Annotated in this window: 55 protein-coding genes and 1 riboswitch (1 of these 56 only partly in view); of the genes, 33 read left to right on the plus strand and 22 right to left on the minus strand. The window is 57.9% G+C overall.

All coding sequences use genetic code 11. The features are described from left to right. Positions 1-183: 183 nt before the first annotated feature. The 4 genes from hpxZ to hpxW are packed head-to-tail and all read right to left on the minus strand — an operon-like array spanning position 184 to position 3743. Entirely contained in the window at positions 184-570 is a 387-nt protein-coding gene (gene hpxZ / locus CWM53_RS12060) for an oxalurate catabolism protein HpxZ (RefSeq protein ID WP_002905421.1), read from the minus strand. Continuing rightward, complete coding sequence (locus CWM53_RS12065) at positions 567-1964, minus strand: AtzE family amidohydrolase (RefSeq protein WP_100729658.1); 1398 nt, start codon at positions 1962-1964, stop codon at positions 567-569. Before CWM53_RS12065 ends, hpxZ begins: the two co-directional genes overlap by 4 nt. Then, complete coding sequence (gene hpxX / locus CWM53_RS12070) at positions 1961-2146, minus strand: oxalurate catabolism protein HpxX (RefSeq protein WP_100729659.1); 186 nt, start codon at positions 2144-2146, stop codon at positions 1961-1963. Before hpxX ends, CWM53_RS12065 begins: the two co-directional genes overlap by 4 nt. 10 nt (positions 2147-2156) lie before the next feature. Continuing rightward, on the minus strand, positions 2157-3743 hold the full coding sequence (gene hpxW, locus CWM53_RS12075) for an oxamate amidohydrolase (RefSeq protein WP_074385811.1): 1587 nt from the start codon (positions 3741-3743) through the stop codon (positions 2157-2159). Positions 3744-3922: 179 nt separating this feature from the next. Between hpxW and hpxU the strand changes: the two genes are divergently transcribed. The 7 genes from hpxU (at position 3923) to hpxK (ending at position 10324) form a co-directional block, all read left to right on the plus strand. After that, complete coding sequence (gene hpxU, locus CWM53_RS12080) at positions 3923-4762, plus strand: MurR/RpiR family transcriptional regulator HpxU (RefSeq protein WP_100729660.1); 840 nt, start codon at positions 3923-3925, stop codon at positions 4760-4762. Positions 4763-4976: 214 nt separating this feature from the next. Beyond that, positions 4977-5762, plus strand: coding sequence for a transporter substrate-binding domain-containing protein (locus CWM53_RS12085; RefSeq protein WP_032754423.1), 786 nt, complete (start codon positions 4977-4979; stop codon positions 5760-5762). 9 nt (positions 5763-5771) lie between these two features. Beyond that, positions 5772-6437 (plus strand): amino acid ABC transporter permease, encoded by a 666-nt coding sequence (locus tag CWM53_RS12090; RefSeq protein ID WP_004176117.1) that lies wholly within the window; start codon positions 5772-5774, stop codon positions 6435-6437. Next, on the plus strand, positions 6437-7093 hold the full coding sequence (locus CWM53_RS12095; protein ID WP_004179948.1) for an amino acid ABC transporter permease: 657 nt from the start codon (positions 6437-6439) through the stop codon (positions 7091-7093). The genes CWM53_RS12090 and CWM53_RS12095 overlap by 1 nt, the downstream gene beginning before the upstream one ends. After that, a complete protein-coding gene (locus CWM53_RS12100) occupies positions 7074-7811 on the plus strand; it encodes an amino acid ABC transporter ATP-binding protein (protein ID WP_004179947.1) in 738 nt (245 codons plus the stop codon). The genes CWM53_RS12095 and CWM53_RS12100 overlap by 20 nt, the downstream gene beginning before the upstream one ends. Positions 7812-7826: 15 nt before the next feature. Continuing rightward, complete coding sequence (locus CWM53_RS12105; protein WP_100729661.1) at positions 7827-9068, plus strand: pyridoxal-phosphate-dependent aminotransferase family protein; 1242 nt, start codon at positions 7827-7829, stop codon at positions 9066-9068. After that, positions 9065-10324 (plus strand): allantoate amidohydrolase, encoded by a 1260-nt coding sequence (gene hpxK / locus CWM53_RS12110; protein WP_100675565.1) that lies wholly within the window; start codon positions 9065-9067, stop codon positions 10322-10324. Before CWM53_RS12105 ends, hpxK begins: the two co-directional genes overlap by 4 nt. A gap of 32 nt (positions 10325-10356) precedes the next feature. Here hpxK and CWM53_RS12115 read toward each other — a convergent pair whose 3' ends face one another. Continuing rightward, positions 10357-11334 (minus strand): NAD(P)H-dependent flavin oxidoreductase, encoded by a 978-nt coding sequence (locus CWM53_RS12115; RefSeq protein WP_008804833.1) that lies wholly within the window; start codon positions 11332-11334, stop codon positions 10357-10359. Positions 11335-11508: 174 nt separating this feature from the next. On the opposite strand from CWM53_RS12115, the gene CWM53_RS12120 reads away from it, so the two are divergent. Together CWM53_RS12120 and CWM53_RS12125 are read left to right on the plus strand one after the other, a co-directional pair. Further along, entirely contained in the window at positions 11509-12414 is a 906-nt protein-coding gene (locus CWM53_RS12120; protein ID WP_165784149.1) for a LysR family transcriptional regulator, read from the plus strand. A gap of 88 nt (positions 12415-12502) precedes the next feature. Continuing rightward, positions 12503-12991 carry a hypothetical protein gene (locus CWM53_RS12125; protein WP_025712450.1) on the plus strand — a complete coding sequence of 163 codons (489 nt, stop codon included), beginning with the start codon at positions 12503-12505 and terminating at the stop codon, positions 12989-12991. A gap of 232 nt (positions 12992-13223) precedes the next feature. Here CWM53_RS12125 and CWM53_RS12130 read toward each other — a convergent pair whose 3' ends face one another. Further along, positions 13224-14324: an NADH:flavin oxidoreductase/NADH oxidase gene (locus CWM53_RS12130; protein ID WP_100729662.1), complete on the minus strand. Its 1101-nt coding sequence runs from the start codon at positions 14322-14324 to the stop codon at positions 13224-13226. A gap of 107 nt (positions 14325-14431) precedes the next feature. Beyond that, positions 14432-16039: an FAD-NAD(P)-binding protein gene (locus CWM53_RS12135; protein ID WP_100732065.1), complete on the minus strand. Its 1608-nt coding sequence runs from the start codon at positions 16037-16039 to the stop codon at positions 14432-14434. A 276-nt stretch (positions 16040-16315) separates the two neighbouring features. Here CWM53_RS12135 and CWM53_RS12140 point away from each other — a divergent pair, with 276 nt between their 5' ends. Continuing rightward, entirely contained in the window at positions 16316-17548 is a 1233-nt protein-coding gene (locus tag CWM53_RS12140; protein WP_100729664.1) for an MFS transporter, read from the plus strand. 40 nt (positions 17549-17588) lie between these two features. Here the strand turns inward: CWM53_RS12140 and CWM53_RS12145 are convergent, their stop codons facing one another. Continuing rightward, positions 17589-18503 (minus strand): DMT family transporter, encoded by a 915-nt coding sequence (locus tag CWM53_RS12145; RefSeq protein WP_074385821.1) that lies wholly within the window; start codon positions 18501-18503, stop codon positions 17589-17591. A gap of 202 nt (positions 18504-18705) precedes the next feature. Between CWM53_RS12145 and CWM53_RS12150 the strand changes: the two genes are divergently transcribed. Further along, the gene (locus tag CWM53_RS12150; protein WP_100729665.1) at positions 18706-19806 is read left to right on the plus strand and encodes an iron-containing redox enzyme family protein; all 1101 of its coding nucleotides are present in this window, start codon (positions 18706-18708) and stop codon (positions 19804-19806) included. On the opposite strand, the gene CWM53_RS12155 is transcribed toward CWM53_RS12150, so the two are convergent. Beyond that, the gene (locus tag CWM53_RS12155; protein WP_023340166.1) at positions 19782-20360 is read right to left on the minus strand and encodes a TetR/AcrR family transcriptional regulator; all 579 of its coding nucleotides are present in this window, start codon (positions 20358-20360) and stop codon (positions 19782-19784) included. The two genes, CWM53_RS12150 and CWM53_RS12155, sit on opposite strands and share 25 nt — an antisense overlap. Before the next feature lie 337 nt (positions 20361-20697). Between CWM53_RS12155 and CWM53_RS12160 the strand changes: the two genes are divergently transcribed. Both CWM53_RS12160 and CWM53_RS12165 read left to right on the plus strand, forming a co-directional pair. After that, positions 20698-20886: a hypothetical protein gene (locus CWM53_RS12160; protein ID WP_074385823.1), complete on the plus strand. Its 189-nt coding sequence runs from the start codon at positions 20698-20700 to the stop codon at positions 20884-20886. A gap of 70 nt (positions 20887-20956) precedes the next feature. After that, positions 20957-21535 carry a GNAT family N-acetyltransferase gene (locus CWM53_RS12165; RefSeq protein ID WP_165785072.1) on the plus strand — a complete coding sequence of 193 codons (579 nt, stop codon included), beginning with the start codon at positions 20957-20959 and terminating at the stop codon, positions 21533-21535. Positions 21536-21572: 37 nt separating this feature from the next. On the opposite strand, the gene oxlT is transcribed toward CWM53_RS12165, so the two are convergent. Continuing rightward, positions 21573-22871, minus strand: a complete 1299-nt coding sequence (gene oxlT, locus CWM53_RS12170; protein ID WP_100630474.1) for an oxalate/formate MFS antiporter — start codon at positions 22869-22871, stop codon at positions 21573-21575. A gap of 446 nt (positions 22872-23317) precedes the next feature. Next, positions 23318-23416: riboswitch (guanidine-I (ykkC/yxkD leader) on the plus strand. Between the two features lie 56 nt (positions 23417-23472). Here oxlT and CWM53_RS12175 point away from each other — a divergent pair. The 7 genes from CWM53_RS12175 to atzF all read left to right on the plus strand — a co-directional run bounded on the left by CWM53_RS12175 (position 23473) and on the right by atzF (position 33088). Next, entirely contained in the window at positions 23473-24531 is a 1059-nt protein-coding gene (locus tag CWM53_RS12175; RefSeq protein WP_100729667.1) for a putative urea ABC transporter substrate-binding protein, read from the plus strand. A 24-nt stretch (positions 24532-24555) separates the two neighbouring features. Beyond that, the gene (locus CWM53_RS12180; protein WP_100729668.1) at positions 24556-25371 is read left to right on the plus strand and encodes an ABC transporter permease; all 816 of its coding nucleotides are present in this window, start codon (positions 24556-24558) and stop codon (positions 25369-25371) included. Continuing rightward, positions 25368-26144, plus strand: coding sequence for an ABC transporter ATP-binding protein (locus CWM53_RS12185; RefSeq protein WP_049165167.1), 777 nt, complete (start codon positions 25368-25370; stop codon positions 26142-26144). Before CWM53_RS12180 ends, CWM53_RS12185 begins: the two co-directional genes overlap by 4 nt. 4 nt (positions 26145-26148) lie before the next feature. After that, positions 26149-26877 (plus strand): urea amidolyase associated protein UAAP1, encoded by a 729-nt coding sequence (locus tag CWM53_RS12190; RefSeq protein ID WP_100729669.1) that lies wholly within the window; start codon positions 26149-26151, stop codon positions 26875-26877. A gap of 10 nt (positions 26878-26887) precedes the next feature. Continuing rightward, the gene (locus CWM53_RS12195; protein WP_008804848.1) at positions 26888-27523 is read left to right on the plus strand and encodes an urea amidolyase associated protein UAAP2; all 636 of its coding nucleotides are present in this window, start codon (positions 26888-26890) and stop codon (positions 27521-27523) included. A 166-nt stretch (positions 27524-27689) separates the two neighbouring features. Continuing rightward, positions 27690-31295 (plus strand): urea carboxylase, encoded by a 3606-nt coding sequence (uca, locus tag CWM53_RS12200; protein WP_100750796.1) that lies wholly within the window; start codon positions 27690-27692, stop codon positions 31293-31295. Then, positions 31292-33088, plus strand: a complete 1797-nt coding sequence (gene atzF / locus CWM53_RS12205; RefSeq protein WP_100729671.1) for an allophanate hydrolase — start codon at positions 31292-31294, stop codon at positions 33086-33088. The genes uca and atzF overlap by 4 nt, the downstream gene beginning before the upstream one ends. A gap of 42 nt (positions 33089-33130) precedes the next feature. On the opposite strand, the gene CWM53_RS12210 is transcribed toward atzF, so the two are convergent. Beyond that, on the minus strand, positions 33131-33769 hold the full coding sequence (locus CWM53_RS12210) for a hypothetical protein (protein ID WP_012968198.1): 639 nt from the start codon (positions 33767-33769) through the stop codon (positions 33131-33133). Positions 33770-33893: 124 nt separating this feature from the next. Continuing rightward, the gene (locus tag CWM53_RS12215) at positions 33894-34559 is read right to left on the minus strand and encodes an SDR family NAD(P)-dependent oxidoreductase (protein WP_100729672.1); all 666 of its coding nucleotides are present in this window, start codon (positions 34557-34559) and stop codon (positions 33894-33896) included. 104 nt (positions 34560-34663) lie between these two features. Here CWM53_RS12215 and CWM53_RS12220 point away from each other — a divergent pair, with 104 nt between their 5' ends. Next, a complete protein-coding gene (locus CWM53_RS12220; protein ID WP_100729673.1) occupies positions 34664-35584 on the plus strand; it encodes a LysR family transcriptional regulator in 921 nt (306 codons plus the stop codon). Between the two features lie 36 nt (positions 35585-35620). Here CWM53_RS12220 and CWM53_RS12225 read toward each other — a convergent pair whose 3' ends face one another. Beyond that, on the minus strand, positions 35621-36673 hold the full coding sequence (locus tag CWM53_RS12225) for a LacI family DNA-binding transcriptional regulator (protein ID WP_032691394.1): 1053 nt from the start codon (positions 36671-36673) through the stop codon (positions 35621-35623). 217 nt (positions 36674-36890) lie between these two features. On the opposite strand from CWM53_RS12225, the gene CWM53_RS12230 reads away from it, so the two are divergent. The 8 genes from CWM53_RS12230 to CWM53_RS12265 all read left to right on the plus strand — a co-directional run bounded on the left by CWM53_RS12230 (position 36891) and on the right by CWM53_RS12265 (position 42505). Beyond that, the gene (locus CWM53_RS12230) at positions 36891-37328 is read left to right on the plus strand and encodes a PTS sugar transporter subunit IIA (RefSeq protein ID WP_023322630.1); all 438 of its coding nucleotides are present in this window, start codon (positions 36891-36893) and stop codon (positions 37326-37328) included. A gap of 11 nt (positions 37329-37339) precedes the next feature. After that, positions 37340-37606, plus strand: coding sequence for a PTS sugar transporter subunit IIB (locus CWM53_RS12235; protein ID WP_012968203.1), 267 nt, complete (start codon positions 37340-37342; stop codon positions 37604-37606). A 30-nt stretch (positions 37607-37636) separates the two neighbouring features. Next, complete coding sequence (locus CWM53_RS12240; protein ID WP_012968204.1) at positions 37637-38899, plus strand: PTS ascorbate transporter subunit IIC; 1263 nt, start codon at positions 37637-37639, stop codon at positions 38897-38899. A gap of 23 nt (positions 38900-38922) precedes the next feature. After that, positions 38923-39603: a D-allulose 6-phosphate 3-epimerase gene (gene alsE, locus CWM53_RS12245; protein ID WP_074385833.1), complete on the plus strand. Its 681-nt coding sequence runs from the start codon at positions 38923-38925 to the stop codon at positions 39601-39603. Positions 39604-39711: 108 nt separating this feature from the next. Beyond that, positions 39712-40182: a PTS sugar transporter subunit IIA gene (locus CWM53_RS12250; protein WP_074385834.1), complete on the plus strand. Its 471-nt coding sequence runs from the start codon at positions 39712-39714 to the stop codon at positions 40180-40182. Between the two features lie 56 nt (positions 40183-40238). Further along, positions 40239-40550 carry a PTS fructose transporter subunit IIB gene (locus tag CWM53_RS12255; RefSeq protein ID WP_004179922.1) on the plus strand — a complete coding sequence of 104 codons (312 nt, stop codon included), beginning with the start codon at positions 40239-40241 and terminating at the stop codon, positions 40548-40550. A 42-nt stretch (positions 40551-40592) separates the two neighbouring features. Then, complete coding sequence (locus tag CWM53_RS12260) at positions 40593-41699, plus strand: PTS fructose transporter subunit IIC (RefSeq protein WP_023322628.1); 1107 nt, start codon at positions 40593-40595, stop codon at positions 41697-41699. A 185-nt stretch (positions 41700-41884) separates the two neighbouring features. Beyond that, on the plus strand, positions 41885-42505 hold the full coding sequence (locus CWM53_RS12265) for a LysE family translocator (protein WP_100630462.1): 621 nt from the start codon (positions 41885-41887) through the stop codon (positions 42503-42505). A gap of 57 nt (positions 42506-42562) precedes the next feature. Here the strand turns inward: CWM53_RS12265 and CWM53_RS12270 are convergent, their stop codons facing one another. Further along, the gene (locus CWM53_RS12270) at positions 42563-43771 is read right to left on the minus strand and encodes an MFS transporter (protein ID WP_100630460.1); all 1209 of its coding nucleotides are present in this window, start codon (positions 43769-43771) and stop codon (positions 42563-42565) included. A gap of 103 nt (positions 43772-43874) precedes the next feature. Here CWM53_RS12270 and CWM53_RS12275 point away from each other — a divergent pair, with 103 nt between their 5' ends. Beyond that, positions 43875-44777, plus strand: a complete 903-nt coding sequence (locus tag CWM53_RS12275; RefSeq protein ID WP_100630458.1) for a LysR family transcriptional regulator — start codon at positions 43875-43877, stop codon at positions 44775-44777. Positions 44778-44818: 41 nt separating this feature from the next. Here the strand turns inward: CWM53_RS12275 and CWM53_RS12280 are convergent, their stop codons facing one another. Further along, positions 44819-45706 (minus strand): LysR family transcriptional regulator, encoded by an 888-nt coding sequence (locus CWM53_RS12280; protein WP_100630456.1) that lies wholly within the window; start codon positions 45704-45706, stop codon positions 44819-44821. A gap of 172 nt (positions 45707-45878) precedes the next feature. Here CWM53_RS12280 and ahlK point away from each other — a divergent pair, with 172 nt between their 5' ends. From ahlK to CWM53_RS12295, 3 genes are all read left to right on the plus strand, one after another. Next, on the plus strand, positions 45879-46661 hold the full coding sequence (ahlK, locus tag CWM53_RS12285) for an N-acyl homoserine lactonase AhlK (protein WP_413773677.1): 783 nt from the start codon (positions 45879-45881) through the stop codon (positions 46659-46661). A gap of 210 nt (positions 46662-46871) precedes the next feature. After that, the gene (locus CWM53_RS12290) at positions 46872-48425 is read left to right on the plus strand and encodes a DUF2272 domain-containing protein (protein ID WP_100675578.1); all 1554 of its coding nucleotides are present in this window, start codon (positions 46872-46874) and stop codon (positions 48423-48425) included. 17 nt (positions 48426-48442) lie between these two features. Next, positions 48443-50173 (plus strand): patatin-like phospholipase family protein, encoded by a 1731-nt coding sequence (locus tag CWM53_RS12295; protein WP_100729675.1) that lies wholly within the window; start codon positions 48443-48445, stop codon positions 50171-50173. Between the two features lie 176 nt (positions 50174-50349). Here CWM53_RS12295 and CWM53_RS12300 read toward each other — a convergent pair whose 3' ends face one another. The 7 genes from CWM53_RS12300 to CWM53_RS12330 all read right to left on the minus strand — a co-directional run. Beyond that, a complete protein-coding gene (locus CWM53_RS12300; RefSeq protein ID WP_074385839.1) occupies positions 50350-50778 on the minus strand; it encodes a cell envelope integrity protein TolA in 429 nt (142 codons plus the stop codon). 112 nt (positions 50779-50890) lie between these two features. Then, on the minus strand, positions 50891-52033 hold the full coding sequence (locus CWM53_RS12305) for a M20 family metallopeptidase (RefSeq protein ID WP_100729676.1): 1143 nt from the start codon (positions 52031-52033) through the stop codon (positions 50891-50893). Beyond that, positions 52033-52788: a glutamine amidotransferase gene (locus CWM53_RS12310; protein ID WP_100675581.1), complete on the minus strand. Its 756-nt coding sequence runs from the start codon at positions 52786-52788 to the stop codon at positions 52033-52035. Before CWM53_RS12310 ends, CWM53_RS12305 begins: the two co-directional genes overlap by 1 nt. 14 nt (positions 52789-52802) lie before the next feature. Further along, complete coding sequence (locus CWM53_RS12315) at positions 52803-53882, minus strand: phosphotriesterase (RefSeq protein WP_004176149.1); 1080 nt, start codon at positions 53880-53882, stop codon at positions 52803-52805. A 3-nt stretch (positions 53883-53885) separates the two neighbouring features. After that, the gene (locus CWM53_RS12320) at positions 53886-54887 is read right to left on the minus strand and encodes an ABC transporter permease (protein WP_165785073.1); all 1002 of its coding nucleotides are present in this window, start codon (positions 54885-54887) and stop codon (positions 53886-53888) included. Positions 54888-54905: 18 nt separating this feature from the next. Continuing rightward, entirely contained in the window at positions 54906-55652 is a 747-nt protein-coding gene (locus tag CWM53_RS12325; RefSeq protein ID WP_165784150.1) for an ATP-binding cassette domain-containing protein, read from the minus strand. Between the two features lie 380 nt (positions 55653-56032). After that, positions 56033-56381: the final stretch of a LacI family DNA-binding transcriptional regulator gene (locus CWM53_RS12330; RefSeq protein WP_004190069.1), read on the minus strand. 674 nt of this gene lie beyond the right edge of the window; only the last 349 of its 1023 coding nucleotides appear in the window; its start codon lies beyond the right edge, outside the window; its stop codon occupies positions 56033-56035.

A 56381-nucleotide genomic window follows, 5' to 3' on the forward strand; every position in this document is an offset into this window, starting at 1 on the left:
AGAGGGACAGTCACCGCCGCCACCTTATTCCTGCTTTGCCGTAATAAGAGATAAAAATCGCTGATGGCGGATGAAGTATTTTAATAATGATAGAAATCGATATGGTGGGTAATGATCTTGTTACCGGACCGGGAGCGGGCCGGTGGATACCTTATTCCCCCGGCCCGCTCCCGTATACGCCACTCAGTCCATCAGACTGACCTGCGCGGCGACAATCCGCCAGCCGTAGGGGAAGCGTACCCAGGTCTGCTGCTGGCGGCCAAGGCGCGCGCTGCCTTCGCGAGTGAACTCGGTGCTGCACACCGCCATATCCGCCCCAAAGGTGGTAATGGTGGTATGGCGCAGATCGCGGGCCAGCCCGGCGGCGGGGCGGGCGGCACGAAAGGCGCGGATCGCCTCGATGCCATACAGATTTTCGCCGGCTCCCAGCCGTACGGTGCGCGGGTCGTGCCAGAACAGCGCATCCAGCGCCTCGATATTATTGCTGACCAGCGCCTCTTCATACTGATAAAACGCCGCCGTCACCTCGGCGAGGATCGCCGGGCGGTCTACATTATCCAGATTGATCATGCTGCACTCTCCGCCACTCGGGCATCGGTAATGCCCATCGCTTCCAGCGCCCGCGCGGCGCGAAGACAGGCTTGTTCGTTAAACGGCGCGGCAATCAGCTGCAGGCCAATCGGCTTGCCGCTGGCGGTGCGCAGGGGGACGGTCACCACCGGCAGGCCGAGGAAGGAGATCGGCTGCGTTAGCATTCCCATGCTGGCGCGTACCGGCAGCGGCTGGCCGTTAATCACCATCTCCTCCGCGCCTATCGGCGTGGCGCTGCATGGGGTAGCGGGGGCGATCAGCACGTCGGCCTGGCTGAACAGGGATTTCATCGCCTGGCGAGCATGACGGCGGAAACGCTGCGCCTGCAGATACCATGCGGAGGGGATCATCGCCCCGGCCAGCAGCCGCTCGCGGGAGTGGGGTTCAAAACGCTCTGGCGAGTGACGAAGATCCGCCAGGTACTGATTGCCGCCTTCGCTGGCGCTGATGATAAAGGCCGCCGAGCGGGCCAGCGCGGCATCCGCGAACTGCAGCTCGCTGTCGGCGCCCAGCGCGTGGGCGACCCGATCCACGGCCGCCCGGGCGTCGTCATCGCACCAGGTGGTGAAATAGCCGCCCAGCCGCGCGCAGCGCAATCCCTCCAGCCCCCGCTCCAGCAGATTGCCGGTGCGCTCGCTGGCTTTATCAGCCTGAAAGTCATCGGCCGGGTCGCGCCCCTGCAAGGCGTCATACACCGCGGCGAGGTCGGCCACCCGGCGGGCAAAGGGACCAATATGATCCAGACTGTCGACAAACGGATGACTGCCGGAGCGCGAAAGGCGGCCGAAAGTGGGTTTCAGGCCAAAGATCCCGCACAGCGACGCGGGGACGCGGATCGAGCCGTTGGTGTCGCTGCCGAGGCTGAAATGAACCAGCCCGGCCGCCACCGCTGCGGCCGAACCGCCGGAAGATCCGCCGGCGATCCGCGACAGATCGTGCGGATTGCGCGTCGCGCCATAGTGGCTGTTTTCAGTGGTAAAGCCGTAGGCGTAGGCGTCCATATTGAGCATCCCGCTGAGCAGGGCGCCGGCGCTGTGCAGCTGGCGCACCGCCCAGCTGTCGCTGGTCGCCGGCGGCCGGTCGCTCAGCAGTTCCGCCCCGGCGAGGGTGGTATGCCCGGCGACATCAAACAGATTCTTTACCGCATAGGGAATGCCTGCCAGCGGCGGCAGGGGGCGCTTTTCCCGGCGCAGGGCGTCAATGCTGTCGGCTTCTGCCAGCATGCGCTGGGCGGTGACCTCGGTCCAGGCGTTGATCTGCGGATTCACGCGGGCGATATCGTCCAGCGTCTGGCGGGCGATCTCCCGGGCGCTGAGTTCGCCATCGTGCAGCGCACGCTGGAGCTCGGCAATGGTGAAGTGATGAAGAGTCATGCTTTATACACCCCCGCAATCTCCTCGCGCGGCCCGAGGGGATACTCCATCAGCGGCTGCGCCATGGCGGCGATGCGGGTAAACTGGCGCTCCAGCTCCTCACGACGGGGTGCATCCAGCTCCAGGTGCAACAGGTGAGTCATCTGCGTCAGATACTCGCTCCAGTCTGGCTGTGTGGTCATGGTCTGTTCCTTAGTATCCGGCGGCGGCGCCGTTGCTGCGTGGATCGGTAGCCCCTTCAAGCAGGCCGTTGGGATGGCGGACAATGGCGCCGGCGTGGCCCATCGCTTCGCTGAAATCGGCCAGCACTTCCACTTCGTGCCCCAGCTCGCGCAGGCGAGCGATACAGGCAGGGGCAAAGCGTCCCTCCAGCTTCAGTGAGTCGGAGGACTGGCCCCAGGTGCGGCCCAGCAGCCAGCGCGGACGGGAGATGCTCTCCTGCAGCGGCACCCCCTGCAGGATATAGCGGGTAAACAGCGCTGCCTGAGTTTGCGGCTGACCATCGCCGCCCATCGAGCCATAGACCATCACCCGGCCATCGTTCAGGCGTGCGGCGGCAGGGTTGAGGGTATGGAAGGGCTGTTTGCCAGGGGCCAGCGCCAGGAGATGCTGCGGATCGAGGCTGAAGGCGGCCCCACGGTTTTGCCAGACGATCCCGGTGTCCGGGAGCACCACGCCGCTGCCGAACTCGTGATAGATACTCTGAATAAACGACACTGCCAGTCCGCTGTTATCCACGACGCCCATCCAGACGGTATCGCCCGGGCCTTTGCCGCGGCCCCAGGGGGAAGCGCTGGCGTCGTCGATGCTCTCGGCCAGCGGCTGCAGGGCTTCCGGGGTGAGCAACGCCTGCACATCCACATCCAGATGGCGTGGATCGGTGATATGCGCATCGCGCAGGGCAAATGCCCGCTTGGTGGCTTCGACGATACGGTGCACCGTTTGCGCGTCATCGGCATCGGCCATGTTCAGGCGGTCGGTGATGCCAAGGATCGCCAGCGACACCAGCCCCTGCGTTGGCGGCGCAAGATTCCACAGCGTGCCCTGCTGGTGCTGGAGCGTCAGCGGCGCCGGACGCCGGGCGCGGTGGGCCTGCAGGTCGCCGAGGGTGATCGGCATCCCCAGCGCGGCCATGCCCTGCGCGAGACGTTCGGCCAGCGGCCCGCGATAGAAACTGTCGAGACCGTCGCTGGCCAGCAGGCGCAGGGTGCCGGCGAGGGCGGGTTGGCGAAAGCGGCTGCCGGGCCGCGGGGCCTCGCCCGATACCAGCCAGGTTTCACTGAAGCCTGGCTGATGGCGCAGCTCTTCCAGTTTGCTGGCGGTGGCGTGGGCTTGCGAGGCGGTGACCGGAATGCCGTCTTCGGCATACCCGATCGCATCGGCCAGCAGGCGGGCCACCGGCAGCGCGCGGCCGGTTAAGTCCCGTGAAATACGCAGCGCCTCGTCCCAGCCGCTGACGGTGCCGGCGACGGTCAGCGCGGCCTGCGGTCCCCGGTGGGGAATATGCCGCTGTCCGGCGTAGGCCTCGAGGGTCGCCAGCGACCCGGCCGCCCCGCTGGCGTCAATGGCGATGGGGTCTCCCTCAGGCGGCACGATCAGCCAGAAGCCATCGCCGCCGAGGCCATTCATATGGGGATAGACGACGGCGATGGCCGCGGCGGCAGCCACCATCGCTTCAATGGCGCTGCCGCCCTCGCGCAGGATCGCCAGCGCGCTCTGACTGGCGAGGTGGTGGGGGGCCACCGCCATGCCGTGGGTCGAAACGTTGCTACTGTGCATAAATTATCCTTTCTGAACGAATCACCCGCAGAACACTGCAAAAGCTGTTCCATCTCTGAACGTTTCGTTTCATTGATAAAAACAATGACCAGAATTTTCCCACTGGCACGCTATGTGTAAGGCATAGCAGATACAGTATGATGAGGGATGGATGATGAAACGAAAGTTACAGGGGCGCTATGCAACAACTCGATGAACGACTGAAAGGGCAATACGCCTCGCTGTCGCCGCAGGAGCAGCGGGTGGCGGATTTCATCTTTGACCACTTTGACGACCTGATAAGCTACAACAGCGCCGAGCTGGCGCAGCTGAGCGGCGTGTCGAAAGCCACCGTCAGCCGGCTGTTCAAGCGCCTCGGCTATGACAAATATAAGGATATGCGCGATGAACTGCGCACCCTGCGCCAGAGCGGTATGCCGCTGACCGACCAGCGCGACGCGGTGCAGGGTAACACGCTGCTGGCGCGCCATTATAAGCAGGAGATGGCGAACCTCACCCAATGGGTCAACGCGCTCGACGCCCGCCAGTTCGCCGAGGCGCTGACGGCGATGGTGGCCGCCCGCCGCATCATGGTGGTGGGGATGCGTAACGCCTATCCGGCGGCGCTGCATCTGCGCCAGCAACTGCTGCAGGCCCGCGGCCAGGTGCTGGTGCTGCCCCAGCCGGGTCAGAGTCTCAGCGAAGAGCTGGTCGATCTGACCACCGATGATCTGGTGGTGATGATGGCGTTTCGCCGCCGGCCGCGAATAGTACGCCCATTGCTGCAGCAGCTGCAACGCGACGGGGTGCCGGTCCTGTTAATGTGTGAGCCGCAGGCCCATAGCTTGTTTCCGCTCTCCCGCTGGCAGCTCTGCGCGCCGCTGGACAGCGTCTCGGCCTACGACAGCTATGCCTCGGTCAACAGCCTGATCAATCTGCTGGCCAATGCCTTTCTGCATGAAACGCTCGACAGCGGTCGTCCGCGCATCCACGATATTGCCACGCTTTATCAGCAGCTGGACGAGCTGGAACAACGCTGATGGGGCGCCAGCGTGGTGCTGCGCATCATTATGGTGCACGAAAAACCACGTGATGGCGCCGCCGCTCTCTGAACACCTTCCCGTTAACGCTTGTCCTTTCTCACTTTTTGTTTTAATTCCTCGCAAACCCTCGTCTCGTCTGTATCTGGCACATTAGTTGCAAAATCAGATTCAAAGAATCTTTTGTTTCATGCTAACGTAACGGGTAAACATCATGAAGAAACTGTTGATCGCACTGGCCGGGGCCGCTTGTCTCCTTTCGTCTGTTTCTGCCGCGCAGGCTGACCAGCTCCAGGATATTGAAAAACGCGGCGTCATCCGCATTGCCGTACCCCAGGATTTTCCGCCGTTCGGCTCGGTGGGTACCGACCTGCAGCCGCAGGGGTATGACATCGATATGGCGCGCTATCTGGCGAAATCGATGAAGCTCAAGCTGCAGCTGGTTCCGGTGACCAGCGCCAACCGCGTGCCGTATCTGCAGACGGATAAGGTGGACCTGGTGATCTCCAGCCTCGGCAAGAACGCCGAGCGCGAGAAGGTGATCGACTTCAGCCGCGCCTACGCGCCGTTCTTCCTCGGCGTGTTTGGCCCGAAAGGGGCGGAGCTGAAGGACGCGGCCGCGCTGAGCGGTAAAAGCATCGGCGTGACCCGTGGGGCGGTGGAAGATATGGTGCTGACCAGCGTGGCGCCGCAGGCAGCGCAGATTAAGCGCTACGAGGACAATAACACCACGCTGTCGGCTTACCTGTCCGGTCAAGTGGAGTATGTCGCGACCGGAAACCTGGTGGTGGCGGCCATCTCCCGGCAGAACGCCGACAAAGCGCCGGTGCCGAGCTTTATGCTGAAGGACTCGCCGTGCTTTATCGGTCTGAAAAAGAACGAACCGGCGCTGAAGGCGAAAGTGGATACCCTCATCGAGCAGGGCATTAAGGACGGCACCCTCAACGGTCTGTCTGAGAAGTGGCTGAAAGCGCCACTGCCTGCCAGCCTCGGCGCGTAAGGTCTGGGGATGACGGAGCAACTTCATTTCTCTGAGCTCTGGCCGCACTGGCCGGAGCTGCTGGCCGGCCTGTGGGTGACGGTGCAGTTGACGGTGCTGGCGACGATCGGCGGACTGGCGATCGGCATCCTCGGGGCGGCGATCCGCAGCGGGCGCCCGGGAATGCTCAGCCGGGTATGGGGCGGATATGTGGAAATCATCCGTAACACGCCGTTTGTGGTGCAGCTCTTTTTTATCGTCTTTGGTTTACCGAACCTTGGACTGAAGATGACCGCCGGTGAAGCGGCGCTGCTGGCGATGGTGGTTAACCTCGGCGCCTATAGCACCGAGATCGTCCGCGCCGGTATTCAGGTGACGCCGAAGGGCCAGTGGGAAGCCGGTCGCGTGCTCGGGCTTAGCCGGACGCAAACCTTCGTTCGCGTCGTACTGCCCCCGGCGCTGCAGCGGATTTACCCGGCGCTGGTCAGCCAGTGCATCATTGTGATGCTCGGCTCGTCAGTGGTGTCGCAGGTCTCCTATGAGGAGCTGACCTTCGCCGCCAACCTGATCCAGTCGCGGACATTTTTGAGCTTTGAGGTCTATCTGGTGACCACCGGGATCTACTTAGCGTTATCGATAGCGATGCGCCAGCTGCTGATGGCGGCGGGGCGTAAATGGCTGGGGGTACAGGCCTGATGACCACTTTTACTGACTGGGACATTATCCGCAACCTGCTGCTGGCCGGTCGCTGGACGGTGCTGCTGTCGCTGGTCGCGTTCACCGGCGGGGCGCTGGTGACCTTACCGTTACTGCTGCTGCGCCTCACCGGCGGACGCCAGGTGAAACGGCTGATCCGCGGCTACATTGAGCTGTTTCAGGGGACGCCGCTGCTGATGCAGCTGTTTCTGGCATTCTTTGGCGTGGCGCTGTTCGGCATTGACGTCTCGGCGTGGACCGCCGCCTCGGTCGCTCTGACGCTCTACACCAGCGCCTTTTTGCTGGATATCTGGTTCGGCAGCATTCGCGCGCTGCCCAAAGGCCAGTGGGAAGCCTCGCGGTGTCTCGGGCTGAGCTTCGGCCAGACCTTGTACCGCGTGGTGGCGCCGCAGGCGCTGCGCATTGCCATCGCGCCGACGGTGGGCTTTGCCGTACAGGTGATCAAAGGCACGGCGCTGGCATCGATTATTGGCTTTGTGGAGCTGACCAAGGCCGGGACGATGCTGACCAACGTCACTTACCAGCCGTTTAAAGTGTTTGCCCTGGTGGCGCTGGGCTATTTCATTCTGTGTTATCCGCTGTCCCGCTACAGCCGCTATCTGGAGAACAAATTCAATGCCTCTCATCACCATTAATCAGATGCAGAAGTACTATGGCGACAACCATGTGTTGAAGGGCGTCGATCTGGATATCGACATGGGGGAAGTGATCTCGATCATCGGCCGCAGCGGCTCGGGTAAAAGCACGCTGCTGCGCTGTATCAATGGTCTGGAGGGCTACCAGGAGGGCAGTATCAAGCTCGGGGGCATGACCATCACCGACCGCGATTCACAGGCCCGGGAGATCAGCCGCTCCATCGGCATGGTGTTCCAGAATTTTAACCTGTTCCCGCACATGACGGCGCTGGAGAACGTCATGCTGGCCCCGCGGCGGGTGCTGAAGAAGTCCCAGGCCGAATGCCGGGAACTGGCGCAGCGGATGCTGGAGAAGGTCGGTCTTGGCGACCGTCTGGATTACTATCCGGCCAATCTCTCCGGCGGCCAGCAGCAGCGCGTGGCCATTGCCCGGGCGCTGGCCATGTCGCCGAAAGTTTTACTCTGTGACGAAATCACCTCGGCACTCGACCCGGAACTGGTGGGTGAAGTGCTGAAGGTGCTGGAGCAACTGGCGGCGGAAGGTATGACGCTGATCCTCGTCACCCATGAAATGAATTTTGCCCGCGAAGTGGGCGACCGCGTGGTGTTTATGCATCAGGGACGCGTCTGGGAGCAGGGCGACAGCAAAACGCTGTTCGCCAGCCCGCAGACCAGCGAACTGAAACAGTTTATCTCCTCGGTGCGCGGTCTTAACTAACGTAAGGAATGGCAGATGGATATCACTCAGTTTTCGCAAATTAACCCGCCGCAGCGCCTGCTGATGGGGCCGGGGCCGATCAATGCCGACCCGCGCGTGCTGCGCGCCATGTCGAGCCAGCTGGTTGGCCAGTACGATCCGGCGATGACCCACTATATGAATGAAGTCATGGCGCTCTACCGCGGCGTGTTTCGCACCGAAAACCGCTGGACGATGCTGGTCGACGGCACCTCGCGCGCCGGGATCGAAGCGATTCTGGTGTCGGCGATCCGTCCGGGTGACAAGGTGCTGGTGCCGGTGTTTGGCCGGTTTGGTCATCTGCTGTGCGAGATCGCGCGTCGCTGCCGGGCAGAGGTGCACACCATCGAGGTGCCGTGGGGCGAGGTCTTTACGCCGGATCAGGTTGAGGACGCGATCAAGCGCGTGCGCCCGCGCCTGCTGCTCACCGTACAGGGCGATACTTCCACCACCATGCTGCAGCCACTGGCGGAGCTGGGGGATATTTGCCGTCGTCACGATGTGCTGTTCTATACCGACGCCACCGCGTCGCTCGGCGGCAACCCGCTGGAAACCGACGCCTGGCAGCTGGACGCAGTGTCCGCCGGGATGCAGAAGTGCCTGGGCGGTCCTTCCGGCACCTCGCCCATCACCCTCAGCCCGCGGATGGAAGAGGTCATCCGCCGCCGTCGTTGCATTGAGCAGGGGATCCGCACCGACGCGCACCACGATGGCGTCGACGAGATGATCTACTCCAACTATTTCGATCTCGGCATGGTGATGGATTACTGGGGGCCGGAGCGCCTTAACCACCATACCGAAGCGACCTCGGCGCTGTTTGCCACCCGGGAGTGCGCGCGCCTGATCCTCCAGGAGGGACTCGACAACGGCATCGCCCGCCACAAGTTGCACGGCGATGCGCTGCTGAAGGGCATCCAGGCGATGGGGCTCGAGACCTTTGGCGATCTGCGGCACAAAATGAATAACGTGCTGGGGGTGGTGATCCCCAACGGGGTCAACGGCGATCAGGTACGCAAGCTGATGCTGGAAGATTTCGGCATTGAAATTGGCACCTCGTTTGGCCCGCTGCACGGTAAAGTCTGGCGCATTGGCACCATGGGCTATAACGCGCGTAAAGACTGCGTGATGCAGACGCTCAGCGCGCTGGAAGCGGTCCTGAACTACCTCAAGTTCACCACCACTCAGGGCGCGGCGATGCAGGCGGCCTGGGATCACTACCGCACCGAGGCCACCCTATGAGTGATACCGCCCGCCAGCAGGCGGAGAGAGAAGCGGCTGCCAGCCGGGTGATGGCCCGCGCCGATCGGCTGGCCACCCTCAGCGAAACCGCCGATGCCCTGACCCGGGTCTATCTGTCACCCGAACATCTGCAGGCCAACCAGCTGGTGGGCCAGTGGATGCAGGCTGCCGGCATGATGGTGTGGCAGGACAGCGTCGGCAACATCTGCGGACGCTATGAAGGACAACAGGAGGGGGCGCCGGCGGTGCTGCTGGGTTCTCATCTTGACACCGTGCGCAACGCCGGGCGCTACGACGGCATGCTCGGCGTGCTGGCGGCGATTGAGGTGGTCCAGCGTCTGCACCAGCAGGGGCGACGGCTGACAAAGGCAATCGAGATCGTCGGCTTTGGCGATGAAGAGGGCACCCGCTTTGGCATCACCCTGCTCGGCAGCCGCGGCGTCACCGGCACCTGGCCTGAAAGCTGGCTGTCACAGTGCGATACCGACGGCGTGAGCGTCGCCCAGGCGCTGGTGAATGCCGGACTCGATCCGGCGCGGATCGGCCACGCGGCCCGTCATCCGCAGGATATCGCCGCCTATCTGGAACTGCATATCGAGCAGGGGCCGTGCCTGGAGCAGGCGGGGCTGGCGCTCGGCGTGGTGGAGGCGATTAACGGGGCCCGACGGCTGAACTGCCGTTTTACCGGCGAAGCTGGCCATGCCGGCACGGTGCCGATGCTCCATCGCAAGGACGCCCTCGCCGCGGCGGCGGAATGGATGGTGCAGGTGGAAAACCTGACCCGGCAGCGCGGCGGTAACCTTGTGGCGACGGTCGGCACCCTGCGCTGTGCGCCGGGCGCGGTGAACGTGATACCGGGCGAGGTGCAGTTGACGCTGGATATTCGCGGCCCGCAGGATGCGCCGCTGACGGCGCTGCTGGATGAGCTGCTGGGTGAGGCGCAGGCCATTGCCGGGCGTCGCCAGCTGAGTTTCGCCGCCGAGGAGTATTATCGCATCGCCGCCACCGCCTGCGACAGTCACCTGCAGGCGGTGCTGAGCGAGGCGGTGGTGGCGGTGCAGGGGCGTTCGCTGACGCTGCCGAGCGGCGCAGGGCATGACGCCATCGCCATCGCCGAGCGCTGGCCTTCGGCCATGTTGTTTGTGCGCTGCCTGGGGGGCGTCAGCCATCACCCGGCGGAGTCGGTCACTGCCGCCGACGTCGGGCTGGCTATCGACGCTTTCTCCCGGGCGGTAGAGAAGGTGGCCGACGCCTGATCGCGCCGGTTGCTGTGCCCCGGCTGGCGGCTTCACACCGCCAGCTGGTTGACCACCTCGGCGACGGAGGTGATGGCATGGATGTTGCCAATCCCCGCGCCCACCGAGATATACCCCTCATCAGTATTCCCCTCCAGCATGCCCAGCCGCATCCCGCGCAGACCGCCCATCGCCTGGGCCAGCTCGGCCTTTGAGGCGCCGGCACGATCCATGGCCACCAGTGTGTCGCTCAGTTTGCCGGGCAGCGCGCGGTAGTAGTCCGGCAGGGTACGGAACAGGCGCAGATCCAGACCGTTGGCGGCCACAATTTTCGCTTTCACCGAGTCGGGAACCCGACTTTCGATGGTGCTGATGAATACCGAACCAGCGAAGACGCCTTCCGCCCCCAGGGCATGAACGGCGCGCGCCCCCCGGGCGTCGGTGATCCCCCCGGCGGCCATGACAGGAACCCGCTGTACCGCGTCAACGATCAGCGGGACGATGGTGAAGGTCCCGAGGGCGGTACCCGGCAGCGTGCCGCCTTCGTCAAAGCCGGTGGCGACAATAATATCCGCTCCGGCCTGCTCCGCGCGGCGGCTGTTCTCCGGCGTCGGGTTGATGTCACGATAGATAATGGTGATCCCGGCGGCTTTCAGTTCGTCGAACAGCGCCGGTTTTAACGAACCATCGCCGTAGCCGGTGTAGACCACCACCTTAACGCCTTCCTCTTTGATCACCGGCAGGATCGCCGGCGTCCAGATGTCGTTTTCCGCCGTCGGGATCAGGTTGACGCCAAAGGGTTTCTCCGTCAGCTGTTTGGTTTTGCGGATCTCTTCGCGCATTTTCTCGGCGGTGGCCTCCGGGGTGGAGACGGCGGTTGCCGCCGTCAGTCCGGCGTTCGGGCCCAGCACGCCAAGCCCACCGGCGTTGCCGACGGCCGCCACCAGACGCGCATCGGTAAGCCAGGAGAGCGGCCCCTGGACCACCGGTTTTTCAATACCCAGAATGCGGGCGACGCGGTTGGATTGCATGATATTTTTCCTTGTATGTTAATAAGTTATAAATTTCTTCGCCCCAGCGATGCGGCAATGAGGGCAGTGTAGGCGTCTTTATTGTTTTAAAAAATGAGCAAAAACTTTCATCACTATTATTAAATTAGTAATAATGTGAGCAGGCGATGAGGCGGGAGACGGGCCGTTATGCAAATGAATCTGTTTGAGAATATTAAAATCTTTATTGAAATCGTCGATGCCGGCAGTTTTGCCCAGGCGGCGGAAAATTTGCAGGTCCACCGACCGGCGGTGACCAAAGCGCTGCAGCAGCTGGAGCAGGAGAGCGGGGTCCGGCTGCTGCAGCGCACCACCCGGCGTCTGTATCTCACGCCGGAGGGGGAAGAGTTTTATCGCCGCAGCAAACCGTTGCTCTCCCAGGCCGACGATCTGCTGGAGTCGTTCGCGCCGGACCGGCCGATCCGCGGTCAGCTGCGCGTCGATATGCCAATCGCCTTTGCCCGGCTGCTGGTGATCCCGCATCTGCCGGATTTTTATCAGGCCCATCCGGAGGTGGAAATTGTCCTCAGCAGCTCCGACGTACGCCGGGATATGCTGCGCGATGGTCTGGATTGCCTGCTGCGGGTGGGGGATCTTGAGGATGGCGACTATGTGGCGCGTTCGCTGGGTGAGGTGGCGTTAACCACCTGCGCCAGTCCGGGCTATCTGGCGCGCTATGGGGCGCCCGCGACGCTGGAGGACCTGCAGTCGCATCTGGCGGTGAACTGGGTGAACAGCAGCAGCCGGCAGATTATGCCCTGGCGATTCCAGACCCCGGAGGGCATCAGGCAGATCGCCATTCCCGGTAAACTGGTGCTGGACAACTCGGAAGTCTTTACTGCCGCCGGGCTGGCGGGGCTGGGGATGCTGCAGGGGATGCGTTTCTTTTTGCAACCCTATATCGACAACGGGCAACTGGTGGAAATTTTGCCGGACTTCCCGGCGCCGCGTCGACCGTTGTCGCTGCTCTATCCGCACCGGCATCTGTCGCATAAGGTGCGGGTCTTTGCCGACTGGCTGCAGGGGCTGGTGGCGACGCTGGATCGATCGGTGTCGGCTTGACTCTGCCGACTGAGCGATTATATATAAAATGTGAATGCTATTAAGGCAATGAATCACAAAGCTGGATAACGACTTAACCTGTAAGGGAATGCTGATGAAACTCTGGAATAAAACACTGCTCGCTTCCGCCCTGTGTCTGACCCTGTTTGGCTGCGACGATGCGTCGAAAGTGGATAACAAACTGGATAAGGCCAAAGATAATGCGGAGCAGATGAAGGATGCCGCGGCGGACAAAGCCCAGGCGATTAAACAGGATGCGGATAAGCAAATCGATACGCTGAAAAGCCAGGCTGACGCCGAGGCCGACCGCCTGAAGGATCAGGCCAGCGCCATCAAGGCGGAGGCGGACAAGAAAGCGGATGCCATCGCCCAGCAGGCGAAAGCCCAGGCCGATGCCGTGAAACAGAACGCAAAGCAGGAAAGTGACCGCATAGTCAAAGAGGCGGGTCAGATCAAAGACAACGCCATCGGCGACGCCAATCAGCTCTCGGCGGAGGCGGCGAGCAAAACCAAAGCCATCCAGGACAGTATCGCGGCGGACAAACAGAACACCACGCCACCGCCCGCCCAGCAGTAACTCGCGGTGTTTGCCGGACCCGCGCCCGGAAATATAGGGAGCGGAGCCTGATAGATTGCCCGGCGGCGCTGCGCTTGCGCGGGCCTACGCAGGGAGCGGGTTGGCTGCGCAATGACCGGGTATCACCTTTTTGTAGGCCGGGCAAGGCGTCGCCGCCGCCCGGCACGTCGACCGCAATAACATCCTGCTCAGGGGTATCTTCCGATACCCCTTTTTTATGCCCGCCGCGGGTTCAACGGTTTGGCAGCAGGGTGCCTTTCAGGCCGTGCGGCTCCGAGCGCAGGTACTGCGAAGGGACGCGAACCTGGGCGCCGAGGCTGGCCGCAGCGTGCCACGGCCAGTGCGGATCGTAGAGTACCGCGCGGGCGAGGGCGATCAGGTCGGCATCGCCATCCTCCAGAGCCGCTTCTGCCTGCTGCGGGTCGGTGATCAGCCCCACGCCAATTACCGGGATGGCAACCTGCTGGCGAATGTCGTGGGCGAATGGCAACTGATAACCCGGTCCGACGGTGATCGACTGCTGCGGCGACAAGCCGCCGCTGGAGACGTGAATATAGTCGCTGCCCAGCGCTTCCAGCTGCTGGCTGAACTGAATGGACTGCTCCACGTCCCAGCCGCCTTCGACCCAGTCGGTCGCCGACAGCCTGACGCCCACCGCCATGGTGTTGCCCACTGCCTCGCGGATCGCCTTAAACACTTCCAGCGGATAGCGCAGACGGTTTTCCAGCGAACCGCCGTACTCATCACGGCGCTGATTGCTGAGCGGCGAGAGAAACTGGTGCAGCAGATAGCCGTGGGCGGCGTGCAGTTCAATCAGCTCAAAGCCCAGACGCTGGGCGCGCAACGCGCTGGCGACAAACGCCGCTTTGATGCGCGCCATATCGGCAAGGCTCAGCTCGGCGGGGGCGCGGTCGCCATCGTGAAACGCCACGGCGGAGGGGGCAACGGTTTGCCAGCCCCCCTCGTTGAGGGCCAACTGATGACCACCCTGCCACGGGGCCGCGCAGGAGGCTTTGCGTCCGGCATGCCCCAGCTGGATCCCCAGGCGGATCGGCGACCAGGCCCGAATATCCTCTACCACCGCGCGCAGCGCGTTTTCGGTTTCATCATCCCACAAACCCAGATCCCCCGGCGAGATACGTCCCGCCGGCTCTACCGCCGTGGCTTCCAGAATTAACAGGCCGGCGCCGGAGAAAGCCAGCTGACCAAGATGGATCCGGTGCCAGGAGGTGGCTTTACCCTCGTCGGCAGAGTACTGACACATGGGGGCAATAACGATGCGGTTATCCAGCGCCAGCTGACCAATACGCGTCGCGCTAAAAAGATGGCTCATGAGTACCTCGTAAAAGTTAGACAGGGTCTTGCATGGGGGCGAACAGTCACTGTTTATAGCACGCCTGTTTGCCCCCCTTTATTCGGATATTGCGTTTAAGCAGCCCGCTATTCGATAAACCACAGGCGGCGCCGGCGGCCCGTCGCCTGCTGCGACACGGCGCGGGCCATCGCGCTGCCAATCTCGGCGCTGGCCGTCAGCCCCTGCACAAAGGGACGATCGTGCATCAGCCAGGGAAGGGCGCCGAAAGCGACCCGTCCGCGCAGCGTCTCGGGCGCCTGCAGCGTGTAGTCATCGCCGACGTCCGGAATGTCGTCGCCGCAGGCCAGCAGCTGCTGGCGCAGCGATGGGAAGGGCAGATCCCGGGTTTTCAATGCTTGTTGCCCGCGGGCATCGATAAACACATCGAATTCACAGCGCTGCTGATGATGGACAATCAGCGTTCGGTGAGACTCGCGCTGCAGGTCATAATCCTCGCCGAGCGCCACAATACGCAGAATACCGGCCTGGTGCAGGGCCAGCAGCCGGCGAATGGATTCCGGCGGGATGGCGGCATAATTATCGATAAACACCCGGGCAAGCCCGCGCCGGAATCGGCGGTAGTCCTCGTCGTTGAGCTGCGGCACCACGCTTTCAATCGCCTCGTGCAGGCGGAGAATAGCATAGCGCCAGGGCACCGTATGGTGTTCGCGCTTATTGCGCTCCACCTCCTGCAGATTGCGTTGCGCCCAGTGGAAAGGATCATGGGTGAGACGGTCGGCAAACCAGGCGTCGGCGATGCTGTCAGGCGTTAGCTGGCGCAGCCCCGTCGCCTCGCACCAGGCCGGGGCGGCATATTCCAGCTCCTGGACGACCAGCTCGAATACCCGATCCAGCAGCCCATCGCTGCCCCGGGCGACAGCCGCCTCAAGGGCGGCAGGGGTGGCGATCTCCAGCGGCTCCCATGGGATCGGACAGTAAAAATCGGCTTCCGGGAGCACCCCGCTGCGCGACATCAGCGTTATCTCCAGTGCCTCGCTGCCGGGATGGAGGGTAAAATGGGTCGTTTTGTCGTTCTCAGTATGGAAAACACCATGCTGGGCCACCACGGCGATGGCGGCATCAATCGCGCTTAAGGAGGTCCCGAGGATCCCGACCCGACAGGGCGCGATCCGGGCGTCCATCAGCCCGGTCCACGGACTGGGGAAGTACTGTCGACTGGCGCGCTCTTCCTCAGGCCACAGATGGCCGGTGGCTATCGCCACCAGGTCGACGATAACCGGTTCTGCCGCGCTATCGGTATGGATAGCGATCCCGGCGGGCTGGACGGCAATATCCGTCACTTCACAGGATTCACATACGCTAACGATGAAGCCGGCGTCCCGTGCCCGCTCAGTGAGATACAGAAAACGGTCGCGATAGTACTCGCCGAGGATTACCCGCGGCAGAAACTGGCGCTCATGCAGCGTGTGCCGCTCGAGACCGCGCGCCGCCAGCCAGGCGTCGCTGTGCTGCTGGAGCCATTGCAGATAGGTCAGGTCGATAGGGGGGATCTCAATGCTGGCAATGTTGGCCAGCATTTGCGCCGCCGTATTATCATCGCTGTAGGGCATACCCACCCCGGCCTGCGCCTCTTTTTCAAACAGGGTGATCGCCAGCGGCTCACCACGCTTCACCAGTTCATAGAACGTGTAAATCCCCGTCGGCCCCACGCCGACGATGGCAACTCTCTTCATGATTCTCTCCCTTCCTGTGGGCGGATGCGGCATGGACAGCGTTTCATTGACGCCAGCCTGTCTTTAATTCTGGTCGAAAATTGCCGATCCGGTGGGCCGCTACACGCAATTTGAAACAAATTAGCAGGCTAATAAACTTGCCGACGGTCGGAAAAAGGGTGTAATTAACAAAAGAGCAACTTTCTATACAAACAATTTACATAAGCGGTGACACCAGCTTGCTCTGCCGGACGCCGCGCAAGCTCCCGGCAACGCCGTCGGGATAGGGATGACAAGATGCATGGCTGGACTTCACGACAGCGCAACGCGGCGATTGCCAGTTTTTTAAGCTGGACGCTCGATGCTTTCGATTTCTTTCTGTTGGTCTTTTTACTGAGCGATATCGCCCACTCGTTTCACGTCGACCTTGAAGAGGTCACCCTGGCGATTCTGCTTACCCTGGCCGTGCGGCCGATAGGCGCGCTGATTTTCGGCAGGGCGGCGGAAAAGTATGGCCGCAAACCCATTCTGATGCTGAATATCGTCTTCTTCTCCGCCTTTGAGCTGCTCTCCGCCGCCGCGCCGTCGTTGCTGCTGTTTTTTCTGCTGCGGGTGCTGTATGGCGTGGCGATGGGCGGGATCTGGGGCGTGGCCTCTTCGCTGGCGATGGAGACGATCCCCGACCGCTCGCGTGGCCTGATGTCCGGTCTGTTCCAGGCGGGATATCCCTTCGGCTATTTGCTGGCGGCCGTTGCCTACGGCCTGCTGTTTGAACATCTCGGCTGGCGCGGGATGTTTGTGATTGGCGCCGCGCCGGTGCTGCTGCTGCCGTTTATCTATTTCTGCGTCGAGGAATCCCCGGTTTGGCTGGCGGCCCGGCAAAGTAAAGCGAGTACGGCGCTGCTGCCGGTGCTACGTAGCCACTGGAAGCTGTGCCTGTACCTGGTGGTACTGATGGCGGCCTTTAACTTTTTCTCCCACGGGACGCAGGATCTCTACCCGGTCTTTTTGAAGGTTCAGCACGGCTTCGAGCCTAAAACGGTCAGCATCATCGCCGTCTGCTACAACATTGCCTCGATTATGAGTGGGGTGTTCTTCGGTTCGCTGTCGGAGAAGATTGGCCGACGCAAAGCGATTATGATCGCTGCCCTGCTGGCGCTGCCGGTCATTCCACTGTGGGCTTTCGCCAGCGGCTCGCTGGCGCTGGGGGCGGGGGCGTTTCTGATGCAGTTTATGGTGCAGGGGGCCTGGGGAGTGATCCCCACCTGGCTCAATGAACTGGTCCCGGCCAACACCCGGGCGGTGCTGCCTGGTTTCGTCTATCAGCTGGGTAATCTGCTGGCGTCAGTGAATGCCACTCTCCAGGCGTCAATCGCCCAGCATCATGGGCATAACTACGGTCTGGCGATGGCCCTGGTGGCCGGTACGGTGGCAATTGTCATTACCGTCCTGACCTTCTTTGGTCGCGAGGGACGGGTGACTCAGCCCGCAGGAGCGGGGCATCGCCAGCCGCTCTCCACCAGCCGTTAACTTCTGCTACCGGGTGTCGTCAGGCGCCCGGTAGCGTACGTTAGCCGCGCAGACGAATTGCCGCCGCCTGGCGTTTCTCCAGCGAGCAGATCCCAATCCCCACCATGATAAACAGGGCGCTGAACAGATGCCAGGCATGCGGCTGGGTATGCAGGAAGAGGATACTCAACGCCCCGCCGGAGAGCGGGATGATATGGGTGTAAATTTCTCCCCGGGTGGCGCCAATCGCGGCGATACCTTTGTTCCAGAACAGATAGGCCAGCCAAGACGGGAAAATCACCAGATACGCCAGGCCGCTGAGGAAAAACGGCTCGCGCCAGGCTGCCCAGTCCTGCGCCGGGTGGCGCATCAGCCAGAAGATGACGATGGGCAGCAGGATCAGGGCGCCGAGCAGCGAGCTGACGGCGACAAAGCCATTCGCCGGGATCCGGCGATCCTTCAGCCGTAATAGCGAGCAGTAGAGCGCCCAGCTCAGCGCCGACCCCATGGCCCACAGATCGCCGACGGAAAAGGTATGCAGCGAGGTGGCATGCAGTGGGTTCCCCTGGAATAACAGAATCATCACGCCAAGGGTGCTGAAAATGACCCCCAGCCAGTTGCGCGCCGATACCGGGTCACGAAAAATCAGCCGGTTAATCAGCAGCACCATGCTCGGCGTGGCGGACATATAGATGGCGGCGTTGAGGGCGGAGGTGGTTTGCAGGCCTATATAGAGCGTAAGCGGGAAGCTGACCTGGCCACAGAGGGTTAACACCAGCACCGCCGGCGCGTTATCCCGTAGCAGGTGGCGGCTGGCGGCAATTTGCCGGTGGTAGAGCAGGCCCAGTAACAGCGCCGTCAACGCCCATCGCGCTTCTGTCATCAGGATCGGATCCACGCCCTGGACCAGCACGTGACCGACCACGTAATTTCCCCCCCAGAACAGGGCGGCCAGCGTCAGTAATAAATAGGGCATGCTGATTCCTTGCGTCGCTTATCACTGTACCAGATGGTAACTTTAATAATTTTATAATATCAATATTTTTATAGTGGTCTTTTTGTTATTTATTAAAAAACCATATTTTACAATGTGATATTCGTTATCCATAAATTTTCGTTGCCGCGTTGTTAACGGTACTATACCGTATAGTTGCCATGCATTTCACAGGGATAAATTCATGCGTAACACAGAAAATGGGGTCATTGGTAGTGACCAGACCGCGGTGATGGCCAGGCTGGCACTGGATGAGTTAATTGACCAGCTACTGCACAGCAACGCGCTGTCGCTGAAGCTGACGGCCAACCCGCTGGTCGCCGACAGAGCCTGGCATCTGACTGAGAATACCTGCATCCGCGCCTTCTCCGCTGACGATCCACAGGCCAAAAAGCGCGCTCACCATGCGCTGTTCATCCTCTATCAGTCCTGGCTTGCCGACCCACTCTCGCCAGCGGCAGCCAATCAGTTTCATCCGCTGCTCTCCGGGATCAGAAATTACATTGAGTCTGAGTGGCTGCGGGCGGAAAGCAAACGTTTCCATCGCCAGAGACCGGTGCTTAACGCCGGCAATATCGTCGACGAACTGCGCGCCTTATGCCAGCAGCACCCGGCGTCTCATCATCCGCTGTTCGATTTCCTTGCCAGCGAGGCCTCCGCGGCGCAGATCGACTATTTCTTCAAAAGCGACAGCGCGCTGAATCTGCTGTTCTTCGATCTTGTGGCGATGGGGCTGGTCGGTTCGCTGCCGGAAACCCGCGCGGAGATTGCGCAAAATCTGTGGGATGAGATAGGTCAGGGCAGCACTGAGATCACCCACGTCAATCTGTATAAGGATTTACTGAAGCGGCGGAATATCGCGTTGCCGGACAATCATTTTGCCTACCTGTACGACTGGCAGGGCCTGGCCGGGTATAACGCCTTTATGCTGGGCGGCGTAAACCGTCAGCATTATTACAAATCGCTGGGGGTCATGGCGATGACCGAGCTGCTCGACCCACCGCAGTATGAAAAACTGGTGGCGGGCTGTCGGCGGATTGGGCTTTCCGATCGCGATGTGCATTACTATGCCGAACATATCACCGTCGATATCGGTCATGCGGATGGCTGGCTGAACAATGTGATTGTGCCGATTGGCAAAAAACATCCGGCGGCGATGGAGGAGGTCTACTTTGGCGCCGCGCTGCGCCTGCAAACCTGCAACGATTACTATGATTGCCTGCTGGCGGCCCTGCAGTCACTGGACGGCAGCGCATCATCTCACAGCGTACCGCCTTCTGAGTAAATAAGCGCTTTGGCCGCGCTCCAGGCGGTGATCCCCGGTGGGATCTCCCGGCATTCGGCGGACTCGGCCTGCTGGGCGGCGATGGCGCCATCGATGAGCATCACCATCATCATGGCGACCCGCTCGGCAGGTTCCGGTTTTAACACCTGCAGGAGGATATCGCGGAAGAACTGCCAGAGGAGCGACTTGAACCGGGAGCACTGCTCCCGGATCGCCGGCGATGACGCGCCATATTCAAACAGCGCGCGGGTAAACATGCAGCCGTGGAACGTGTCGCAGGTAAACCAGCGATGGTAGTAGTCGAACACGGCAAACAGCTTCTCCCGCGCGCTGGCTTTATCCGCCGTGATCTGCGCCAAATCCTGCATAAATTCGCTCTCTTTCTGCTTGAGGATAGCCAGAATGAGCGCCTCTTTATCGGCGTAATAGCGGTAGAAGGTCATTTTGGAGATGCCGGCATGTTCAGCAATCCGCTCGATGCTGGGCGACTGATATCCTTCGCGATTAAACAGCGCGCTGGCGTGGCGGAGAATGTCCGCTTGTTTTGGCTTCATGCGTTTTCCTGTCGAATGTTCGCTGTCACGACTGCCGGTGACACGGCCGTCCTGCGACAGCGGTGCATTATGCCGGATCTTGCCGCCAGACGGGCAAAAAGTAAATCAGCCGCGGTTTATGCGGTGTCGGTTTCCTCAATAAAAACAAGATTGCGTAGACTTGCACAAGTCATGTCCTAATGTTTCCGAACCGGCGTATTATTCGGACCTTTATACACATAAGCTGTGAATGATGTACTTTCTGATAGCCATTATTTCTGAAGTCTGAGACGGTTACAGAAGGACAGGCATCGAATGAGGGTATTACAGACATCATTACAAGGATGATCCGATAACTATGATGAATCTTATTAAAAGATTGCTGCGAAGAATATTCCGGTCGTTAATTTCAAATTATGGCCCAGCTGTATTGACCATCCTCTTCGCCGTGGCGCAAGGGCTCTTTTTTCCAAAGACGCCTCTCTGGCTTGTTCCCCTGTTTTTCGTATTTGTTATTGTAATGTTTTATCGGTTTGTGAAATTTTAATATCGAAATTTAACTTTATATTAAATTGACAAGGAAGTGCGATGGCTGGGTTGAGGCTGCGCAGGTTAAGATGGCCCCGCGATTGCCTGTCTCATTAAGAAGAAGAGAAGAGATGATATTACCCCTGACCACGCCCCGGCTGCTGCTGCGCCGGTTCAGAACGGAAGATCTGCCGTCTTTCAGCCATTATCGCAACCTGCCGGAGGTGGCCCGCTTTCAGAGCTGGACCCACTATGGCATGACAGAGGCGACAGCCTTCTATGAACAACAGCGTTCGCTGGCCTTTGCTGAGGATGAGAGCTGGTTCCAGCTTGCCGTAGAGATCCAGGCCAACGGTGCGCTGGCGGGGGATGTGGGGATCCACTTTTTCGATCAGGGCAGACAGGCCGAGCTGGGGATGACCTTTTCCCCGGTGTATCAGCATCAGGGGTATGCCCGGGAAGCCATGCGGGCGGTGATGGCCTTACTCTTTGAACAGTTAGCCCATCACCGGCTGATGGCGGTGGTTGATACCCGCAATTCCGGCGCGATCAAACTCCTTGAAGGGCTGGGCTTTCGTCGCGAGGCGCATTACCGGCAGAATATCTTTTTTAAAGGCGAGTGGGGCGATGAGTACCTGTACGCGCTGCTGCGCAGCGAATATCAGTGAAGTGACGGGCGAGCCGTCACTTCTGTCAGCGCTGCAGTTAGCTGTGCTGGCGGATAAAGCGCGCGCGCCACGGTTTTAGCACCCACAGCGCGAGGGCGGCGGTGACAAAATCAAGGCCAATCGCGCAGCTGAAGACTACATGCCAGCCGTGGGTGTACTGATAGAGCAGTGCCGCCAGCGGGCCGCCGAAGATTGACCCGATGCCCTGAGAAATATACAACCAGCCATAGTTGGTGGCGGCATGCTCGCTGCCGAACGTATCGGTGAGTGTCGACGGGAAGAGGGAGAAGATCTCCCCCCAGCCAAAGAAGACCACCCCGGAGAGCAGGACAAACAGCAGCGGATCTTCCCGGCACGCCAGCCAGAGCATCATCGCCACGCCTTCCAGCGCAAAGGCGATAAACATGGTTTGCTCGCGGCCGAAGCGGTCGGAAATAAAACCAAAAAGCGGCCGGGTTAAGCCGTTGGTGAAGCGGTCTATCGTTAACGCCAGCGGCAGCGCCGCCATGCCAAACACCACCGCCTGGCTAATGCCGAAATCCTCGGCGAACACCGCCATCTGCGAGGTGACCATCAGCCCGGAAGTCGACATCATCGCCATCATGGCGAACATCAGCCAGAACAGCGGCTGGCGCAGCATTTCCCGGGAAGTAAACGATCTGCTGCTCTGCGCCACCGTCTGACTGACGGGCTGAGAGACAGCGGGCGGCGGCAGCTTCAGCCCCTGACTGGCGAGGAAGCCGACGAGGGCGAAAAGGATCCCGAAAGTCGTCATCGTGTGTTCGATGCCGTTAGTGGTCAGCGACAGGGAGATGGGGAAGGTGGTTATAATGGCCCCCATCCCGTAGCCCGCCGCCACCGCGCCGGCGGCAAACCCCCGCTGCTGCGGGAACCATTTGACCATCAGGCCGACAACGCCGATGTAGACGATCCCGGTCCCGAGGCCGCCCATGCAGCCATAAACCAGCCAGAGCGTTGCCAGGCCATTCACCTGTGCGGAAAGCACCCAGCTCATTCCCGCCATCACCGTGCCAATAGCGATCAGCCGCCGTGGGCCAAATTTTTCCACTAACCGCCCCTGAAAAGGGGAAAAGAAGGTCTGCAGGATGATCAGCAGGGAGAAGGTGACCTGCAATTCTGGCAGACCCACGCCAAGTTTGGCGGCCAGAGGTTTTGTCAACAGCGTCCAGACATATTGCGGACTGGAAATGGCGGCCATACAGATCAAGCCCAGCACCAGCTGGCGCCATTTGCCATATCTCGGGGTAACCAACGGTTCGCTGAGTGTCGTCATGTTGTTCTCCGTTTTCAGTAAGCAGGCTTCCGTGAAACGCATCCACCCTGGATGCCTCACGGAAAGGGGAAGGTGGCGACCGCAGAGTGACGACGTGTTGTGGCCATACGGCATTCGATCTTGTCCACATCGCGGTATACAAGCGCACAGCATTAAACGTGCCAGTTAAAATAGTGCTTTATATTCATATGGATAAGGCGAAAAGGTGGCATATGACGGGGTTTTTCATGGGGAATATGCAGCACTGAGGCGGTGCAAATGGGTCATCGCGGTGCGTGGGAAACGTTCGTGGCAAATCCGCAGAATGTCGGCGCATGCGCTCTGCGTTTTCCTGCACCAAAGCCATGCAACGCCCCAACATCACTCCCCATTTTTGGGAATCGATGAGTCCGCTGGCGGCGAAACGCGGCTGTGAGCGGCCTCTGGCTCCTGGCATGGTGCTTGCAAGAACATCGGCAGAAAGCAGCGCAACAGACAATTCAGATCACACAATAGCTGGCTAGGGTTCCGGTTCACCGCGGTGAACGTCTGGTCCGAGAGCTGGCGACCTCGGCGAGGTTACACGGCGGGATAAAAGCCCGGGAGACAGCAGCACCGTTGGGTGTCGCGCTGCTCCGTTTCTCGTGCTAACCAGAGGTCCACCATGAAAACATCGCCGCTCCTCCGCTCACTTGTCCTGTCGCTGACGCTGCTGACCAGCGTCCCGTCGTTTGCCGCCGTCAAAAAAGAGTTCAACGTCTGCTGGACCATCTACGCCGGCTGGATGCCCTGGGGAACCATCAGTAACGAAAAGATCATTGATAAATGGGCCAGCAAATACGGCATCAAGATCAATATCGTCCAGCTCAACGATTACATCGAATCCATCAACCAGTACACCGCCGGGCAGTTTGACGGCTGCACGATGACCAACATGGACGCGTTGACGATCCCGGCGGCGGGCGGCGTCGACAGCACGGCGCTGATCACCGGCAGCTACTCCGACGGTAACGATGGGGTGGTCCTGAAAGGGGCGGATAAAAAGCTCAGCGACCTGAAAGGGATGTCGGTGTATCTCCCGGAACTGTCGGTATCCCACTATCTGCTGGTGCGCGGCCTGGAAAAAGCCGGGCTGCAGGAAAAAGACGTCAAGGTGGTGAATACCTCCGATGCCGATATCGTCTCGGCCTTCGGCACCAGCGGCGTGCGGGCGGCGGTGGCCTGGAATCCACAGCTGTCGGTTATCAAAAAGACCCCGCAAACCAGCGAGGTGTTTAGCTCCTCACAGGTGCCTGGCGAGCTTATCGACATGATGGTGGTGAATACCCAGACACTGAAAGATAACCCCGCGTTGGGCAAAGCCCTGACCGGCGCGTGGTTTGAAATGGTGGCCAAAATGAAGGCCGGGGATAGCCAGGCGTTGAGCGCCATGGCCGCCGACTCCGGCACCGATCTTGCCGGCTACCAGGCGCAGCTGAAAACAACCCATCTGTTCTGGACGCCTGCCGACACCCTGGCGTTTATCTCCTCGCCGGATCTGGCGAAAACGATGCAGCGGGTGGCGCAGTTCTCGTTCGATAAAGGCCTGCTGGGTGAAGGGGCGCAGAGCGCGGACTTTATCGGCATGACCTTCCCGGGAAATGTCACCCTCGGCGATGCCGCCAACCGCAAACTGCGCTTTGACGACAGCTACCTGAAGCTGGCCGCCGCGGGCCAGCTGTAATGATTACCGCCGGGAGACCACGCCATGCGCCACATTAACCGTTATCCCCAAAAGGGGATGCGCCTGACGCTGATGCTGCTGCCTTTTGTCGTGCTGATCGCCGCCTGGTTTATTGGATCGGCGGTGCGGCTGGAAGCCAATCCGCAGGACAAGTTGCTGCCAGGCCTGTCGCAGATGGCGGCAGCCATTGACCGGATGGCGTTCACCCCGGACAAACGCAGCGGTGAGTATCTGCTGTGGGCCGATACGCTGATCAGCCTGAGCCGTCTGTTGACGGGCCTGGCCGTCTCGTCGTTGATCGGCCTCGGTATCGGCATCGCCGCCGGCGTCTTCCCGATGTACCGCGCGGCGCTGTCGCCACTGCTGACGGTGGTGTCAATGATCCCGCCGCTGGCGATCCTGCCGGTGCTGTTTATCGTCTTCGGCCTGGATGAGCTGTCGAAAGTGATGCTGATCGTCATCGGCATTACGCCAATGCTGGCGCGCGACCTGGAGCAGCGGGCGAAGGAGATCCCGGCGGAGCTGTTTATAAAGGCGCAGACCCTCGGCGCCAATAGCTGGACCCTGGTGCTGCGGGTGGTGCTTCCCCAGCTGCTGTCGCGGCTGATCACCTCTCTGCGCCTGCTGCTGGGCTCGGCATGGCTGTTCTTGATCTCCGCCGAGGCCATCTCCGCTACCGCCGGGCTGGGGTACCGCATCTTCCTGGTGCGGCGCTATATGGCGATGGACGTGATTATTCCCTATGTCATCTGGGTCACCTTGCTGGCATGGCTGATGGATCTGGCGCTGCGCCAGCTGCACAAAGCCTGTTTCCCGTGGGCGGAAGGAGGCCGGGGATGAGTTTTATCGACATCAAAAACATCTGGCAGGAGTACGGCGACCACGTGGTGCTGGAGCGCATCAATCTGCAGGTGAAAGAGGGCGAGTTTTGCTCGATGGTCGGCGCGTCCGGCTGTGGTAAATCGACCTTTTTACGCCTGCTGCTCGGTCAGGAAAAACCGACCCGTGGCGAGATCCTGCTCGATGGCCAGCCGCTGGCGGCAGAGCCGGATCGCAGCCGCGGCGTGGTCTTCCAGCGCTATTCGGTGTTTCCGCATCTCAACGTGCTGGATAACGTCGCCATCGGCCTGGAGCTGCCGGCGTCCCCGCTGCTGGGGCGCCTGTTTGGCGGCAGAAAACGCGAGGCCCGGCAACAGGCCCAGCACATGCTGGAGAAAGTGGGGCTGGGGCACGCTCTGGATAAATACCCGGCGCAGTTGTCCGGGGGGATGCAACAGCGGCTGGCCATCGCCCAGGCGTTCGTGATGCAGCCGCGGGTGCTACTGCTCGATGAGCCCTTCGGCGCGCTGGATCCTGGCATTCGCAAAGATATGCATGCGCTGCTGCTCCAGCTGTGGAGCGAAACGCGCATGACGGTGTTTATGGTCACCCACGACCTGGCCGAAGGTTTCAACCTGGGCACCCGACTGCTGGTGTTCGACAAAGTGCGCATCGATCCGCAGGCGCCCAACGCCTGGGGAGCGCGTATTACCTACGATATCCCGCTCAATGAGGCGCGGATGGCGCAGCTGGCCACCGGTAGCGACACCAACGTTTACGCATTAAGGAGATAAATTGATGACCATACTTTTTCACGCCACTCCCAGCCTGCGCGAAGAGCGGCTTCCCGGCGGGGCGCACACCTCGCTGATTTTGCGCAAAGGGCAGATCCTGCGCCTGACCGATATCGACGGCGGGGCGAACGTCAGCATGATGATGCTCAACCCCCATGAGAAAAGTGAGCGCCTGAACCTGCCGGATACCCTCAAGGGCCAGCATACCGCGCGCCTGACCGCTGGACACTGTTTCTACTCCGATATGGGCCGGGTGCTGGCCGGGATCGTCGCCGACAGCTGCGGCTGGCACGATCCGTTCGGCGGGGTCCTCAACGCCGAAGAGACACACGACAAATATGGCGCCGGACGCTACCAGGAATTACGTAATGGCTTCTACCGCAACGGCGTCGATAACCTGCTGGTGGAGATGGGCAAATGGGATCTCGGCCTGGAAGATCTGCTGATGGTGGTCAACTTCTTCAGCAAAGTCACCGTCGATGACGAGGGCCGTTTCCAGTTTGTTGCCGGCAACAGTCGCGCCGGGGATTACGTTGAGCTGTTTGCCCCGATGGACGTCCTGCTGGTGCTCACCGCGCTGCCGCATCCCCAGGATCCGTCCACAGAATATGCCCCCCGTCCGGTGCAGCTGAGCTGGTATCAGGCCGACGATGAGGACGCGGCCACCCAGGCGCTCCTGACCCGCGATGAGAATCAGCGCGCGTTCCGCAATACCCAACTTTTTGCCCTGTAAGGAGGCGTTCATGACCGTTATCACCAGTAACCGACGCCCGGAAGAGGCCGTCTATCGCCATGTGATCCCGGCCGGAGAACCCTGGCTGTTTGAGGTTAAAAAAGGGCAAACGCTGCGCCTGCTCGATCTCGAAGGCAATCAGGCGATTGATACCCTGTTTTACAACGCCGACAACCCGCGCGAGCGCTACGATGCGCAGCGCACGCTGCGCCGCCAGGGGAACGCCTACCTGACTGCCGGCAGCGTGCTTTATTCCAACCTTGGTCATCCGCTGATGACCATCGTGGCTGATACCTGCGGACGGCACGATACCCTCGGCGGCGCCTGCGCCCAGGAGAGCAACACCGTGCGCTACGCCCTCGACAAGCGCTATATGCACAGCTGCCGGGACAATTTTCTCTGCGCCTGTCTGCACGATGGCCGCCTGCATAAGCGCGATATCGGCGCCAACATTAACTTCTTTATGAACGTGCCGGTGACGCCGGAGGGCGGTCTGACCTTCGCGGATGGCATCTCGGCGGCGGGAAAATACGTTGAACTGCGCGCGGAGTGTAACGCCATGGTGCTGATCTCTAACTGTCCGCAGCTCAACAATCCCTGCAACGGCTGGAACCCGACCCCCGCCGAGGTGCTGGTATGGAACTGACCCGCTGGCAGCGCTGGCGTTTGCTGGCCTTTCGGCTGTTCGCCGTTCGCGCCGACCGCCTGAATCACACGCCGACGCGCCACGTTTAAGCGCCGGTTCCCCCGGGGACGACCTCAGGGAAAGACGAATTGTTGCGGGACGACCCGCTACGCTGTGAGTTCCGCTTATGTTTGATACCTTACTGATTGCCAACCGCGGGGCGATAGCCTGCCGCATTTTACGTACCCTGCGCGCCATGCAGGTGAAGGGGGTTGCCGTTTACGCCGAAGCCGACCTGAGCAGTCTGCACGTCCGCGAAGCGGATGAAGCGCTCAGCCTTGGCGAGGGCCCGGCAGCGCAAACTTATCTGGTGGTAGAGAAGATCATTGCCGCCGCGCTGCAGAGCGGCGCCCGCGCCATCCATCCCGGCTACGGCTTTCTGTCGGAAAACGCCGCCTTCGCCGAAGGCTGTGAGGCGGCGGGACTGGCGTTTGTTGGCCCGACCCCGCAACAGCTGCGTACCTTCGGCCTGAAACATACCGCTCGCGCGCTGGCGAAGGCGGAGGGCGTGCCGCTGCTGGAAGGCAGTGAACTGCTGGCCGACAGCGAGGAAGCCTGCCGGGCGGCTGAGGCGGTGGGCTACCCGGTGATGCTCAAGAGTACGGCGGGCGGCGGGGGAATTGGCATGCGCGTCTGCCGCGACGCCCGCGAACTGAGCGAGGCGTTTGCCACGGTGCAGCGGCTGGGGCAAAACAACTTCAGCGACGCCGGGGTGTTTCTCGAAAAATATATCGAACGCGCCCGTCACCTGGAGGTGCAGATCTTCGGCGACGGTGAGGGGGAGGTTATCGCCCTCGGCGTGCGCGACTGCTCGCTGCAGCGGCGTAACCAGAAAGTGATTGAAGAGACCCCGGCGCCAAATCTGCCTGAAGGGATGGCGCAGGCGCTGTGTAGCGCGGCCATTGCCCTCGGGAAAGCGGTGAACTACCGTAGCGCCGGGACGGTGGAGTTTGTCTACGACAGTGCGGCGCAGCGCTTCTATTTCCTCGAGGTCAATACCCGCCTGCAGGTGGAGCACGGCGTCACGGAGCAGGTGTGGGGCGTAGACCTGGTGCGCTGGATGATCGCCCTGGCTGCAGGGGATTTACCGCCGCTGAGCGAGCTGACCGCCGGGCTGCAGCCCCGGGGCCATGCTATTCAGGCGCGAATTTACGCCGAAGATCCTGGCCGCCAGTTTCAGCCTTCGCCCGGACTGTTAACCGACGTCTGGTTTCCGCCAGCGGACGGCGCCACCCTGCGCATCGACCGCTGGGTGGAGGCCGGGTGTGAGGTGCCGCCGTTTTTCGACCCGCTGCTGGCGAAAGCTATCGTCTGGCGCCCCAGCCGCGATGAGGCAATCGCCGGCCTGGCGCAGGCCCTGGCGGAGACCCGCCTGTATGGCGTTGAAACCAACCGTCTGTACCTGCAGCAGATCCTCGGCTTTGCGCCGTTTACCGCCGGAGAACCCTGGACCCGCTGCCTGGAGCAGTTGCACTACCGGGCTGATACCGTGGAGGTTCTGAGCGCCGGCACCCAGACCAGCGTCCAGGACTATCCGGGACGTCTGGGGTACTGGGCGGTGGGTGTACCGCCCTCGGGCCCGATGGATGACCGGGCGCTGCGCCTGGGCAACCGTCTGCTGGGCAATGCCGAGGGCGACGCCGCGCTGGAGATCACCCTTAGCGGACCCACCCTGAAATTTAATACCGCCGTACAGGCGGTGGTCTGCGGCGCGCCGCTCGCCGTCACGCTCGATGGTGCCGGGCAGGACATGAACTGCGTATTCACTATTCCGGCGGGGGCGACCCTCAGGCTGGGGGCAATAAACGGACCAGGCGTCAGAAGCTATCTCTGCCTGCGCGGCGGTATTCAGGTGCCGGACTACCTGGGCAGTAAAAGCACCTTTACCCTCGGCCAGTTTGGCGGCCACGGCGGACGGGCGCTACGCGCTGGCGACGTGCTGCATCTTGCGCCTTTGGCTGAGTCAGCGGAAGGCGCGGCGCTTCCCGCAGGGCTGCGCACCGCGCTGACGGACGTCCGTACGCTGCGGGTGATTTATGGTCCCCACGGCGCGCCGGAGTTCTTTGCCCCGGCGTATATGGCGACCTTTTTTGCCACCGACTGGGAAGTGCATTTTAACTCCAGCCGCACCGGCGTGCGCCTGATCGGGCCTAAGCCGGTCTGGACCCGTGACAGCGGCGGCGAAGCCGGGCTGCATCCGTCGAATATTCATGACAACCCCTATGCCGTGGGGGCCGTGGATTTTACTGGCGATATGCCGGTGATCCTCGGGCCGGATGGCCCAAGCCTCGGAGGCTTCGTCTGTCCGGTCACGGTTATCGAAGCCGATCTCTGGCAACTGGGCCAGCTTAAGGCGGGGGATAAAGTGCGCTTTGTGGCGGTGGACGTCCCCACCGCCCGGCGGCTGGCGGCAGGTCGTCGCGCGGAGCTGGCGACCCTGCAGGCACAGGACGTTGCCTGGCAGCCTGTACCGCTCACCTCGCCGGTGGTGATGACCTGCGGTGACGCCGACAAACGCCTGGTGGCGCGCCTCTCCGGCGATACCCATCTGCTGCTGGAGGCCGGTGAGGCGGAGCTGGATCTGGTGCTGCGCTTTCGCATCCATGCCCTGATGCAGGCCCTTGAAGGGCAAGCCTGGGAAGGGATCATCGATATCACGCCGGGGATCCGCTCGCTGCAGCTGCATTTCCAGCCGGAAACGCTGGCGCTGGAGACCCTGCTGGCGTGGGTCAGCGGGGAGTGGACCACGGTCTGCATGAGCGACGATCTGCAGGTTCCAACGCGGGTCGTGCATCTCCCGCTCTCCTGGGACGATCCGGCCTGCCGCAAGGCGATCGACAAATATATGACCACCGTCCGCCCGGACGCCCCGTGGTGTCCAGGCAACCTCGAGTTTATTCGCCGGATAAACGATCTGCCGGATGAGCAGGCCGTATGGAACACGGTGTTTGACGCCAGCTATCTGGTGATGGGCCTCGGCGATGTCTATCTCGGCGCGCCGGTGGCCACGCCTCTTGATCCGCGCCATCGGCTGGTTACCACCAAGTACAACCCGGCGCGAACCTGGACGGCGGAAAACTCGGTAGGCATCGGTGGGGCGTATCTGTGCGTCTACGGCATGGAAGGCCCGGGCGGCTATCAGTTTGTCGGCCGCACTCTGCAGATGTGGAATCGCTATCACGAGGTGGCCGATTTTGCCGGCAAGCCGTGGCTGCTGCGCTTTTTCGACCAGCTGCGTTTCTATCCGGTTTCGGCCGATGAACTGCTGGAGATTCGCCGCGATTTCCCGCTCGGTCGCTATCCGCTGCGCATCGAACACAGCACGCTGCGGCTGGCGGAGTACCAGCAGTTTCTCGCTCGCGAGGCGCAGAGCATTGACGCATTTCGCGACCATCAGCAACGGGCGTTTAACGCCGAACGCGATCGCTGGATCGCCAGCGGCCAGGCCCATTTCGACAGTCAGGAGAGCGCGGCAGAAGAAGCGGGCGATGCGCCGCTGCAGCCGGGCGAGCAGGGGGTGGAAAGCCCGGTATCCGGTAATCTGTGGCAGGTACAGACCGCGGCCGGTCGTCAGGTGCGCGCCGGCGATGTGCTGGTGGTGCTTGAGTCGATGAAAATGGAGATCCCGCTGCTGGCGCCGTGCGATGGCAGGGTTCAGCAGGTCAATGTGCAGCCAGGCAGCGCGGTGCGTGCCGGGCAACGGGTGGCAGTGATTATTGAGGAGAAGGCATGATGCAGCAGACGTTTGATTTACGCCTGGCGACCCTGGCGGCAAACTATCGTAACGGCAACACCACCCCGCGGGCGCTGTTGGCGGCGATCCGCCAGCGGGCGGAAACGCTGAATCCCGAATTTAATCTGTTTATCCATCTCCTGAGCGAAGCGGAGCAGGCGCCGTTTCTCGCGGCGCTGGAAGGCCATTCGCCAGACACGCTTCCGCTGTACGGCGTGCCGTTCGCGATCAAAGACAATATTGACCTTGCGGAGATCGTCACGACCGCTGCCTGCCCGGCGTTTGCATACCGACCGACGCAAAGCGCGACCATTGTCGCGCAGCTGATTGCGCTGGGAGCGGTGCCGGTGGGCAAAACCAATCTCGATCAGTTTGCCACCGGCCTGAACGGAACCCGTTCGCCGTACGGACGTTGCCGCAACGCGTACCACCCGGCTTACCCCTCCGGTGGCTCCAGCGCCGGCTCCGCGCTGACGGTAGCCCTGGGTGTCGCCAGCTTCGCGCTGGGGACCGACACCGCCGGCAGCGGTCGCGTTCCGGCCGGGCTGAATAACCTGGTGGGGCTGAAAGCGACGAAAGGGTTGATCTCCACCGCCGGGGTCGTCCCTGCCTGTCGCACGCTGGACTGTGTGACCTTTTTCAGCGCTACCGCCGACGAGGCCAGCCAGCTGCTGGCGCTGGTTGCCCGGACCGATCCGCAGGATAGCTACAGCCGCCGCAATCCTCAGTGGAACAGCCGGCAGGCCTTTGGCAGGCCGTCCGCCGGGTTTCGCTTTGGCGTCCCGCAGGCGCTGAACTTCCTCGGTTGCCGCGCCAGCGAAGCGTTGTTCACCCAGGCCGTGCAGCGGCTGACGGCGCTCGGCGGCGTGCCGGTAGCGATCGATTTCGCGCCATTTCTGGCCGCCGCCCGCCTGCTGTATGACGGACCGTGGGTTGCTGAACGCTATGCGGTGGCCGGACCGCTGATTGAGCAGCAGCCGGATGCCGTGCTGCCGGTGATTCGCGACGTGCTGGCGAAAGCGCCTGATATCGACGCGACGGCGACCTTTAAGGCGATGTATCAGCTGCAGGGGTATAAAGCGCAGTGCGATGCCATCCTTGATACGCTGGACTGCGTGCTGACGCCAACCTTTCCGCGCCCGGTGACGCTCGACGAGCTGGCGGCGGAGCCGATCGCCCGCAACGCCGATCTGGGCTACTACACCAACTTTATGAACCTGCTGGACTATGCGGCGGTGAGTGTGCCGTGCGGGTTTATGCCTGACGGATTGCCCTCCGGCGTCACGCTGTTTGGCCGGGCGTTTACCGATCAGTATTTGCTGAGCCTGGCCGACGCCTTCCAGCGCGCGGAGCGGCTGCCGCTGGCAGGCGGCGCGCGGCTGGAGAGCCCGCCGCCTGCGCATTCCGCAGGCCATGACCGGATGGCACTGGCGGTATGCGGTGCGCATCTGGCCGGTCTGCCCTTAAACGGTCAATTGCTGACGCGGGGCGGCCGGTTGCTGCAGGCGACCCACAGCGCGCCACGCTATCGTTTGTACGCTCTCGCGGATGGCAAGCGCCCGGCGATGGTGCGTGACGAGCGCGACGGCGCGGCGATAGCGGTGGAAGTCTGGGAGATACCCAGCGCCGAGGTGGGGTCGCTGCTGGCCGCTATTCCCTCACCGCTGGGGCTGGGACAGGTTGAGCTGGCCGACGGCCGCTGGGTGACGGGCTTTATTTGCGAAGCCGCCGGGCTGGGGGATGCCACGGAGATCACCGCCTGGGGCGGCTGGCGTCAGTGGCTGGCCAGGTAAACGGAACACCCTCTGCGGGATCGCCGCAGAGGGAACCCTTGCTTACAGCGGGCTGTTCTCATCGAGCAGGGTGACGCTCCAGACGCGGGCGTGCGTGTCATCGATGCGATAGTAGCTTTTCACGCTTGCCGTACCGCCGATGGCGTAGCCCACCAGAGCGACAATGTTGAGCTGATGCCCTTGCTTATCGGTAAACGCATAATACTCATCCAGCACATAACCGCTGGCGCTGGCCGCTGATTCCAGACGATCGTCCCTGGCTTTCAGGTCCGGGGTATAGTCGGCGATGGTTTTCCCCACATAGTTTTTGGCGACGTCCTGCTTTTCGTCATCGCTGACGATAAACGCCGCGCTGGCAGGAAAGTGCTGAACCACCTCAGCCAGGGTTGGTTTCGGCGCGGCAGAGGGGAATAACGTATGATCGATGGTGTAGGCCTGTAGCCAGCAGGAGAATAACGCCGCTTCCGCCGCACGGCCATCCGGGTCGGAAAGCCCGGGCAGCGCATCGACGGTCTCTCCCGCTTTACGCAGCGCAATGAAATCGGCACAGGAAGAGACCCGTGCCTGATTCTGATCGCTCAACACCAGCGTCAGGGGAGACTGGTTAATCTCAAGCTCGCCCGCCGCCAGCACCGGCGTGCTCAACAATAACGTCACCGCCATACCGATAAAATATTTCATCACATAGCCTCCATGAATATCGTCGTATCCTGATCCGAGGTGACAGGGAAAGCAAGCGATGGATGACGTTTCTTCCGCACGTCCGGGCGATGGCTCCCGGACGCCTGGCGACGGCCGGGGAGGGTTACTGATGGTGTGAGGCGGGATAAAACGCTTCCGCTGTCCATTGCGCGGATGGCTGGCGATATTGCTGCCAGAACAGATCGGCAATCTCCCGGGCTTCGGCGGAACCCGGCGTGACGTAGGCCCCCACCGTCACGATGGAAAGATGAATATTTTGCGCTTTTAATACCGGGAAAAGACCATGCGTCAGATTAAGCAGCCCGGCTTTGCCAACGCTCAGCGTCAGATACTCCGGGTGGGGCTGTGTGGCAAACATCCCGCCAGTCAGCAGGATCGCGCCTTCTCCACGCGCGGCCATCCGCGGAGAGACCGCTTTGATGGCGGCATATACCGCGCCAATATTGGTGGTGAGATCCTGAATGAAGCCTGCCACCGACTGGGTCTCCAGATTACCGTCATGCATGGCCGCGGCGTTGAAATGCAGCACATCCACACCGCCGGTTTCCACCTCTACCTCACGAATGAGTTCCGCGATACTGGTGATATCGCTGGCGTCCGCCACGCGGCCTTCCGCGGCAAATCCTGCCGCTCTCAGCTGGTCGGCCTGTGCCGCCACATTGCTTTTACTGCGAGAGGACAGCACCACCCGGAATCCCTCACCGGCAAACCGTGAGGCCGTCGCCATTCCCATCCCAGGACCGGACCCAATACTCAAAAACGTTTTCATAGGCTGCTCTCACTGTAGGTTGAAGAGCCGCTATGTTAATAGACCAACAGATCGCTGATAATTAGCCTTATTTGCAAATGATTAATGTGCAGGGTGCAGGAATCATGTTCGATGATTTTGATGAGCTGATGGCGTTTGTCTGTGTGGCTGAGGCAGGGAGTTTTATCGGGGCCAGCCTCAGGCTGGACCGGGATGCATCGGTGATTTCCCGCCGGGTCAGCCACCTTGAGAAAAAACTGGGTGTCCGGTTGCTGGTGCGTACCACCCGTAGCGTAACGCTGACTGAAGCCGGGACCTGGTTTTTGCAGCGCGCCCGCACGGCGCTGGATGAGCTCAGCGCCGCCAGCCGGGAAGTAGGCGACTTTGCTGCCACCCCACAGGGAACGTTGCGGGTCTCACTGCCGGTGACCTTTGGCCGGGAGCTGATTGCCCCGATGTTTCCTGATTTCCTGCAGGCGTATCCGGATATTCGCCTTGATGCCCATTTTCTCGATCGACGAGTCGATATTGTCGCGGAGAGGTTTGATGCGGTGATCCGCCTGGGAAACCTGCGGGACAGTACCTTAACCGGGCGCGAGCTGGGGGCATTTCGCAGCCAGTTGATTGCTTCGCCGGCCTATCTGCAACGCTACGGTGAACCGACTCATCCTGAGCAACTGGCAGCCCATCGGTGCCTCGGCTTTACCCACCATCCGGACTGGCCCTACTGGATCCTCGAGAATGGTCGGGAGCATATCCAGGTGACGCCAGCTGGCCCCCTCACCACCAATATCAGTGAAGCGCTGCTGACGGCGGTCATTCGCGCAACCGGGATCGCACTGCTGCCGGGATGGATGGTTAATCAGGCGGTGCAGTGCGGGGAACTGGTCCGCGTGCTGCCCGACTGGCGCAGCGCGGCGCGGGTTAGCGTTTATGCCCTGATGCCGCCCGGCACGCTGGTTCCCGCCAAGACCCGGGTATTTATCGACGCGGTATGCCAGCAGTTGGCGTCATCCCCGCTGTGGCAGGACGAGTTGAAGCGATAAACGGGGGGTGCCGATAGAGCAAGCCACGGATGGCGGTTATACCGCGGTACTGGCCCGGACTTTGAGTACTGACGGAATTTCAATAAACTTTTCACAAGGTTTATCGTTGAGCAGGTCGAGAAGCGCTTTCCCGGCCTTCACCCCAATGTCATGCCAGTGAAATTCAACGGTTGTCAGGGCAGGGGAACAGACTGTCGATAATACCCCGCCGCCTAAACTCGCAATGGCTACGGTATTGGGCACTTTGATCCCGGCGCTGTGGCAGGCCATCATGCATCCACACGCCATTTCATCCGATGTGCAAATTAGCGCATCCAGATCGCCCCAGGTGATCATCATATCCTTGAAAATATTCACCCCTGTGGCAATGGTGGAAGGCAAATGAGTGGTCACTACCCGATGCGGAGAACGGTTAAGGGCCAGCATCGCCGTATTCCAGCCGCTCAGGAGCTGGCGAAACATTGTATTGTTGGCCGGGGTACACAGTAACGCGATATTTTTTAATGAGGCGTCCGCCAGGTGGGTCACGATCTGTTTCACAGCCTTACCGTAATCCACACCGATGCACATGCCAACAGACTGCGTATTTAACGCGCCAATTTCCAGGATAGGCACATCTACGTTGGCCAGCAGCTGGGTACAGCTCTCAATGGTGTCGATATTAAACTGAATAATCGCTGCCGGGTTATAGGCGAGCATTTTTTCAAACGTTTTTTGTTCGCTTTGGCCGTCATGACCGGATTCCATAAACATCATGGTATAGCCGCGTTCAGTCAGGATCTTTTGTAACGCCTCCGACACCGGCAAAAAACCTGGCGAAGAGAAGGTGGGGACGACGGCCAGAATGAGATCGGAATGGACCGACGCCAGATTACGCGCCTGGAGATTGGGGACATAGCCGAGTTGGCTTACTGCCGCATCAATACGGTCGCGAAGGTCAGGGTTGACTTTTTCAGGCATTCTCAGCGCACGCGAGACGGTCATGGCGCTCACGCCGACAAACTCAGCCACTTCGGTCAGGGTTATCTTCCCAGTTCCCTTACGACGTTTTTCTTTCGGGCTATTGTCTGCGTCTAGACTCTTCACCAGGATCACCAACCGTTTGAAAAATAAAAAGTAACAAAAGTAAATCGTTGATACACATTATAACTTACCACAGCGAGGGGGAAAGCACATTATAACCAGTGTTAGCGGTAACTCATTTTTTAACATTTTTACTTGTTAGCGCTAACTTTGGGAGGTGTATCACAGTTGCATTTTATTTAGCTGTTTATAGTTCAGCACATGGGACCCCTCGGGAGTGCATATGATTAGAGACTGGTTAACCCCGGATAAAATTAATGTCATTAACTCAATAGATAACTGGAAAAATGCCGTTCGACTCTCAGCAGAACCTTTGCTGGCGCAGGGGTATATGGCAGAGCACTATATTGAGGCGATTTTGAAAAGCCATGAAGAACTTGGGCCTTATTATCTATTAGCCCCGGGATTAGCAATGCCCCATGCCCGCCCTGAACAAGGTGCATTGAGGAATGGATTATCGCTCCTTCATATTAAAGAGGGCATATCATTTGGCTCAACGGAGAACGACCCGGTATACGTGATTATTATGCTATGCGCTCGTTCCGGGAATGAACATATCACGATGATCGGTGAACTGGCAGAACTCTTTAGCGATCAGCAAAAGCTAGAACGATTGTTAAAAGCCGATGATATTAAGGCAATTCAGGCTGTTATTGACTGAAGGAAAAGAGAATGAAAAAAGTACTCATCGTCTGCGGCAATGGTTTAGGCAGCAGCTTTATCGTTGAAATGAATGTCAAAAAAATTCTTGCCGAAATGAATAAAGAGGCTGAAGTCGCGCATACCGACCTGACGTCAGCGAAAAGCGAAACGGCGGACCTTATTCTGAGCGCCAACGATATTGCCGAACATTTAGTTGGTCATTCCGCAAAGGTTGTTGGATTAAGTAATTTACTCGACAACAATAAAATCAAAGAGATTTTAGCAGAACACATTTAAGCAACGGCTTTCTGAACCGTGGAGTTTAATATGCTTCATTTCCTTATTTATGATGTGTTAGGGACACCGGCAATTCTGGTTGGATTGTTTTCTCTGATCGGTCTGCTGTTGCAAAAAAAAGGAATTTCAGATGTTATTTCAGGAACACTGAAAACCATCATGGGCTTTGTTATTTTAACGGCAGGCGCCGGTATCATTGCCTATACATTAACCATTTTTAGCCAGCTGTTTGAACATTCATTTCATATTCAGGGGGTCGTCCCTAACACCGACGCGATGGCCGCGCTGGCGCAGAAGAATTATGGCACGGAAACCGCCACAATCATGGTGTTGGGCATGTTGATCAATATCGCCCTGGCGCGTCTGACGCCATTAAAGTACATCTTTTTAACGGGCCACCACACGCTCTATATGGCAGCTATGCTGGCGGTGATCTTGTCAGTCGGGGGATTGTCGGGGGGGTGGGTGGTGGCCATCGGGGCGGTGATTCTCGGCGCGATGATGGTGATCTCTCCGGCGATCTTGCAGCCGTTTACCCGTAAAATTACCAATACCGACGATCTGGCTCTCGGCCATTTTGGCTCTATTGGTTATCTGCTTTCCGCGCTGGTGGGCAAAGTCGTCGGGAAAGGTAGCCCCTCGATTGAAGAAATTAAAGTGCCTAAGTCACTCAATTTTCTTCGCGACTCGTCGGTGGCCATCTCTCTCACCATGATGATTCTGTTCCTTGTGCTGGTGGTCGTCGCGGGCAAAACCTTTGTCGAGGAGACACTGAGTGCCGGTCAGAATTTTATTATCTTCGCCATTATTCAGTCCCTCACTTTTGCTGCGGGGGTTTATATCATCCTCGCCGGTGTGCGGATGGTGATTGCCGAGATTGTGCCAGCGTTTAAAGGTATTGCAGACAAATTAGTGAAAGATGCGAAGCCGGCGCTCGACTGCCCTACGGTGTTTCCCTTTGCTCCCAATGCCGTCATCGTCGGGTTTCTCGCAAGCTTTGTCGCGGGCCTGGTCAGCATGTTTCTCTGCCCGCTTTTCGGATTGAGCGTCATCGTTCCAGGGCTGGTTCCTCATTTCTTCTGCGGGGCAACGGCTGGCGTTTACGGCAACATCACTGGCGGACGTCGCGGGGCAGTGGTGGGGGCATTTGCCCACGGCCTGCTCATTTCGTTCCTGCCGGCCATCCTTTTGCCAATGATGGGAGACATGGGCCTGGGTTCTACAACCTTTGGCGATGCAGACTTTGGCGTTGTCGGCATCGTTCTGGGGCATATTATCGCAATGTTTAACTAACTATTTATTATCGGAGGTGGCTTATGAGCGCGAAATTTTCACCCTCACTGATGTGCATGGATTTAACGCTGTTCAAAGAACAGATCACGGCAATGAATAAAAGAGCGGATTTTTATCATGTCGATATAATGGATGGTAATTACGTCCGCAATATCACGCTGTCTCCCTTTTTTATTGAGAACCTGAAAAAAATCACTACCGTTCCCATCGATGTTCATCTGATGGTGAATCATCCGGAAGATATCATTCCCATGTGTCTCGAGTCCGGCGCCGATATCATCAGCTTTCATCCCGAGACGGCGAATAACAAAATATTCCGCCTGCTGAATCAGATCAAGGATGCGGGCAAACAATGCGGGGTGGTGTTGAACCCGGCGACACCGGCTGAAAGTATTGCTGAATATGCGCACCTGTTGGATAAAGTCACGGTCATGTCAGTTGATCCGGGCTATGCCGGACAAAAGTTTATTCCTGAGTCGCTGAACAAGATACGAAAGCTCATCAGTATGCGCAAAAATAATGGCTATCACTATCTGACAGAAATTGATGGCTCCTGCAATGCAAAAACGTTTGGCCAGATTGCCGAATCCGGTGTGGATGTCTTTATTGTAGGGACATCGGGTCTGTTTTCTCTCCATGAGGATGTCAGCCAGGCATGGGACAGAATGATCGAGATTTTCCAGCGTGAAACCGTCGCTGCCTAATTAATTTTTTTACGAACCACAGCATATAAAAAAATTAAAAGACCTGCATCACGCCAGCGATGCCTGGTCTGTTATTCAACGACCACTCTATATGAATGCGGGTGAATTATGGATATTTCGACAGTGCTTAATGTTAAAAACATCAAGTTAAATATGACCGCCAGAACGAAAGAAGAGGTGATAGAAGAACTCACCGATTTACTGGTACAGGATGGTGCGGTGACTAATAAGGAGGACTTTATTCGTGATGTCTGGTTACGTGAGGAGCAAGGCTCTACCGGTTTTGAAAATCATATTGCGATCCCGCATGGCAAATCTTCCGGCGTTTCCCGTACCGCATTAGCTATCGGACGCACGCAACATACTATTCCCTGGGAGACCATGGATGGCAGCGATGTTCGCTGTATTATTTTATTTGCGGTTTGCCTGGTGGATCAAAATGCCACTCATATTCGCCTGTTAGCGCAAGTGTCCGGGTCACTGGCCGACGAAGACATTATCGCTAAATTACTGGTTGAATCTGATCCACATAAAATCATTGCGCTTTTCAATTCTGAAACTGAAAGCACCGATGCGTAATATGTAGTTGTTAACATTCTTTTATATCTTATTAAATGAATTAACGGAGAATCGTGATGAATATTGTCGGAGTTACCGCCTGTACGGTGGGGATTGCACACACCTATATTGCTCAAAAGAAAATTGAAACAGCCGCCAAAAAAGCCGGTCATAACGTTAAAATCGAGACCCAAGGGACCATCGGCATTGAGAATCAGTTAACCGCTGATGAGATTGCCATGGCAGATATTGTTCTGCTTGCCGCGGATGTTAAAGTGACGGGAGAAGAACGGTTTGCGGGTAAGAAAGTGGTCAAAGTCGCCACGGAAACGGCAGTGAAATCCCCCAATAAGCTGATTGAAAAACTCAGTGAAATAGTCAATTCATAATTTTATTTCGGCCTGCTGATTCTATACTTAAGGGCGTAATTTATGTCTCTAAAACAAATATGGCAAGCAGCAAATCCTAAAGGACATCTGCTGACCGCTATCTCATTTCTGATCCCCATTGTCTGTGGTGCTGGATTTATTATTGCTATCGGTATGGGGCTTGGTGGAACGGTGCAGGACACGTTAACGCCGGGGCAATTTGATTTATGGCAGGCGATGGCCACTCTGGGCGCTAAGGCGCTTGGGCTGTTGCCGGTAGTCATTGCGGTGGGGATTTCCGGCTCGATTGCTGGCAAGCCGGGCATCGCACCAGGATTTGTTGTCGGGCTGGCGGCGAACACCATCAGCGCAGGCTTTATCGGCGGGATGATCGGTGGCTACATTGCCGGCTATATCGCGCTGGCGATCATTAAAAACGTCAAGGTGCCTGACTGGGCTCGCGGTTTGATGCCAACGTTGATCGTGCCCTTTTTTGCCTCCATTATCAGCTGCCTGATTATGGTCTATATCATTGGTACGCCTATCGGTATCTTTACGGAAGCGCTGACATCTTTCCTGAGAAGTATGGGCACGTCATCGAATCTTGTGTTGGGAGCAGTGATAGGCGCTCTGTGTATTGTTGACTTTGGCGGCCCGCTTAATAAGACATGCTTTGCCTTCGTTCTCACGCTGCAGGCGCAGGGAATAAATGAGCCGATTACCGCACTTCAGTTAGTTAACACCGCAACGCCTATTGGTTTCGGCCTGGCTTTCTTCATTGCTAAGCTTCTGCGTAAGAACATCTATAACAGTGAAGAAGTGGAAACCTTAAAATCGGCGGTTCCAATGGGGATTGTTAATATCGTTGAAGGCTCTATCCCGATCGTCATGAACGATATCGTCCGCGGTATCGCCGCCGCGGCCATCGGTGGCGCGTGCGGTGGCGCAGTCACCATGGTGTATGGTGCAGATGCCACGGTGCCTTTTGGTGGGGTACTGATGATCCCCACCATGTCACACCCGATGGCTGGCATTATGGCCCTACTGGTGAATATTGTTGTGACCGCCACGGTTTATGCTGTCATCAAAAAAGATATTCCGCGTGATGTGCTGGTTACTCATGATCACGAAGAAGAGGATATCGACCTTGATGATATTAAAGTGAGCTAACTTACCCCTGTATTATTTTATCAATGGCGTTGAGCTAGTCCTGCAAATCAGCCCATAAACGAGGGGTCCTTAGTTATGGGCTGAGTTGCGTCAGGTAGACGCCTGGGTAAAAGTGGAGCAGGGTGAACATTGTTGTTGCAAAAATGTGAGCGCTTCAGTAGCCTTATCTCTTTCGGAGACAGGAAATGCTCGTCACTGATTCACTTCTTGCTTACACCCTCGCTGCTACACTGCTTACCCTGACGCCAGGTCTTGATACTGCTCTTATTCTCCGCACGGCGACCGCTGAAGGTGGACGCAAAGCCTTGCATGCCGCGTTAGGCATTGATCTTGGATGCTTTATCTGGGGTGCGCTGGTGGCCTTTGGTTTAGGTGCGCTACTGGCGGTTTCTGAGTTGGCTTATACCTTATTGAAATGGTGCGGAGCAGGATACCTTTGTTGGCTGGGCATCCAGTTGCTCCTGCGCCCACGCCAGCAATTTAACACCCACCCGGCCGAATCCAATTCCACAAGTAACTGGTTCCTGCGTGGGATGTTGGGGAATGCGCTTAATCCCAAAATGGGTGTCTTCTACGTTTCGTTTTTGCCCCAGTTTATCCCCGCCGGGCATTCACCCATCAGCTGGACCTTTCTCCTGGTCACCATCCATGTATTGATTGGGACGCTGTGGTCATTAACGCTGATTTCTGCCACTCGCTATGCCGCCGGCATCCTCAAAAAACCAGCTGTGGTGAAATGGATGGATCGGACAACCGGCTGCCTGTTTCTGGTATTTGCCGCGAAGCTGGCCATGAGCCGCCGATAGTCAAGCAGGGGCGTATGCCCCTGTTTTTGTCTTAAAAAATGAGCAACCCGTGGAGTACTACTCAGTGCTGTAACGATCGGGCTCGAACGTACGCTTAGCCAGTTTCTTTTGCAAAATGATGACAATAATTGGGGTTCCTGATGCGGTAATTGCACATACCGCCAACAGCGTGTCCATATTTTGTAGCGCCATGCGATGGTCAGGTAACAAAAAAGCAGACAGGAAAAATGCGGCAGTTGTCATCAGATACATCATGGATGTCTGTAATGAAGAGAATCCCGCTCGTTGGTTGTTATCAGGAAACTGAATCGTCACCGCCGACGATGACACCAGACGACTGTAAGCTGCGCCGAGAAATAACGTAATAAATAGCGCCGGATGCGGATAGCCCATGAGGGGTATCAGTAGGCTCAGGATAAAAACGAGGGTCGACCCGGTCGCCACACTCAAAGCAGAAAAACGAGAGGTTAATGCGCCTGTCATTCTGGTAGACAGATACCCTGCCAGCCCCCCGCCGAAGAACAACCAGGGCAGCAGACCTTGAGAAGCCCCCAACAGCTGCGTCATTAATGGCGCCAGAACAGGAATGATCAGCATTGGGCTAAACTGTACCAGCGCATTACCGGAAGCAAACAGTAAAGTATCTACATCGAGGGGCAGCGCGTGGGATGTGTCGAAAGTGACGGGATCCTGAGGGATGATGGAGACGATCAGTGGCAATGCCAACCAACACAGTGTGCAGATTAACCACAACGCGACATGCCAACCGTAATGAGTACACAAAAATAACACAGCGGGCATCCCCACAATGCTGACCATCGAAAATGACGCAATCACCGTCGCCAACATTTTTCCGCGCAAGTCAGCCGGTGTGTGGTTTATCAAAATAGTGATCCCCACAGCCATTGTCGTACCGCCAACCAGTCCTGCTAAGAAGCGCAATGTAAGAAGAAGAGGAAAACTGGTTGTCAATGTCGTCAACAGTGTCGCCATGGCTAGCAGTACCATATTAGCGATTAAAAAACGTTTCTTATTGCAACGATCAATCCAGTAAAAGGCGATAATTCCCGACAGGACGGCTCCAGAGGTGTACATACCGGATACATAGCCTGAGAAGGTGACGGGAACAGCGAAATCTGCAGCCATAAATGTAAAAACAGGGCTGAACATCATATATTCCAGCGCATTAGTAAACTGGACAAAAGCGATTACCATAGCAATCCGAATGAGCGTCTTTTGATTAAATGTTGTGGTGACCAGTGGCATAGCAAGCGACCTGTGGATGAAAGATATCCTAGCTTAACTGCTATCAAACTTGTCGATTAGATGGTAAAAATGGCACTCATTATTATCATATGTGGGATAGTTGATGCGGTCAGTTCTTGACTTTAATGCGCTGAAAATCTTCATTGCTGTGGTGGAAAGAGACAGTTTTGTGGGGGCAGCGAAAGCCCTGGAAATGCCGACATCAAATGTGAGCCGTTGCATTTCTCAGTTAGAAGACAAACTGAATCTTCAGCTCATTGAACGCAGTACCCGACATATGAAACTCACACAGGCGGGGCATCTACTCTATACCCGGGCGAAGCCATTACTGGAAGCACTTGAGCAAACTGAAACCGAATTAACGTTGCGACAAATGCAATTCAAGGGGCCATTACGTATCTGTATTCCCAATGAAATCGGTCCTGCACTGCTGGGCTCTGTTGTTGCTGATTTCGCCTGTCAGCATCCGGATCTGGAGATAAGTTGCGTCACAAATTTGTCGGGTTATGAATCCCTGCGAGATGACCTGGATTTAGCTATCATTGTTAGCCGTGGTCAGATGGATGACAGTGACTACATCGCCCGTCATCTGGTGACGATCCCTTGCACCATCGTTGCGGCCCCCTCCGTCATCCAGCGTTATGGCACGCCTTCTCGTATACAGCAATTTGAAGAATTACCCTGTATTACAACGGTGAATGCGCTTAAAGGCGCTCCCTGGCAGTTTGTGAATAAAAAGGGCGGATTCGAGACGATTAAGGTTAACGGTCGTTATCGGGTCAACAGCGGAGAGATGGCAGGGCGAGCGGCCATCTCAGGTGTCGGTTTTGCCATCCTGTCGAAACAAGCCTGCCAGTCCTATATTGATGATGGGAGGTTAATCGAGATTGAATTTGAACAATCGGCAGCCCCCTTGCAATTGTTCGCCCTGTATTCAGATCGGCGTTACTTGCCGGCAAAAACAAGAGCGCTTATTGATTTCATGCATCAGAGATTGAATCGTTAACAAGAGACCATCATCAGCGCGCCAGGGAGGCGCTGTCCCGTTCAGCCGGCCGGCTCAAGCAACAAACCTTTGAGATACCCCTCCAGCAGAGGGGCACAAATTCGCGTTTCATACGACATCATCCCAGCCGGTGGATGGAGCAACCAGGCACTAAATGGCGGGATCGGATAGTGGCTTAAGAGGGGGATGAGCGCGCCGTCTTCCATTTCTTTTCTGCAAACCGGACTTTGCAAAACACCAATGGCATGTCCCGCTAATAACCAGGAGAGGACACTGCGCCAGTGCGTGGACTGAAATTGAATATTGACGGGAACATTAATGAGTTGATCTTCGAAAGCGATCAATTGAATGCGATTACTGGCGAATACACCGGAAACAGCCGCAAATGGATAATCTGTCAGCGCTTCCGGCGAGTCAGGATGGCCCATTTTTGCCAGCAGAGCCGGAGAGGCCAGTAACACTCTACGCACGGCGCCAAGCGGACGTGCGACAAAAAAGCCTTCGGAGATATTACCTAACCTCAGTGATAAATCGACCCCCTCGGTGACGGGATCGATGACGCGGTCGTTAAAAATGACATCGACCTGCAGCTCCGGATGCTCGTTCTGAAGCTGCAACAATGCAGGCATCAGCAGGCTTTCTCCGGCGGAATAGGGCGCGGCAATACGGATTTTGCCTTGCAGCCCCTGATTTTCCTCATTCACAGAAAGAGCATGCTCTGCTGCCTGAATGGCCGTTTTGCTTCGCTCATAAAACACGTTACCGCTGTGCGTTAGAGACATGTTACGCGTGTTGCGCCTAAGCAAACGTGTCCCAAGATGAGCTTCCAGTTTTTCTATTCTTTCACTCACGGCGGGCTGGCCAATGCCGAGATCGCGGGCTGCAGCCGACATGCTGCCCCGTTCAACCACCCTGATAAATATGCGCATTGCTGAGAAGAGATCCATTCACCAATTATATTGGCTTTACCGATAAATGTAAGTGGGGGCAGGCATCTACTGCTTTCCTGCGAAATGATGAAAAATCCAGACTCAAGGCTGAGTCAGGCTAAATTTCAATCTATTTAATTGATTTATTTTTGGAAAATAATCATGATCAGAGATCAAGCTTTTTATGTTCCAGTCAGGAACACAGCATTGTCGATATCAGCATATCCGGATGAATCAGGGCGTGGGAGAGCATTATGAGATCCCTGTCCCCTGGTTTCTGCTGACCCATCCGGATGGTTTTGCCCTGATTGACGGCGGTCTGGCTGTCGAAGGATTGAAAGATCCCAGCGGTTATTGGGGAAGTGCTGTAGAGCAGTTTAAACCGGTGATGTCAGAAGAACAGGCTTGCGTAGAACAACTTAAGAGGATTGGCATTGCCCCTGAGGATATCCGCTATGTGGTCCTGTCCCATTTGCACTCGGATCATACGGGAGCGATTGGTCGCTTCCCCCATGCTACGCATGTTGTTCAGAGGCAAGAGTATGAATATGCCTTTGCCCCTGACTGGTTTACGTCAGGAGCCTATTGCCGACGCGATTTCGATCGTCCCCAACTTAACTGGCTATTTCTGAACGGGTTGTCTGATGATCACTATGACCTTTACGGTGATGGCACGTTACAATGTATTTTCACCCCAGGGCATTCACCGGGCCATCAATCTTTTCTTATCCGCTTACCGGGTGGTACAAATTTTACGCTAGCGATTGATGCGGCTTATACCTTAGATCATTACCATGAGAAGGCGCTCCCGGGACTAATGACGTCAGCTACTGATGTCGCTCAGTCAGTGCGCAAGTTGCGTCAGCTAACCGAGCGATATCATGCGGTATTCATACCCGGCCACGATCCTGAAGAATGGAAAAAAAACAGGCTTGCTCCAGCCTGTTACTATTGAATCATTCCTCGCTGATCGTCAAAAAACGTCTGTTTGCCATCGCTCCAGGCATTTATATTATAAATACCGGCCCGGAGCCTCTTCGGGTTATTGGGTGAAGTTTTAATTATTGACTATGCTATTCCAGATATTCAGCTGATGCTTTTTGCATCACTTCCTTCCGATACGTAGCTTTTTAATAGCAGACTTATTAATTTGCATGGGTGGTCTATGTCATATAAAGATGATTTTGGACAAGCCAGCGGCTGGTCCGCCGTAGATGTGAACGTTCGCCTGTCGGCAAAGCAGGCCGTATTTATTGAATATCTGAAGAAAAATACGGTCTCGACCGTTATTCGCTACTATGCCTCTGACAGCACCAATGAAAAAACACTGACTAAAGAGGAAGCTCAATTCCTTTCCGCTCAGGGGCTTTCCCTGCTTCCCATCTTTCAGGATCACGGCAACGACATTTCCCGCTTTTCAGCTGCTGCAGGGCAGATCCATGCGAAAAGCGCGCTGAAATTTGCAGCGGCGATAGGCCAGCCCGCGAATCTGGGCAGCACAATTCTCTTTTCGGTTGATATGGATTGTAGCGTCAGGGAAATTGACGGGCCGATCCTCGACTACTTTCAAGCAGTGCAGCAGACCATAGGTACGGCCTTTGCGATTGGTGCCTATGGTAGCGGGGCTGTGCTGTCCAAGCTTTTGGAAGAAAAACTGATATCCATCCCGTGGCTGTCGATGTCTCGCGCCTTTCTGGGCACCCAGGCATTCTTTTATAGCAACAAATGGGCGCTGCTTCAGGTACCGCCAGAGCAAAAACATGCGGCGAGCAAGGTAGGCTATGACCGCAATATTCTTCGTCTGAGCCCGTCGCAGCTGGGCGCATTCACCCTGGATGAGAAGGGAAAAGGCAGTGTAGTGGGTAATGGCGCGCTGACGCTGATCCCATCGCTTGCCGTACTAAATCCGTTTTCTGTTGCCACGTCGTCCACAAACCGCATTGTCGCGACCGATGGACTGCACCTGCGAAATAAGCCCAATGGCACCATCCTTCGCGAACTGACCCTGGGTGAGGCGCTGCAGGATAAAGGTGAAAGTACGGTCTCGGGCTGGCGGGATGTTGTGATCGGCAGCGACAAAGGCGTGGTCTTCGGTAAATATCTGCGCGAACCGGCGAGTACTCAGGTGGAAGTGCTGATCCAGGCCGCCATTGCAGAATGGCGGCGCTTTGATAAAGGTAAAGGCGATGAAAAGCAGGCGCCTTTCTACCGTTATGTTCGTGAAATGTGGGCGGCGATTGGGCAACCCTATGACGGGCGCAGCCGAGATGCTAATGGTGAAGATGTGCCGTGGTCTGCAGCTTTTATTTCCTGGGTCGTACGTCAGGCCGGAAAAAAATATGAAAACTTTATGTTTTCCTCCAGTCATTCTGTCTTCGTCAATAACGCCATTAAGGCCAGATATACTCAGCAGGCAAATAAACCATTCTGGGGATATGCCATTAACGAACAAAAACCCGCGTTAGGCGATATTATTCAACGTAATCGGCAGGGTAATAAATTCACCTTCTATTACGCTGAGAATCATGCCAGTTATAACAGCCACTCCGATATCGTCGTTGAAGCCCGCGACAGCGTGGTGCGCGTGATGGGCGGAAATGTGGGCAATACCGTCTCTTTCGGCGTCAGCCTGCAGGAATATGAGCTTGACAGCAACGGTTTTATTAAAGATGGCCAGGGTGTTATTGCGCTCCTAAAGAACCGGGCGGATAAAATCTAATACGGGGATACAATGCAATGTTGAGAGATGATGATAGATATTACATTCCGGATAACAATCCTCAGGACGGTACAGTTCCTTATCAGATTGCGGAACCGCAACCGGAAAACAACGTGTTTGAAATTGCTCTGGTGATGGCCGGGGCAATTTCTGCGGGTAACCATACAGCCGGAGCTCTCGATTTTTTGTTTGAGACGCTGGATGCATGGGAAAAAGAGAAGGCTAAAGGAAATAAAAATGTGCCTCATCATAAAGTGCGCATTCGGGTTATTGCCGGTGCATCAGCAGGGAGTATGAATGCGGCAATTGCCGCAGGAGCGCTACAATATGATTTCCCTCACCTTCGACCGGGTATGGATCCGGCTTCACTGAACAATCCGTTTTACACCGGTTGGGTCAAAGATATTGATATTTCTAAGCTGTTGACCACCGATGATATTGAACAGAGTGGTGTGGTAACTTCGTTGCTTAATTGCAATGTATTGCAGGCCATCGCTAACAAAGCTCTGAATTACGCTTCAGTACCTATCGATCGTCCCTACCTGCATGATCGAGTTCGTTTTATCTTCACTCAAACCAGCTTACAAGGAAGCCCCTACTATTTTTCGATCAAGGGGAATGCTGATGCAGGCCAGTCGATGGTTCTGCACAGAACCTGGGCCAGTTTTTCGGTAAACTATAAAGGGCAGACTATCTTTAAACGCAGACCGGACGATATTCCTCTTGATCCTTCATATATCAAAAGGACTCAGGTGGCCAGTTGGGTTGAATTAGGCAATGCCGCTCTTGCTTCCGGGGCGTTTCCGTTAGCGTTAGCTCCGCGGTTGGAAAAACGCGATCCAAATGCGCTGAACTACCGTTTTGTGATAACCACCGCCCCCGGAGAGCCAAATATTAAAGTTCGACAGTTGAAGCCACACTGGCCTTCGCCTTTGCCAGTCACTATTAATGAGTACATCGCTGATGGTGGCATCCTTGACAACGAACCGATGGAGCTTGCCAGAAAGGAAATGGCGGGGCTTGCCTGTAGCAATCCACGTGACGGGAGAAAGGCCAACAGGGCGACAATCCTGATGGATCCTTTTCCGAAAACAGCGATCTCCGACAGGGAGGTCATGTCCGAACCACTCACGCTGGTTAGCAGCGTCAAAGGTATCTTCATGACCGCCTATCAGCAACTCAGGTTTAATCCCGACGACCTGGCGCTGGCGATGGATGATGAGGTTTACAGCCGTTTCCTGATTTCTCCGGTTCGTTCGGTGGATTCTAACAATCCTGTATCAACTGAAAACGCGATGGCCAGCGGCTCGTTGGGTGGGTTTGGCGGTTTTCTAAGTGAAGAATATCGCCACCACGATTACATGCTAGGGAGGCGGAATTGTCAGCAGTTTTTGCGGGAACATTTCTCACTTAAGTCGGAGAATCCTTTGTTTGTTGCAGGCGATACTCATACCCCAACAGGTAAAGGTGAGTATCCGATCATTCCGCTAGTCGAGGCCGTTCAGCAGGAAGAACCTTTGCCTGCGTGGCCGACGATATCAATAGATATTGACCAACTGATGGAGAAGGCGGATAAACGTCTCAGGGTTGCCTTGAGTGCGTCCATAAGGACGGTAAAATTCTCGGGTTTTTTAGCATGGTTTCTAGCATTGCCTTTTATCAGAAATAAGCTTCTCGCGATGCTTATCAACTCTCTAAAAACTCGCATTCAGGATGATTTGAAGAAGAACCACTTACCCTGGCATTAATCTCAGCTCTGGAGTAAATAGCCGTAGATTTAACAAACACCTCAGAGCGATTTATGGTCTGATCTCACCCGGCAGGCGATGCTAAGAGAGCAACGCTACTATTTCGGCGGCTATGTGGCGTTCTGAAAATGGCCCAGGGGCCAAATGGCCGCTGCGAGAATATGCTAAGACACGTCTCAGGGCTTCACGTCCAGCACGACATGACTGAATGTTTGATAGGTTTTTTCGTCCGGCGCGGGCGGGATGTTGGCTTTTTTCAGCGCGGACATCACCTGCGTGCAGAATGGCCGATCGCCGTTCTCGACCGTTGGATCCTGCACCGTCCCGTCACGCTGCAGCATAAAGCGCACCGAGCATTTTTGCCCTTGCCAGGAGGCCGGCTGGTCTATGTTAGCGAAGATAGCCGCCTGGATCCGCGCCAGATAGCGTGAGGCATTGGCCTGGGGTGAAGTATCGGAACCCGTTTGATAATCGCGAAGCATCTTATCCACTTCTGCCGATATTTTAGCGTCTTCGGCGCTGCCCGGCGCAGAAGCACGACCCGAGCAGGCGGAAAGGAGTAAAGAGAGGGTGCAAACGAGCACAGCGTTGGTTTTCACGGACATGCTAAGCCTCCTTGCTGGTGGTGATACCGTCGTGTACGAGGCGGTTATCCTCTGTTATTCCGCGATATTATTCAAACGCTGAATTGCATGGCACACGCTTTCAGTGACAGTGTCACTCATTTTTTACTTTCGTCGCGGGCGGTGATGCCATCCAGTCGCGAATGATGTCACCGTATAGCTGTTCTGCCTCCGCCAGTCGGCTGAGCAGGCAGTATTCGTCGGTTTGATGCGCCATCGACGGCTCGCCGGGGCCGAGAATAATACAGGGCGGATCGCCCAATGCAGGCAGCAGCAGCGAGGCGTCGGTAAAGTAGGGCACCACGCGCGGCGCAATCGGCTCAGCGTGCAGCGGCTGACAGCGTTGGTAAACCTGCTTAATCCACGCGTGATCCTCCCGGCTGAGGACGGCGGGCAGGTCGACCAGCGTGGAGACGGTGACGCTTTCGCCAAGCAGCGTCGTCAAGCGCTCCCGGATAGTGGCGTGCTGTAAATTGGGCGCGCTGCGGATATCGACATCAAAACGCGTGCGGTCCGGTACGGAATTAATATTGAGTCCGCCTTCTATGCGTCCGACGTTGAGGGTGGGTTGCTTCATTAGCGGATGCGGCGCGCCTGGCGAAAAATGCTGAATCTTACCCAACGCATCCGCCGCAAGATAGATAGCATTGATCCCCAGCTCCGGCATCGCGCCGTGGGCGGTTTTCCCCCGCGTTTCGCAGCGTAGCCAGAGCGCGCCTTTATGGCCGATAACCGGATAGTTGGCGGTGGGCTCACCGACGATCAGCGCGCCCACCTCCGGCAACGTCGCGGAGGCGATCAGCGCCCGCGCGCCGTCGCAACCGGTCTCTTCTCCGCCGGTTATCAACAATACCGCGCCGCGTCCGGCGAGGATCGCTTCCCGCTGATGAACGCAGGCGACGGCAAACGCCGCTATCGCCGCTTTCATATCGCTGGATCCGCGGCCATAAAGACGCCCGTCTTCCATCTGCGAGCCAAAAGGATCGTACTGCCAGCGGGCATTTCCCAGCGGGACGGTATCCAGATGGCCGGTAAAGGCCAGCGGTTTACCGCGCTTCGCCCCGGGAAGGCTGGCGATAAGATTGCAGCGTCCCTCGCCGAACGACGACAGCGAAACCTCAAAACCGCTATCTTCAAGCCAGTCGGCGAAGAACCGCATGCAGTCGACTTCGCTACCCGGCGGGTTAATGGTGTTAAAGCCCAACAGCTGCCGGGCGAGCTCAAGGGTCGTGGTCATCAGCGGCGTTCCGTCAGCCAGTCGAGGCAGTTAATCCACAGCTGGCGATAGCCGGGCCATTTGGCAAACTCTTCCGGCAGCCAGTGCGCTGACATATCGCTGGTCCACACCAGCGAGCGACCCTGCTGATATTCGCGAACAGCCAGCAGCGGATGACCGGTACCGGCCACGGTCGCCAGCAGTTTACCTTCCGGGTGCATTTCAACTTCGTTATAGCCCAGCAGCCACGGCCATTCGCCCGGAATATCGTTAAACAGGCGGTGAGATTCCGTCACTTCGGCATAGCAGCCTTCCGGGGTTTCAATGCGATCGTCCCAGGCCAGGCAGCGTACCGGCAGCACTTTCTCCACCGCGGTATGGCGATAGCGCGCGCCGCCGTTGATTCCCTGGAAGCTGTAATAGCCGCCGATCATCATCAGCGCCCCCCCGCCGGCCACGTAATCATGCAGGAGCGTTAAACGGTTGGCGGTTCGGCGGCTCTTCAGCCAGGTGTCCGGATGCAACAGCAGCGTATTGGCGCCAATGTCCGAGAGAATAATCGCATCCCACTCCTGCAGCGCTTCCAGCGTTAGCGGAAAGTCGGTCGCTGCCGCGTGGGCGGGCATATAGGTAATGGCATAGGGACTGTCGGCGAGCGCGGCCAGAAAGTCCGTTGCGCCGGTGTGCCAGGTGGCGGTGGCAAACTGGTCGAAGCCTTTAACGTGCGTTGACGTGCTGGTCCAGGACTCACCGACCAGTAAGATTTTTTTCTGCATGATGACGTTTCCTTTTATCCGCCAAAGACCCGCTGGGGGTTTCCAATCATTAAGGTTTCAAGTTGTTCGCCGCTGACGCCGTGGCGCCGCAGACGCGGAACAAAATGCTTGAGTATGTAGCCATAACCGTGGCCGCCGTAGCGGGTGAGCATGGTTTTCAGGAAGACGTCCTGCGACAGCAGAATTTGCTGGATATAGCCGTCGTCAATCAGCTCGCGGATCGCACGGGCATTCTCCTCGTCGGAGGGCGACTGCGCCGATTCGTCGGCGTAGTAATAGCTCATGCCGATCATGTCGTATTCGAGAAATGCCCCACGCTGCGCCAGTTCGCGCTGGTAGCGCTTATCGGCAAAGCTGGGATTCATATGGCACAGCACGGTATGGCGCAAATCGGCGCCTTCCTGCTCGAGAATATCCAGCACCCGATGGCCCAGCCGCTCCCAGCCAGGCAGATGGACCTCGATCGGCACGCCGGTCGCGGCGCTGGCCCGACCCGCAGCGCGCAGGGATTTCTCCTCATCCGGCGTAAAGCGGCTGGAGATACCGATTTCGCCGATAAGTCCGGCGAGCACCTCCGGTTTCTCCTCCGCGCCGCCAAGATCGTAAATCAGCCGTTCAGTCAGTTGTTCGACGCTGCTGATTTTTACCCACTCGGGGTGCGAAGGTTCCAGATAGAGCCCGGTCCCCATAATGATGTTCAGACCGGTCAGACGCGCGATGCGCGCCAGCGCTTTCGGATCGCGGCCAATGCCGATATTGGTCGGGTCGACCACCGTTTCTCCGCCAAGGGCGCGATATTTAGTCAGCTCGTCAATCGCAACGTCAACATCAAACAGCTGACAGTTATCGCGGCTCATCAGCGGGTTGAGCGACAGTTCGCCAAGGTTTTCCATTTTCACCGGCATTTCGGCAAGATGGCGATCGCTACAGCAGCAGGGCGGCACCCATTTGCCGGAGGCATCCAGCAGAATATGCTCATGCATCAGGGTAACGCCCATTTCGTTAATCGGCAGCGGGCCAAGCACAGTCATCACGTAACCGCTGCTGACGCCGACCGGCAGCGGGGAGGGATGGCGAAAAATTGATCCTTTCATCAGCTATCCTTTTGCCGCGGAGCGCGTCGGGTTGAGAATGCGGGTGTTCAGCCAGATAGCCAGCAGGATAATGGTGCCGGTGGCTATCTGGGTGTAAAACGGCGAAATATGCGACAGGATCAGCCCGTTCTGAATGACCGCAATCGACAGTGCGCCCAGCAGCGTGCCAATAATAGTCCCGAAGCCGCCAAACAGACTGGTGCTGCCTAGCACAACGGCAGCAATGACCTGCAGTTCAAAGCCTTCGCCCTGGTTGGAGGAGCCGCTGCCGAGGCGTGCGGTAATGATCATCCCCGCCAGCGCGGCGGCCATTCCGCTGATGATATAGACCTTCATGGTCACCGCTTTGGTGTTAATACCGCTGCGTCGAGCGCCTTCGGCGTTGGCGCCGATAGCGGTCACGTAACGGCCAAAGCGCATATGGTTGAGAACGATATGCCCGATCACCAGAATCATCATGCCGATCAGCGCGGGCATAGGGATACCAACTACCCACGCGCGTCCGATAAAGGTAAACAGGCTGTCAGCCGGCACCGGAATCGAGTAGCCCTGGGTGACCAGCAGCGCGATACCGCGAACCACGGCCAGGGTGGCGAGCGTGACGATAAACGCCGGAATGCCTTCACAGGCAATAAAGAAGCCGTTGATGGCGCCAACGAATCCGCCGAGCAGCAGGCCGCCGAGGAGTACCACCGGCCACGGCAGCCCCCAGTTATTCAGGGCGATAGCGGAGAGTGCGCCGACCAGCGCCAGGGTGGAGCCCACCGACAGATCGATACCGCCGGTGGTAATGACCAGGGTCATTGCCGTCGCGACGATCAGCAGCGGGGCGCTCTGACGGATAATGTTGAGCCAGTTGGTGCCGGTGAGAAAGTTGCTGGTGATCAGCGAAAACACCACGCAGCAGAAGACGAAAAAGAGCGCGATGCTGACCACGCCTGAGTGGTTATGCAGCAGGCGGCGCGGCAGCGAATGCTGGATCATGCGTGAGCTGCTTAAGTTCATGATACTCATCCTGTTACCTCAATGTGCTGCCGCAGAGCGGGCGGTGAATTTTTCGCCCACAATCAGGTTAACGATATCGCTCAGGCTGGTGTCGGACACCCGTCTGTCGGCGACGTTGGTACCTTCATACATCACCATGATCCGGTCACAGACCAGGAACAGGTCCTGCAGGCGGTGGGTAATCAGAATCACGCTCACCCCGCGAGCGGAAACGCGGCGAATGAGCTCCAGAACCGCTTCAACTTCCGCGACGGCCAGTGCGGCGGTGGGTTCATCCATAATCAGTACTTTCGGGTCAAAGGCCGCGGCGCGGGCGATGGCAATAGCCTGGCGCTGGCCGCCGGAGAGATTTCGCACCAGCAGGCGCGTATCCGGAATGGAGATCCCGAGCCCTTTAAGCATCTCCCTGGCATCGGCGTGCATTTTGGCCTCGTCGAGAAAGGGGATGCCGAGGAGCGATTTCATCGGCTCACGGCCCATAAACAGATTGCCTGCGACGTCTACCGTGTCGCAGAGCGACAGATCCTGGTAGACCATCTCGATATGGCAACGGCGCGAATCGGCCGGATTCGTAAACTGCTGCTGTTCACCGTCGATACGAATCGTGCCGCTGGAGGGGATCACCGCGCCAGAGAGCACTTTGGTCAGGGTGGATTTCCCCGCGCCGTTATCGCCCACTAAGCCCAGCACTTCGCCCGGGGCCAGCTCAAGGTTGACTCCGCGCAATGAGCGTATCGACCCGTAGGTCTTGGTGATATTGATCATCTCCACCCTTGGCGGGGTAGTTTGTGGCTGCTGCATCTGATAACTCCCATCGCTGTGGCCGGGAAAATGTTCGCCATCCTGCGGGAGGGACTCTACCCGACACGGTTTACAATCTAGTAAACCGGTTTACCTGCGGAGTAGAGCACTCGCCAGTGCAGTCAGGACAAACGCTATGTAAGATATTTGTTCGCCAGTATGAACATTGCAGCATCCGTGCCAGGGCAGGAACCACACAGCAGCCCTGTAACTTAACCTTATGTATTCAATACACTTAATTGAATACAATCCGGTAAACCGGTTTACTGATTATAGTGAATAAATTGTTAATTGATCGTTTTTTGCGCCAAAAGCGGGCGCTTTTGCGCCATTTTGGGACGGGCTTAACAGATCTTGATCGAGTCGCGGCCAATCCATTCAACCGGCAGGCGGGTTTCCGCGGGAATATCCGGATCGTCGTTCAGCAGGCGCATCATGATGTTCACCGCGGTGCGGCCCAGTTCGCGGGCGGGCTGACGGATAGTGGAGATCCGCGGCTGGGTAAAATCGGCATAATTGGCGTCATCGAAGCCGACTAACGAAAGCGCTTCCGGCGCCTGGAGCCCGCTGGCGCGCAAGCCGTCGAGCAGACCGAGCACCAGATAGTCGCTGGCGGCGAAGACGGCGGTAGGGCGAACCGGTTGGCTGAACAGGTACCGCAGCGCCTGCTGGCCAAACTCGCGCTGGTAGTCG

The sequence above is a fragment of the Klebsiella sp. A-Nf5 genome (genome assembly GCF_002810545.1).
GTDB classification, from domain to species: Bacteria; Pseudomonadota; Gammaproteobacteria; order Enterobacterales; family Enterobacteriaceae; genus Klebsiella; species Klebsiella variicola.

Bases quoted from the DNA above. Each gene is read 5' to 3' on its own strand.
- hpxZ (WP_002905421.1), bottom strand. From the start codon at position 570: ATGATCAATCTGGATAATGTAGACCGCCCGGCGATCCTCGCCGAGGTG.
- CWM53_RS12065 (WP_100729658.1), bottom strand. From the start codon at position 1,964: ATGACTCTTCATCACTTCACCATTGCCGAGCTCCAGCGTGCGCTGCAC.
- hpxX (WP_100729659.1), bottom strand. From the start codon at position 2,146: ATGACCACACAGCCAGACTGGAGCGAGTATCTGACGCAGATGACTCAC.
- hpxW (WP_074385811.1), bottom strand. From the start codon at position 3,743: ATGCACAGTAGCAACGTTTCGACCCACGGCATGGCGGTGGCCCCCCAC.
- hpxU (WP_100729660.1), top strand. From the start codon at position 3,923: ATGCAACAACTCGATGAACGACTGAAAGGGCAATACGCCTCGCTGTCG.
- CWM53_RS12085 (WP_032754423.1), top strand. From the start codon at position 4,977: ATGAAGAAACTGTTGATCGCACTGGCCGGGGCCGCTTGTCTCCTTTCG.
- CWM53_RS12090 (WP_004176117.1), top strand. From the start codon at position 5,772: ATGACGGAGCAACTTCATTTCTCTGAGCTCTGGCCGCACTGGCCGGAG.
- CWM53_RS12095 (WP_004179948.1), top strand. From the start codon at position 6,437: ATGACCACTTTTACTGACTGGGACATTATCCGCAACCTGCTGCTGGCC.
- CWM53_RS12100 (WP_004179947.1), top strand. From the start codon at position 7,074: ATGCCTCTCATCACCATTAATCAGATGCAGAAGTACTATGGCGACAAC.
- CWM53_RS12105 (WP_100729661.1), top strand. From the start codon at position 7,827: ATGGATATCACTCAGTTTTCGCAAATTAACCCGCCGCAGCGCCTGCTG.
- hpxK (WP_100675565.1), top strand. From the start codon at position 9,065: ATGAGTGATACCGCCCGCCAGCAGGCGGAGAGAGAAGCGGCTGCCAGC.
- CWM53_RS12115 (WP_008804833.1), bottom strand. From the start codon at position 11,334: ATGCAATCCAACCGCGTCGCCCGCATTCTGGGTATTGAAAAACCGGTG.
- CWM53_RS12120 (WP_165784149.1), top strand. From the start codon at position 11,509: ATGAATCTGTTTGAGAATATTAAAATCTTTATTGAAATCGTCGATGCC.
- CWM53_RS12125 (WP_025712450.1), top strand. From the start codon at position 12,503: ATGCTGATGAAACTCTGGAATAAAACACTGCTCGCTTCCGCCCTGTGT.
- CWM53_RS12130 (WP_100729662.1), bottom strand. From the start codon at position 14,324: ATGAGCCATCTTTTTAGCGCGACGCGTATTGGTCAGCTGGCGCTGGAT.
- CWM53_RS12135 (WP_100732065.1), bottom strand. From the start codon at position 16,039: ATGAAGAGAGTTGCCATCGTCGGCGTGGGGCCGACGGGGATTTACACG.
- CWM53_RS12140 (WP_100729664.1), top strand. From the start codon at position 16,316: ATGCATGGCTGGACTTCACGACAGCGCAACGCGGCGATTGCCAGTTTT.
- CWM53_RS12145 (WP_074385821.1), bottom strand. From the start codon at position 18,503: ATGCCCTATTTATTACTGACGCTGGCCGCCCTGTTCTGGGGGGGAAAT.
- CWM53_RS12150 (WP_100729665.1), top strand. From the start codon at position 18,706: ATGCGTAACACAGAAAATGGGGTCATTGGTAGTGACCAGACCGCGGTG.
- CWM53_RS12155 (WP_023340166.1), bottom strand. From the start codon at position 20,360: ATGAAGCCAAAACAAGCGGACATTCTCCGCCACGCCAGCGCGCTGTTT.
- CWM53_RS12160 (WP_074385823.1), top strand. From the start codon at position 20,698: ATGATGAATCTTATTAAAAGATTGCTGCGAAGAATATTCCGGTCGTTA.
- CWM53_RS12165 (WP_165785072.1), top strand. From the start codon at position 20,957: ATGGCCCCGCGATTGCCTGTCTCATTAAGAAGAAGAGAAGAGATGATA.
- oxlT (WP_100630474.1), bottom strand. From the start codon at position 22,871: ATGCGTTTCACGGAAGCCTGCTTACTGAAAACGGAGAACAACATGACG.
- CWM53_RS12175 (WP_100729667.1), top strand. From the start codon at position 23,473: ATGAAAACATCGCCGCTCCTCCGCTCACTTGTCCTGTCGCTGACGCTG.
- CWM53_RS12180 (WP_100729668.1), top strand. From the start codon at position 24,556: ATGCGCCACATTAACCGTTATCCCCAAAAGGGGATGCGCCTGACGCTG.
- CWM53_RS12185 (WP_049165167.1), top strand. From the start codon at position 25,368: ATGAGTTTTATCGACATCAAAAACATCTGGCAGGAGTACGGCGACCAC.
- CWM53_RS12190 (WP_100729669.1), top strand. From the start codon at position 26,149: ATGACCATACTTTTTCACGCCACTCCCAGCCTGCGCGAAGAGCGGCTT.
- CWM53_RS12195 (WP_008804848.1), top strand. From the start codon at position 26,888: ATGACCGTTATCACCAGTAACCGACGCCCGGAAGAGGCCGTCTATCGC.
- uca (WP_100750796.1), top strand. From the start codon at position 27,690: ATGTTTGATACCTTACTGATTGCCAACCGCGGGGCGATAGCCTGCCGC.
- atzF (WP_100729671.1), top strand. From the start codon at position 31,292: ATGATGCAGCAGACGTTTGATTTACGCCTGGCGACCCTGGCGGCAAAC.
- CWM53_RS12210 (WP_012968198.1), bottom strand. From the start codon at position 33,769: ATGAAATATTTTATCGGTATGGCGGTGACGTTATTGTTGAGCACGCCG.
- CWM53_RS12215 (WP_100729672.1), bottom strand. From the start codon at position 34,559: ATGAAAACGTTTTTGAGTATTGGGTCCGGTCCTGGGATGGGAATGGCG.
- CWM53_RS12220 (WP_100729673.1), top strand. From the start codon at position 34,664: ATGTTCGATGATTTTGATGAGCTGATGGCGTTTGTCTGTGTGGCTGAG.
- CWM53_RS12230 (WP_023322630.1), top strand. From the start codon at position 36,891: ATGATTAGAGACTGGTTAACCCCGGATAAAATTAATGTCATTAACTCA.
- CWM53_RS12235 (WP_012968203.1), top strand. From the start codon at position 37,340: ATGAAAAAAGTACTCATCGTCTGCGGCAATGGTTTAGGCAGCAGCTTT.
- CWM53_RS12240 (WP_012968204.1), top strand. From the start codon at position 37,637: ATGCTTCATTTCCTTATTTATGATGTGTTAGGGACACCGGCAATTCTG.
- alsE (WP_074385833.1), top strand. From the start codon at position 38,923: ATGAGCGCGAAATTTTCACCCTCACTGATGTGCATGGATTTAACGCTG.
- CWM53_RS12250 (WP_074385834.1), top strand. From the start codon at position 39,712: ATGGATATTTCGACAGTGCTTAATGTTAAAAACATCAAGTTAAATATG.
- CWM53_RS12255 (WP_004179922.1), top strand. From the start codon at position 40,239: ATGAATATTGTCGGAGTTACCGCCTGTACGGTGGGGATTGCACACACC.
- CWM53_RS12260 (WP_023322628.1), top strand. From the start codon at position 40,593: ATGTCTCTAAAACAAATATGGCAAGCAGCAAATCCTAAAGGACATCTG.
- CWM53_RS12265 (WP_100630462.1), top strand. From the start codon at position 41,885: ATGCTCGTCACTGATTCACTTCTTGCTTACACCCTCGCTGCTACACTG.
- CWM53_RS12270 (WP_100630460.1), bottom strand. From the start codon at position 43,771: ATGCCACTGGTCACCACAACATTTAATCAAAAGACGCTCATTCGGATT.
- CWM53_RS12275 (WP_100630458.1), top strand. From the start codon at position 43,875: ATGCGGTCAGTTCTTGACTTTAATGCGCTGAAAATCTTCATTGCTGTG.
- CWM53_RS12280 (WP_100630456.1), bottom strand. From the start codon at position 45,706: ATGCGCATATTTATCAGGGTGGTTGAACGGGGCAGCATGTCGGCTGCA.
- CWM53_RS12290 (WP_100675578.1), top strand. From the start codon at position 46,872: ATGTCATATAAAGATGATTTTGGACAAGCCAGCGGCTGGTCCGCCGTA.
- CWM53_RS12295 (WP_100729675.1), top strand. From the start codon at position 48,443: ATGTTGAGAGATGATGATAGATATTACATTCCGGATAACAATCCTCAG.
- CWM53_RS12300 (WP_074385839.1), bottom strand. From the start codon at position 50,778: ATGTCCGTGAAAACCAACGCTGTGCTCGTTTGCACCCTCTCTTTACTC.
- CWM53_RS12305 (WP_100729676.1), bottom strand. From the start codon at position 52,033: ATGACCACGACCCTTGAGCTCGCCCGGCAGCTGTTGGGCTTTAACACC.
- CWM53_RS12310 (WP_100675581.1), bottom strand. From the start codon at position 52,788: ATGCAGAAAAAAATCTTACTGGTCGGTGAGTCCTGGACCAGCACGTCA.
- CWM53_RS12315 (WP_004176149.1), bottom strand. From the start codon at position 53,882: ATGAAAGGATCAATTTTTCGCCATCCCTCCCCGCTGCCGGTCGGCGTC.
- CWM53_RS12320 (WP_165785073.1), bottom strand. From the start codon at position 54,887: ATGAACTTAAGCAGCTCACGCATGATCCAGCATTCGCTGCCGCGCCGC.
- CWM53_RS12325 (WP_165784150.1), bottom strand. From the start codon at position 55,652: ATGATCAATATCACCAAGACCTACGGGTCGATACGCTCATTGCGCGGA.